At 61.8% G+C, this 57,671-nt stretch carries 52 protein-coding genes; 26 read left to right on the top strand and 26 right to left on the bottom strand.

What is annotated here, in order from left to right:
* Positions 1-82 precede the first annotated feature (82 nt).
* Entirely contained in the window at positions 83-2,722 is a 2,640-nt protein-coding gene (gene mutS, locus ACP15R_RS21980) for a DNA mismatch repair protein MutS (protein ID WP_424988220.1), read from the top strand.
* A gap of 31 nt (positions 2,723-2,753) precedes the next feature.
* Here mutS and ACP15R_RS21975 read toward each other — a convergent pair whose 3' ends face one another.
* Both ACP15R_RS21975 and hrcA read right to left on the bottom strand, forming a co-directional pair.
* On the bottom strand, positions 2,754-3,317 hold the full coding sequence (locus tag ACP15R_RS21975) for a nucleotide exchange factor GrpE (protein ID WP_424988219.1): 564 nt from the start codon (positions 3,315-3,317) through the stop codon (positions 2,754-2,756).
* 9 nt (positions 3,318-3,326) lie between these two features.
* Positions 3,327-4,391 carry a heat-inducible transcriptional repressor HrcA gene (gene hrcA, locus ACP15R_RS21970; protein WP_424988218.1) on the bottom strand — a complete coding sequence of 355 codons (1,065 nt, stop codon included), beginning with the start codon at positions 4,389-4,391 and terminating at the stop codon, positions 3,327-3,329.
* Positions 4,392-4,501: 110 nt separating this feature from the next.
* On the opposite strand from hrcA, the gene rph reads away from it, so the two are divergent.
* The 3 genes from rph to hemW are packed head-to-tail and all read left to right on the top strand — an operon-like array spanning position 4,502 to position 6,973.
* Complete coding sequence (gene rph / locus ACP15R_RS21965; RefSeq protein ID WP_424988268.1) at positions 4,502-5,215, top strand: ribonuclease PH; 714 nt, start codon at positions 4,502-4,504, stop codon at positions 5,213-5,215.
* On the top strand, positions 5,212-5,823 hold the full coding sequence (gene rdgB, locus ACP15R_RS21960) for an RdgB/HAM1 family non-canonical purine NTP pyrophosphatase (protein WP_424988217.1): 612 nt from the start codon (positions 5,212-5,214) through the stop codon (positions 5,821-5,823). The genes rph and rdgB overlap by 4 nt, the downstream gene beginning before the upstream one ends.
* Positions 5,816-6,973 (top strand): radical SAM family heme chaperone HemW, encoded by a 1,158-nt coding sequence (hemW, locus tag ACP15R_RS21955; RefSeq protein WP_424988216.1) that lies wholly within the window; start codon positions 5,816-5,818, stop codon positions 6,971-6,973. The genes rdgB and hemW overlap by 8 nt, the downstream gene beginning before the upstream one ends.
* On the opposite strand, the gene ACP15R_RS21950 is transcribed toward hemW, so the two are convergent.
* The 7 genes from ACP15R_RS21950 to ACP15R_RS21920 all read right to left on the bottom strand — a co-directional run bounded on the left by ACP15R_RS21950 (position 6,970) and on the right by ACP15R_RS21920 (position 14,337).
* On the bottom strand, positions 6,970-7,857 hold the full coding sequence (locus tag ACP15R_RS21950; protein WP_424988215.1) for a ParB/RepB/Spo0J family partition protein: 888 nt from the start codon (positions 7,855-7,857) through the stop codon (positions 6,970-6,972). The two genes, hemW and ACP15R_RS21950, sit on opposite strands and share 4 nt — an antisense overlap.
* A 21-nt stretch (positions 7,858-7,878) precedes the next feature.
* Positions 7,879-8,688, bottom strand: a complete 810-nt coding sequence (locus ACP15R_RS21945; protein WP_424988214.1) for a ParA family protein — start codon at positions 8,686-8,688, stop codon at positions 7,879-7,881.
* Complete coding sequence (gene rsmG, locus ACP15R_RS21940) at positions 8,681-9,304, bottom strand: 16S rRNA (guanine(527)-N(7))-methyltransferase RsmG (protein WP_424988213.1); 624 nt, start codon at positions 9,302-9,304, stop codon at positions 8,681-8,683. The genes ACP15R_RS21945 and rsmG overlap by 8 nt, the downstream gene beginning before the upstream one ends.
* On the bottom strand, positions 9,301-11,163 hold the full coding sequence (gene mnmG / locus ACP15R_RS21935; RefSeq protein ID WP_424988212.1) for a tRNA uridine-5-carboxymethylaminomethyl(34) synthesis enzyme MnmG: 1,863 nt from the start codon (positions 11,161-11,163) through the stop codon (positions 9,301-9,303). The genes rsmG and mnmG overlap by 4 nt, the downstream gene beginning before the upstream one ends.
* 12 nt (positions 11,164-11,175) lie before the next feature.
* Entirely contained in the window at positions 11,176-12,462 is a 1,287-nt protein-coding gene (gene mnmE / locus ACP15R_RS21930; RefSeq protein ID WP_424988211.1) for a tRNA uridine-5-carboxymethylaminomethyl(34) synthesis GTPase MnmE, read from the bottom strand.
* 29 nt (positions 12,463-12,491) lie between these two features.
* Entirely contained in the window at positions 12,492-13,748 is a 1,257-nt protein-coding gene (gene rho / locus ACP15R_RS21925; RefSeq protein ID WP_424988267.1) for a transcription termination factor Rho, read from the bottom strand.
* Between the two features lie 139 nt (positions 13,749-13,887).
* On the bottom strand, positions 13,888-14,337 hold the full coding sequence (locus ACP15R_RS21920; RefSeq protein WP_424988210.1) for a CopD family protein: 450 nt from the start codon (positions 14,335-14,337) through the stop codon (positions 13,888-13,890).
* Positions 14,338-14,743: 406 nt separating this feature from the next.
* On the opposite strand from ACP15R_RS21920, the gene ACP15R_RS21915 reads away from it, so the two are divergent.
* From ACP15R_RS21915 to dnaQ, 4 genes are read left to right on the top strand one after another with little or no spacing between them, the layout of a single operon-like run.
* Positions 14,744-15,343 (top strand): Maf family protein, encoded by a 600-nt coding sequence (locus ACP15R_RS21915; RefSeq protein ID WP_424988209.1) that lies wholly within the window; start codon positions 14,744-14,746, stop codon positions 15,341-15,343.
* Entirely contained in the window at positions 15,340-16,173 is an 834-nt protein-coding gene (locus ACP15R_RS21910; protein WP_424988208.1) for a shikimate dehydrogenase, read from the top strand. Before ACP15R_RS21915 ends, ACP15R_RS21910 begins: the two co-directional genes overlap by 4 nt.
* Entirely contained in the window at positions 16,170-16,763 is a 594-nt protein-coding gene (gene coaE / locus ACP15R_RS21905; protein WP_424988207.1) for a dephospho-CoA kinase, read from the top strand. Before ACP15R_RS21910 ends, coaE begins: the two co-directional genes overlap by 4 nt.
* Positions 16,756-17,442: a DNA polymerase III subunit epsilon gene (dnaQ, locus tag ACP15R_RS21900; RefSeq protein WP_424988206.1), complete on the top strand. Its 687-nt coding sequence runs from the start codon at positions 16,756-16,758 to the stop codon at positions 17,440-17,442. Before coaE ends, dnaQ begins: the two co-directional genes overlap by 8 nt.
* A gap of 24 nt (positions 17,443-17,466) precedes the next feature.
* Here the strand turns inward: dnaQ and secB are convergent, their stop codons facing one another.
* Together secB and ACP15R_RS21890 are read right to left on the bottom strand one after the other, a co-directional pair.
* Positions 17,467-17,970, bottom strand: a complete 504-nt coding sequence (secB, locus tag ACP15R_RS21895) for a protein-export chaperone SecB (protein ID WP_424988205.1) — start codon at positions 17,968-17,970, stop codon at positions 17,467-17,469.
* Between the two features lie 61 nt (positions 17,971-18,031).
* Positions 18,032-18,532, bottom strand: a complete 501-nt coding sequence (locus ACP15R_RS21890; RefSeq protein WP_424988204.1) for an FxsA family protein — start codon at positions 18,530-18,532, stop codon at positions 18,032-18,034.
* Between the two features lie 107 nt (positions 18,533-18,639).
* On the opposite strand from ACP15R_RS21890, the gene ACP15R_RS21885 reads away from it, so the two are divergent.
* Positions 18,640-19,296 (top strand): Tim44/TimA family putative adaptor protein, encoded by a 657-nt coding sequence (locus ACP15R_RS21885; protein ID WP_424988203.1) that lies wholly within the window; start codon positions 18,640-18,642, stop codon positions 19,294-19,296.
* A gap of 86 nt (positions 19,297-19,382) precedes the next feature.
* A complete protein-coding gene (locus tag ACP15R_RS21880; protein ID WP_424988202.1) occupies positions 19,383-19,940 on the top strand; it encodes a Smr/MutS family protein in 558 nt (185 codons plus the stop codon).
* On the opposite strand, the gene ACP15R_RS21875 is transcribed toward ACP15R_RS21880, so the two are convergent.
* The 3 genes from ACP15R_RS21875 to hslV all read right to left on the bottom strand — a co-directional run bounded on the left by ACP15R_RS21875 (position 19,937) and on the right by hslV (position 23,389).
* Positions 19,937-21,163, bottom strand: a complete 1,227-nt coding sequence (locus tag ACP15R_RS21875) for an MFS transporter (RefSeq protein WP_424988201.1) — start codon at positions 21,161-21,163, stop codon at positions 19,937-19,939. The genes ACP15R_RS21880 and ACP15R_RS21875 overlap by 4 nt on opposite strands.
* A 172-nt stretch (positions 21,164-21,335) precedes the next feature.
* A complete protein-coding gene (gene hslU, locus ACP15R_RS21870) occupies positions 21,336-22,643 on the bottom strand; it encodes an ATP-dependent protease ATPase subunit HslU (protein WP_424988200.1) in 1,308 nt (435 codons plus the stop codon).
* A gap of 188 nt (positions 22,644-22,831) precedes the next feature.
* Positions 22,832-23,389 carry an ATP-dependent protease subunit HslV gene (hslV, locus tag ACP15R_RS21865; RefSeq protein ID WP_424988199.1) on the bottom strand — a complete coding sequence of 186 codons (558 nt, stop codon included), beginning with the start codon at positions 23,387-23,389 and terminating at the stop codon, positions 22,832-22,834.
* Between the two features lie 254 nt (positions 23,390-23,643).
* Here hslV and ACP15R_RS21860 point away from each other — a divergent pair, with 254 nt between their 5' ends.
* Positions 23,644-23,835, top strand: a complete 192-nt coding sequence (locus ACP15R_RS21860; RefSeq protein WP_424988198.1) for a DUF1127 domain-containing protein — start codon at positions 23,644-23,646, stop codon at positions 23,833-23,835.
* 165 nt (positions 23,836-24,000) lie between these two features.
* On the opposite strand, the gene trxA is transcribed toward ACP15R_RS21860, so the two are convergent.
* The 8 genes from trxA to ACP15R_RS21820 form a co-directional block, all read right to left on the bottom strand.
* Positions 24,001-24,321 (bottom strand): thioredoxin, encoded by a 321-nt coding sequence (gene trxA / locus ACP15R_RS21855; protein WP_424988197.1) that lies wholly within the window; start codon positions 24,319-24,321, stop codon positions 24,001-24,003.
* 37 nt (positions 24,322-24,358) lie between these two features.
* The gene (addA, locus tag ACP15R_RS21850) at positions 24,359-27,742 is read right to left on the bottom strand and encodes a double-strand break repair helicase AddA (protein ID WP_424988196.1); all 3,384 of its coding nucleotides are present in this window, start codon (positions 27,740-27,742) and stop codon (positions 24,359-24,361) included.
* Positions 27,739-30,672: a double-strand break repair protein AddB gene (gene addB / locus ACP15R_RS21845; protein ID WP_424988195.1), complete on the bottom strand. Its 2,934-nt coding sequence runs from the start codon at positions 30,670-30,672 to the stop codon at positions 27,739-27,741. Before addB ends, addA begins: the two co-directional genes overlap by 4 nt.
* The gene (locus ACP15R_RS21840) at positions 30,665-31,357 is read right to left on the bottom strand and encodes a nucleotidyltransferase family protein (protein WP_424988194.1); all 693 of its coding nucleotides are present in this window, start codon (positions 31,355-31,357) and stop codon (positions 30,665-30,667) included. The genes addB and ACP15R_RS21840 overlap by 8 nt, the downstream gene beginning before the upstream one ends.
* Positions 31,354-32,352 carry an aminoglycoside phosphotransferase family protein gene (locus ACP15R_RS21835; protein WP_424988193.1) on the bottom strand — a complete coding sequence of 333 codons (999 nt, stop codon included), beginning with the start codon at positions 32,350-32,352 and terminating at the stop codon, positions 31,354-31,356. The genes ACP15R_RS21840 and ACP15R_RS21835 overlap by 4 nt, the downstream gene beginning before the upstream one ends.
* Positions 32,345-32,824: a tRNA (adenosine(37)-N6)-threonylcarbamoyltransferase complex ATPase subunit type 1 TsaE gene (gene tsaE / locus ACP15R_RS21830; RefSeq protein WP_424988192.1), complete on the bottom strand. Its 480-nt coding sequence runs from the start codon at positions 32,822-32,824 to the stop codon at positions 32,345-32,347. Before tsaE ends, ACP15R_RS21835 begins: the two co-directional genes overlap by 8 nt.
* 44 nt (positions 32,825-32,868) lie before the next feature.
* Complete coding sequence (locus ACP15R_RS21825; RefSeq protein WP_424988191.1) at positions 32,869-34,395, bottom strand: PAS-domain containing protein; 1,527 nt, start codon at positions 34,393-34,395, stop codon at positions 32,869-32,871.
* Positions 34,396-34,502: 107 nt separating this feature from the next.
* Entirely contained in the window at positions 34,503-35,561 is a 1,059-nt protein-coding gene (locus ACP15R_RS21820; RefSeq protein ID WP_424988190.1) for a tyrosine-type recombinase/integrase, read from the bottom strand.
* Positions 35,562-35,898: 337 nt separating this feature from the next.
* On the opposite strand from ACP15R_RS21820, the gene ACP15R_RS21815 reads away from it, so the two are divergent.
* The 7 genes from ACP15R_RS21815 (at position 35,899) to ACP15R_RS21785 (ending at position 44,083) form a co-directional block, all read left to right on the top strand.
* A complete protein-coding gene (locus ACP15R_RS21815; protein ID WP_424988189.1) occupies positions 35,899-36,936 on the top strand; it encodes a PstS family phosphate ABC transporter substrate-binding protein in 1,038 nt (345 codons plus the stop codon).
* A 73-nt stretch (positions 36,937-37,009) separates the two neighbouring features.
* Positions 37,010-38,386, top strand: a complete 1,377-nt coding sequence (gene pstC / locus ACP15R_RS21810; protein ID WP_424988188.1) for a phosphate ABC transporter permease subunit PstC — start codon at positions 37,010-37,012, stop codon at positions 38,384-38,386.
* Between the two features lie 10 nt (positions 38,387-38,396).
* Positions 38,397-39,698 (top strand): phosphate ABC transporter permease PstA, encoded by a 1,302-nt coding sequence (pstA, locus tag ACP15R_RS21805; RefSeq protein ID WP_424988187.1) that lies wholly within the window; start codon positions 38,397-38,399, stop codon positions 39,696-39,698.
* A gap of 23 nt (positions 39,699-39,721) precedes the next feature.
* The gene (pstB, locus tag ACP15R_RS21800) at positions 39,722-40,519 is read left to right on the top strand and encodes a phosphate ABC transporter ATP-binding protein PstB (protein ID WP_424988186.1); all 798 of its coding nucleotides are present in this window, start codon (positions 39,722-39,724) and stop codon (positions 40,517-40,519) included.
* 13 nt (positions 40,520-40,532) lie between these two features.
* Complete coding sequence (phoU, locus tag ACP15R_RS21795) at positions 40,533-41,237, top strand: phosphate signaling complex protein PhoU (protein ID WP_424988185.1); 705 nt, start codon at positions 40,533-40,535, stop codon at positions 41,235-41,237.
* 13 nt (positions 41,238-41,250) lie between these two features.
* Positions 41,251-41,940 carry a phosphate regulon transcriptional regulator PhoB gene (phoB, locus tag ACP15R_RS21790; protein WP_424988184.1) on the top strand — a complete coding sequence of 230 codons (690 nt, stop codon included), beginning with the start codon at positions 41,251-41,253 and terminating at the stop codon, positions 41,938-41,940.
* Between the two features lie 262 nt (positions 41,941-42,202).
* A complete protein-coding gene (locus tag ACP15R_RS21785) occupies positions 42,203-44,083 on the top strand; it encodes a PhoX family protein (protein WP_424988183.1) in 1,881 nt (626 codons plus the stop codon).
* Positions 44,084-44,189: 106 nt separating this feature from the next.
* Here the strand turns inward: ACP15R_RS21785 and ACP15R_RS21780 are convergent, their stop codons facing one another.
* Positions 44,190-44,651 carry a group III truncated hemoglobin gene (locus ACP15R_RS21780; RefSeq protein WP_424988182.1) on the bottom strand — a complete coding sequence of 154 codons (462 nt, stop codon included), beginning with the start codon at positions 44,649-44,651 and terminating at the stop codon, positions 44,190-44,192.
* A gap of 293 nt (positions 44,652-44,944) precedes the next feature.
* Between ACP15R_RS21780 and ACP15R_RS21775 the strand changes: the two genes are divergently transcribed.
* Entirely contained in the window at positions 44,945-46,270 is a 1,326-nt protein-coding gene (locus ACP15R_RS21775) for an NAD(P)-dependent oxidoreductase (protein WP_424988181.1), read from the top strand.
* A gap of 46 nt (positions 46,271-46,316) precedes the next feature.
* Positions 46,317-47,621, top strand: a complete 1,305-nt coding sequence (preA, locus tag ACP15R_RS21770; protein WP_424988180.1) for an NAD-dependent dihydropyrimidine dehydrogenase subunit PreA — start codon at positions 46,317-46,319, stop codon at positions 47,619-47,621.
* A gap of 3 nt (positions 47,622-47,624) precedes the next feature.
* Here preA and ACP15R_RS21765 read toward each other — a convergent pair whose 3' ends face one another.
* On the bottom strand, positions 47,625-48,266 hold the full coding sequence (locus tag ACP15R_RS21765) for a TetR family transcriptional regulator C-terminal domain-containing protein (RefSeq protein WP_424988179.1): 642 nt from the start codon (positions 48,264-48,266) through the stop codon (positions 47,625-47,627).
* Between the two features lie 146 nt (positions 48,267-48,412).
* Here ACP15R_RS21765 and ACP15R_RS21760 point away from each other — a divergent pair, with 146 nt between their 5' ends.
* From ACP15R_RS21760 to ACP15R_RS21735, 6 genes are all read left to right on the top strand, one after another.
* Positions 48,413-49,663 (top strand): Zn-dependent hydrolase, encoded by a 1,251-nt coding sequence (locus tag ACP15R_RS21760; protein WP_424988178.1) that lies wholly within the window; start codon positions 48,413-48,415, stop codon positions 49,661-49,663.
* A gap of 66 nt (positions 49,664-49,729) precedes the next feature.
* Entirely contained in the window at positions 49,730-51,184 is a 1,455-nt protein-coding gene (gene hydA / locus ACP15R_RS21755) for a dihydropyrimidinase (protein ID WP_424988177.1), read from the top strand.
* 31 nt (positions 51,185-51,215) lie between these two features.
* Positions 51,216-52,031 (top strand): ABC transporter ATP-binding protein, encoded by an 816-nt coding sequence (locus tag ACP15R_RS21750; protein WP_424988176.1) that lies wholly within the window; start codon positions 51,216-51,218, stop codon positions 52,029-52,031.
* Positions 52,028-52,999, top strand: a complete 972-nt coding sequence (locus ACP15R_RS21745) for an ABC transporter permease (RefSeq protein WP_424988175.1) — start codon at positions 52,028-52,030, stop codon at positions 52,997-52,999. Before ACP15R_RS21750 ends, ACP15R_RS21745 begins: the two co-directional genes overlap by 4 nt.
* Complete coding sequence (locus ACP15R_RS21740) at positions 52,996-53,841, top strand: ABC transporter permease (RefSeq protein ID WP_424988174.1); 846 nt, start codon at positions 52,996-52,998, stop codon at positions 53,839-53,841. Before ACP15R_RS21745 ends, ACP15R_RS21740 begins: the two co-directional genes overlap by 4 nt.
* A gap of 50 nt (positions 53,842-53,891) precedes the next feature.
* On the top strand, positions 53,892-54,884 hold the full coding sequence (locus ACP15R_RS21735; protein WP_424988173.1) for an ABC transporter substrate-binding protein: 993 nt from the start codon (positions 53,892-53,894) through the stop codon (positions 54,882-54,884).
* A gap of 108 nt (positions 54,885-54,992) precedes the next feature.
* Here the strand turns inward: ACP15R_RS21735 and folD are convergent, their stop codons facing one another.
* A complete protein-coding gene (folD, locus tag ACP15R_RS21730) occupies positions 54,993-55,910 on the bottom strand; it encodes a bifunctional methylenetetrahydrofolate dehydrogenase/methenyltetrahydrofolate cyclohydrolase FolD (RefSeq protein WP_424988172.1) in 918 nt (305 codons plus the stop codon).
* 93 nt (positions 55,911-56,003) lie between these two features.
* On the bottom strand, positions 56,004-57,671 hold a 1,668-nt coding region (locus ACP15R_RS21725; protein ID WP_424988171.1), incomplete at its 5' end, for a formate--tetrahydrofolate ligase.

Genomic DNA, 57,671 nt, shown 5'->3' with positions numbered 1-57,671 from the left:
AACAGGAATGCGTTTTCGCCTTTCGCCGCGTCTTGGGCGTTTGTAAGGTCGCGCACGTTTCGATGACCCCGGGGGACGATCTGTGGCCAATGTCACGCCAATGATGGCGCAGTATCTTGAAATCAAGGCCGACCATAAGGACGCGCTGCTGTTCTATCGCATGGGCGATTTCTACGAGATGTTCTTTGACGATGCGGTGGCCGCGGCCGAGGCGCTGGACATCGCGCTGACCAAGCGTGGCAAACATGACGGGGCCGACATCCCGATGTGCGGCGTACCGGTCCATGCGGCCGAAGGTTATTTCCTGACCCTGATCCGCAAAGGGTTTCGCGTCGCCGTCTGCGAGCAGATGGAAAGCCCCGCCGAGGCCAAGAAACGCGGTTCGAAATCTGTCGTCAGGCGCGAGGTCGTGCGCCTGGTCACGCCGGGCACGCTGACCGAGGACGCGCTGCTCGAAGCCAGACGCCACAATTTCCTTGCCGCCATTGCCGAGGTGCGCGATCAATCCGCGCTGGCCTGGGCGGATATTTCCACCGGCGCGTTTCACGTGATGCCGTTGAATCCCGCGCGGCTCGGGCCCGAACTGGCCCGGCTGGCGCCCTCGGAACTGATTGTCAGCGACACCGGTGCCGCGGGGCTGTACGAGGTCGCTGGCGATCTTGGCGTGGCGCTTACCCCTTTGGGGCGGGCCAGCTTTGACAGTGCTGCCGCCGACAAGCGCCTGTGCGCGCTGTTTTCCGTCGGGACGCTCGACGCTTTTGGCACTTTCGGACGGGCCGAGATTTCGGCGATGGGGGCGCTGATCGATTATCTCGAGATCACCCAAAAGGGCCGCTTGCCGCTGCTGCAAACCCCGATCCGCGAAGCCGAAGACCGTGTGGTGCAGATTGACGCCGCCACCCGGCGCAACCTGGAACTCACGCGGTCGCTGTCCGGGAGCCGGGCGGGATCGCTGCTCGCGGTGATTGACCGTACCGTGACGCCGGGCGGCGCGCGGTTGCTCGAACAACGCCTGTCCAGCCCGTCGCGCGATCTGGACACGGTGCAATCCCGGTTGGCGGCGGTGGATTTCGCCATCGCGCAACAGCCGGTGGCAAACGATCTGCGCGCGGCCCTGCGCAAGGCCCCGGATCTGGACCGCGCCCTGTCGCGCCTGTCGCTGGATCGTGGCGGGCCGCGTGACCTGGCCGCCGTGCGCAACACGCTGGAACAGGCCGAAATCATCGCCCACCTTTGCCGGGCCCATGACCTGCCGCCATTGCTCGCAACCGCCTCGGGTGATCTGACCGGGTTTGACGATCTGTCGGCGCTGCTTGATGCCGCGCTTGTGGCGGAACCGCCGCTGCTGACCCGGGATGGTGGCTTTGTTGCATCTGGCCATGACGCGGAACTCGACGAGGTCCGCACCCTGCGGGACGAGGGCCGCTCGGTCATCGCCGGGCTTCAGCAACGTTATGCCGAGCATACGGGGATCGCCTCGCTCAAGATCAAACACAACAATGTCCTTGGCTATTTCATCGAGACAACCGCGACACATGCGCAAAAGATGCTCTCGGCACCGCTGTCCGAGAGCTATATCCACCGCCAGACCACCGCCAACCAGGTGCGGTTCACCACCGTGGAACTCAGCGAGTTGGAGACCCGGATTCTGAATGCCGGGAACCGGGCGCTGGAGATCGAAAAGCGGCTCTATGAAGGGCTAAGAGGCTCTATTCTGGCCCAGGCGGCCCGGCTGAATGGCGCCTCGCGCGCGCTTGCCGAGCTCGATCTTGCGTCGGCGCTGGCCGAGCTGGCGCGCAATGAGAACTGGTGCCGTCCCCGCGTCGATGCCAGCCGCAGTTTCGCCATCGGCGGCGGGCGGCATCCGGTCGTGGAACATGCGTTGCGCCAACAGGGGGGCGACAGCTTTATCGCCAATGATTGCGATCTGAGCGCAGCGAACGGGGCCGCGATCTGGTTGCTGACCGGGCCCAATATGGCGGGTAAATCGACCTTTCTGCGTCAGAACGCGCTGATCGCCCTGCTGGCGCAGATGGGCAGCTATGTTCCGGCGAACGAGGCCCATATCGGCATTGTCAGCCAATTGTTCAGCCGCGTAGGCGCGTCCGATGACCTGGCGCGCGGTCGCTCGACCTTCATGGTCGAAATGGTGGAAACCGCCGCGATCCTGAACCAGGCGGATGACCGGGCGCTGGTGATCCTCGATGAAATCGGCCGGGGCACCGCGACCTATGACGGGCTGTCGATTGCCTGGGCAACGCTGGAACACCTGCACGCCAGCAACCAGTGCCGCGCGCTGTTTGCCACCCATTACCACGAACTGACCGCCCTCGCGGGCAAATTGACTGGGGTGGAAAATGCCACCGTCGCTGTCAAGGAATGGCAGGGTGAAGTGATCTTTCTGCACGAGGTGCGGCGGGGCGCGGCGGACCGGTCATACGGGGTTCAGGTCGCCCAGCTGGCGGGGCTGCCGCAATCGGTACTGGACCGGGCGCGCGTCGTGCTCAAGGCGCTGGAAGAGGGTGAACGCGAAGGCGGGCGCAACCAAAAGGCGCTGATCGACGATCTGCCGCTGTTCTCTGCCGCGCCGCCGCCGCCACCGCCGCCCGCGCCGGAAAAATCCGCGGCGCTGGAATTGCTCGACAGCATCCATCCCGACGAACTGACTCCAAAAGCGGCGCTGGACCTGGTCTATAAACTGAAAGAAGCGGCCAGATCCTGACCGCTTCGCAAAGATCGATTATGTTTCGCGCTCAGGACGCGGGCGCGGATGACACGCCCACCTGCGCCGGCCGCAACAGGCGATCGTGCAACATGAAGCCTTCGGCCGATACCTGGATGATGTCGCCCGCCTTGGTGCCGGGCAGCGGTGCCTCGAACATCGCCTCGTGCAGCTTGGGGTCGAACCGATCGCCGACCTGGGGCGAAATGACTTCGATCCCGTGCTTGCCAAAAACGTTGATCAATTCGCGCATCGTCAATTCGATGCCCTCGATCATCGCCGCAGAGGCGGCGCGCTGTTCATCCGTGATCGAATCCAGCGCGCGTTTCATGTTGTCATAAACCGGCAGGACATCCCGCGCCAAACGCGATCCGCCATAGCGTTCGGCCTCGACACGGGCCCGTTCCGAGCGCTTGCGCGAATTCTCGGCCTCGGCCAGCGTCCGCATATAGCGGTCCTTGTATTCGTCACGCTCTGCCCGCAGGGAATCCAGTTCGATTGCCTCGTCATCAAGCTCTGCCAGCTCTTCTGCGTCAGCCTCGGCTTCCATCGCCGCGAGGTCATCCAGAAAATCGTCGTTCTTTGGCTCTGCCATCTTTCACCTCTAACTGCGGTCGGAAATCATCCGGCCTACCAGCTGCGCCGTATAGTCCACGATCGGCACGATCCGCCCATAATTGAGGCGCGTCGGGCCAATCACACCCACCGCGCCGATGATCTTACGATCAGCGTTCATATAGGGAGACACCACCAAAGAGGAACCCGAAAGTGAGAAAAGTTTATTCTCCGAGCCGATAAAAATGCGTACGCCCTCGCCATCCTCGGTGAGTTGCAGGAATTCCTCGATGTCCCGCTTGCGTTCAAGATCGTCAAACAGGCTGCGAATGCGTTCCAGCTCTTCGCCATTGTCTTCGCCACCCAACAGATTCGCGCGTCCGCGCACGATCAGCCGGTCGGTTTCCTCGCCATCGCCTTCCCACACGGCGAGCCCGCTTTCGACCATGTCCTGTGCCAGCCGGTCGATCTCCTGCCGGCGGGCGTTGATCTCGGATTGAATCTTGCGGCGCACTTCGCTCAGGGTGCGGCCTTCGATCAGGGCATTCAGGAAATTCGCCGCTTCGCGCATCGAACTGGGAGTCTGGCCCGGCGGCGGGGTGAACAGGCGGTTTTCCACATGACCGTCGGCGAACACGATCACCACAAGCGCGCGATCATGGGCCAGCGACACGAATTCGATATGGCGGATCTCGGCCTCGTGCTTGGGGGTCAGAACCAGGGACGCCCCATGGGTCACACCCGAGAGGGCCGCGCCCAACCGGTCGAGCATATTGCCCACATCATTGGAATTGCGCTTGACCGTGTCGTCCAGCATCTTGCGGTCGGTATCGTGCAGATCGCCCACTTCAAGCAGGCCATCGACGAACATCCGCAACCCCACCTGGGTCGGAATGCGCCCGGCGCTGACATGCGGGCTGTCGAGCAGGCCGAGATATTCCAGATCCTGCATAACGTTGCGGATGGTTGCGGCGCTGACCTTTTCGCTGAGGGTGCGGGTCAGGGTGCGGCTGCCGATGGGATCGCCGGTTTCAAGATAGCCTTCGACCACGCGCCGAAACACTTCGCGCGAGCGGTCGTTCAACTCGTCCAACAGTTTCGTAGCATCGTTCATGTGGTCATCCTTGGCTGGTTCGCCATTAAAGTCCACTGGTTGCAAAGGTCAATCGGGGTTGCATAACGGTCTTGCCGGACTGTATTCCGACGCCAACATATATAGGAGACATCATGCGCCCCTCTGGTCGAGATCTAAGCGAAATGCGCCCGGTTTCCATTGAAACGGGATTCACGAAACACGCCGAGGGATCATGCCTGATCAAGGTTGGCGATACCCATGTGCTCTGTACCGCGACAATCGAGGATCGCGTGCCGCCCTTTATCAAGGGGTCGGGGCTGGGCTGGGTGACGGCGGAATACGGCATGTTGCCCCGCGCCACGAACACCCGGATGCGGCGCGAGGCGGCATCGGGCAAGCAAGGTGGCCGTACCGTGGAAATCCAGCGTCTGATCGGGCGTGCCCTGCGCGCCGGGGTGGACCGGGTCGCGCTTGGCGAACGTCAGATCACCATCGATTGCGACGTGCTTCAGGCCGATGGCGGCACCCGGTGCGCCGCGATCACCGGGGGCTGGACCGCGCTGCGGCTGGCGGTGAACAAGCTTATGAAGGCCGGCGACGTGATCAGCGACCCGCTGGTGGATCCGGTCGCCGCCGTGTCCTGTGGCATATATGCCGGGCAGCCGGTGCTGGATCTCGACTATCCCGAAGACAGCGAGGCCGGCGTTGACGGCAACTTTATCATGACCGGATCCGGCAAGCTGATCGAAATCCAGATGTCGGCAGAGGGTTCGGTGTTTTCCCGCGACCAGATGAATCAGTTGATCGATCTGGCACAGAAAGGTGTCGGCGAACTGGTCGCCGCGCAGAAGGCCGCGGTATGACGCGCCGGTTTACCGGCGAGCGGCTGTTGGTCGCGACCCATAACGCCGGCAAGCTGGAAGAGATGGCGCATCTTCTCGGCCCCTTTGGGGTGACCGTGGTCGGGGCCGCCGAAATGGATCTGCCGGAACCGGACGAAACCGAAACCACCTTTGTCGGCAATGCCCGCATCAAGGCCCATGCCGCCGCCAGGGCAACCGGCCTGCCTGCCCTGTCCGATGATTCCGGGATCCGGATCGACGCATTGGGCGGCGCCCCCGGCGTGCATACCGCCGACTGGGCCGAAACCCCGAACGGGCGCGATTTCGTCATGGCGATGGAGCGCACCCATCGCGAACTGGAAGCGATCAACGCGCCCCACCCCCGCAAGGCGCAATTCTGTTGCACGCTTGTTCTGGCCTGGCCCGATGGCCATGACGAGGTGTTCGAGGGCATCATGCCAGGTCAGGTTGTCTGGCCCATGCGCGGCGATCAGGGGCATGGGTATGACCCGATCTTTGTTCCCGATGGCCATGACGTGACCTTTGGCGAAATGGATCGCTGGGAAAAGAACCGGATCAGCCACCGCGCCAAGGCCACGGAACAGCTTGTCGCGGGCTGTTTTGACTGAAGACTGGCGACATGGCGGGTTCGGGCTCTATGTACACTGGCCCTTCTGCCAGGCCAAATGCCCCTATTGCGACTTTAACAGCCACGTGTCGCGCCAGATCGATCAATCGGCCTGGTGCGATGCCTACCTCGCAGAGCTCGAACGCACCGCTGCGGAAACCCCGGGTCGGGTCCTCAATTCCATATTCTTCGGTGGCGGCACGCCCAGCCTGATGGATCCGGACACGGTGGGCCGCATTGTCGAGGCGGCCTGCCGCCACTGGACCCCTGCCAATGACATCGAAGTCACGCTCGAAGCCAATCCCGGTTCGGTTGAAGCGGCGCGCTTTGGCGGGTTTCGCGATGGTGGGGTCAATCGCGTGTCGATGGGGGTGCAGGCGCTGAACGACGCCGATCTCAAACGGCTTGGGCGTATCCATACCGTCGCCGAAGCACGCGCCGCCTTTGACATTGCCCGCGGCTGTTTTGACCGGGTTAGTTTCGACCTGATCTATGCCCGCCAGGACCAGACGCCGGAACAATGGCAACAGGAACTGAACAGCGCCCTGTCGATGGCGATCGATCACCTGTCGCTGTACCAATTGACCATCGAAAACGGCACCGCCTTTGGCGACCGTTTTGCCGCGGGCAAGCTTCGCGGGCTGCCCGATGATGATCGCGCCGCGGATATGTATGAAATCACCCAGGCCATCTGTGACGCGCATGGTCTGCCCATGTACGAGGTGTCAAACCACGCCCGGCCGGGTGCGGAATCGCGGCATAACCTGATCTACTGGACCGGAGGGGATTATGTCGGCATCGGCCCCGGCGCGCATGGGCGCGTGACCCTGAACGGCGTCCGGCACGCCACGGAATCGGCCACCATGCCAACCGATTGGCTGCGGCAGGTGAACCAGGGCAAGGGCGAGATCACCCGCCAGCCGCTTTCGACGTTAGAGCAAGCCGAAGAATACCTTATGATGGGGTTGCGCATACGGTCGGGCATAGATGTTGTGCGCTATGAGACTCTCGCCAACCGGCCTCTGTGCCCCGCCGCACGTAAATCTCTCGCTGAACTCGGACTTATCCGGGACACGGGTGATCGAATTGTGGTGCAAAAGCAGGGCTTTATGGTTCTGAACGCGATTATTTCCGAGTTTCTGGTTGGTTAACTGCCGCTCAGCAAACGACAAAGCGTGTCCAGATCGTCGAGATCACCGTATTTGATGGTAATTTCCCCGGAATCCTGACCCGGTTTGTGCGAAATCGCCACTTTCATACCCAGATTGGCCGAAAGATCCGCCTCCAAGGCGCGGGTATCCGCGTCTTTTTCGGCTGGACCGGCCTGTTTCTTTTTTCTGGCTTGCAGCTCTCCCGAGGCCTGTTTTTTCACCAGCGCCTCGGTGGCCCGCACCGACAGACCGCCCTTGACGATGGCCCGCGCCAGCGAGGAAGGCTCTTCTGCCGTGACCAGGGCGCGTGCATGACCGGCGGTCAGCGCCCCCTCTTGCAGCATGTTCTGTACATCCCCCGGCAGAGTCAGCAGACGCATCAGGTTGGCAATGTGGCTGCGGCTTTTGCCGAGCGCTTCGGCCAGCCGCTCCTGCGTGTGGCCAAAGCTCTCCATGAGTTGCTTGTAGCCTGCCGCCTCTTCCACCGCGTTCAGATCCGCGCGCTGGATGTTTTCGATGATGGCAACTTCCAGCACTTCGACATCGTCAAAATCGCGCACCAGAACCGGCACTTCATGCAGCTGCGCCTGTTGCGAGGCCCGCCAACGACGTTCACCCGCGACAATCTCATAGGTGCCGCCTTCGCGCGGGCGCACGATCAGCGGCTGAAGAACCCCCTTTTCCTTGATCGACGCGGTCAGGTCATCCAGATCTTCCTGCGCAAACCTGCGGCGCGGCTGGTTCGGGTTGGCAAACAGCTTTTCGATCGGAACATGAATATCCGGGCCGACGGGGCGATCCGTACTCTGGCTCTCGGTTGAAACATCCGCCATCAATGCCGACAGTCCGCGTCCCAACCCGCGCGGCTTAACCCTGTTATCCATCTGCTACCCTCCTCGGATGGCCTAGGCCGCCATCAACCTGTGTTTGGTCATTATTTCCTGCGCCAGCGCGCGGTAGGCTTCTGCCCCTTGCGAATTGCTGTCATAATTCAGCACCGGCATCGCATAAGACGGCGCTTCGCTGACCCTGACATTGCGCGGAATCAATGTTTCGAACACCAGATCGCCAAGATTGTCCCGCGCATCTTCTTCGACCTGTCGGGACAAGTTGTTGCGTCTGTCGAACATGGTCAACACAATACCTTCGATTCTGAGTCCCGGATTCGCCGATTGCCGGACTTCGCGGACGGACAGCATCAATTGCGACAACCCCTCCAATGCAAAGAACTCGCTCTGCAAGGGAACAAGCACGGAATGCGCCGCCACCATGGCATTTACCGTCAGCAGGTTAAGCGATGGCGGGCAATCTATCAGGATGTAATCAAAGGCAAAATCACGCATCCCTTGTTGCCGCAATGCGTCATGCAAGAGAAAAATCCGCCGATCGTTGGAGATCAGGTCGATATCTGCGGAACTGAGGTCAACCGTTGCCGGAACGATACACAAACCGTCCTGTGCCGTGTTCTGAATAACCTGATCGAGCGGCAGATCTCCGACAAGCAGATCATAGGTGGTTGCATCGCGCGAATCGGCTTCGATTCCCAGGCCCGTCGACGCATTGCCTTGCGGATCAAGATCGATCACCAGAACCCGAAGCGCCTTTTCCGCCAGCGCCGCTGCAAGGTTGATGGATGTGGTGGTTTTGCCCACCCCGCCCTTCTGATTGGCGATGGCGATAATCTGCGGACCTGGTGTTTGGATAAGGTCAGACACGCGATATTCCTTTGACTTTCAAGATAACGGATCCAGCCTCGGTCGCGCTTTCCGTGGGTTCATACTCAAACCGCCACGAACGCTCTGCTTCGGCAACTTCCTTTTGCCACGACACTCCCTTTGGGAACAACGCCATTCCGTCGCTTGACAGGTGTCTTTCTGCAAATTCCAGCAACCCGGACAGATTCGTAAGCGCCCGTGCCGACAGAATATCCGCCGCTTGCGGCTCAACTTGTTCGATACGTCGGGAAATCACCCGGCAGGCAACCCCGGTTTCGCGAATTACCGTACGTAGAAAGGCACATTTTCGTTGATCGCTCTCGATCAGGGTGACTGCAGCCCCGGGATCAAACTCTTCTGCCAGGATCGCAACAACCGCGCCGGGAAAGCCACCGCCACTGCCCAGATCGACCCACGACCCCGACTTCTCTCTGAGTCGAAAGACCTGAACGGAATCAACGATATGGCGCGACCAAAGGACCTCAAGGCTATTACGGGAGACCAAGTTTATTCGCGGATTCCATTTACGGACAAGGGAATCGAAACATTTCAGCCGTTCCAATGTTTCACGTGAAACATCTGGAATGTAACGATCTTCATTGACGTGATCGTTCATCTATTGGCGACTTTGAGCTGGCGTCGCAGACGGGACAGGATCAAGGCCAGCGCCGAAGGCGTCATACCATCAATACGCGCCGCTTGTGCGATGGTTTCAGGCCGAGAGGCCCGCAATTTTTGACCGAGCTCATTCGACAGGCCGCTGATCCCGGAAAAATCGAAATCTCGCGGTATTGTCAGTGCTTCGTCACGCTTTAATGCCGTTACATCGTTTTCCTGACGCGCCACATAATTTCGATAGAGCGCATCCCGCTCTATCTGGAGACGAATATCAACCTCGATATCACTCAACTCGGGCATCAACGACACCAGATTGGACACGGAAACATCTGGAAAGGCCAACACATCCATGCCATTGCGGCGTTTACCATCCTGGCTAATCTGGATTCCCGCCTGGGACAGTTCCTTGGGAGTATATGTGCCGTTGGTCAGTACTTCTCGCGCGCGGTCCAGCTTTTCCATCTTGGTCGCAAAGGCCGCTTCCCGTTCCTTGCCCACACAACCCAATTCCAACCCCAATGGTGTCAATCTCTGATCCGCATTATCGGCACGCAGGGATAGCCGGAATTCCGCGCGGGACGTGAACATCCGATACGGCTCTGACACACCACGCGTAGTCAGATCATCGATCATCACACCGATATAGCTGTTTGAGCGGCTAAAAACAGCGGGATCACGATCTTTCGAAGCCAACGCGGCATTCAACCCTGCAACCAAACCCTGAGCAGCAGCCTCTTCGTAACCCGTTGTGCCGTTGATTTGCCCGGCAAGATACAAGCCCTTGATATCTTTCAGTTCCAACGTTGCACTTAGCGCGCGTGGGTCGACATAATCATATTCGATCGCATAGCCGGGCTGGAGTATCTCGGCATTTTCCAAACCCTTGATCGAACGGACATATGCCTCTTGAACATCCACTGGAAGCGATGTCGAGATACCATTCGGATAGATCGTGTGATCGTCGACCCCTTCAGGTTCAAGAAAGATCTGATGCGAGTCCTTTTCCGCAAAGCGTACGATCTTGTCTTCGATAGACGGGCAATAGCGCGGCCCTACCCCGTCGATATGCCCACCATACATCGCGGAGCGTGAAAGATTTTTCTCGATAATCTCATGGGTCCGGGCGTTGGTATGCGTGATCCCGCAAGAAATCTGGCCGGCAGATACCTTTGACGACATGAACGAAAACAGCGTCGGGTCATCGTCTCCAGGCTGCATTTGCAGATCGGACCAGTCGATTGACCGACCATCCAGGCGCGGTGGTGTTCCGGTCTTCAGACGACCCAATGGCAAATTGAACGACTCCAGTCGATCGGCGAGTGGGATCGAGGGCTTGTCTCCCATTCTGCCACCAGGGCGGGATACGTCACCAATATGAATCACACCACGCAGAAATGTACCTGTGGTCAGGATGACGGATTGCGACTTGATTTCGGAACCATCCGCGAGACAAAGCCCGATGACACGATCCCGATCCATCAGAAAGTCGGTCGCCTCACCTTCGATGATTGTCAGGTTTTCGCAAGTTTCCAACTCCTTGAGCATGGACTCCCGATAGATCTTGCGATCCGCCTGAGCGCGCGGTCCTTGTACGGCTGGGCCCTTGCGTCGGTTCAACAGCCGAAACTGAATCCCGGCAAGGTCCGCAACACGGCCCATTACCCCATCCATCGCATCGATTTCCCGGACAAGATGGCCTTTTCCGAGCCCGCCAATCGCCGGATTACACGACATAACGCCGATTCCGCCGCGATTGAGGGTGATAAGAGCGGTATTCGCGCCTATGCGCGCCGCTGCGTGGGCGGCTTCTGCACCTGCATGACCGCCTCCGATGACAGCAACGTCAAAATGTTTCACGTGAAACACTCCTTACTTACCCAGGCAAAAACTGGAAAAAATCTCATCCAGTAGGTTTTCCACATCGACACGGCCAACAAGCGATTCAAGGGATCGAATCGATGCACGCAGCTCTTCAGCCACCATTTCATACTGCTCAGAGCGATCAGACAACAGATCCCTCGCTGCCATCAACGAGGCATTGGCCCGCATCATTGCAATTCTGTGGCGCTCACGCGTGGCAACTCCCGCATTTGCAGATCTCTGAACCAGAACCGATGAAATCCGCGAAATCAGGTCCGACACCCCTTCCCCGGTCAATCCAGAAACAGAATTCGACCTGTGCGCGCGCAGATCGGCCTTTGGATGCATCAGGATATCGTCCGCTTGGAACGCAATATCCAGATCACCCGTGTTATCCGCCAGAAATACTCGCAAATCGGCGCGATCGGCGCGGGATTTCGCAAGGGAAATACCGATCTTCTCGACTTCATCCGAGGTATCGCGCAATCCAGCCGTATCAAGGAACGTCACTGCAAGCCCCGCGAGATCCATGCGAACCTCGATCACATCACGTGTCGTTCCGGCGTATTCCGAGGTAATGGCCGCGTCACGCCCGGCCAGAGCGTTGAGCAGCGTAGATTTTCCCACATTAGGAGCGCCAACAATGGCCACTTCGAACCCGCTGCGAATTCTCTCGGCGATTCCTACGCCCGTGGTTTCACTTTTGAGGTCTGACATCACCCGTTCGATCAAAGCGCTTACTTCCGGGGTGACATCGGTCGGAACATCTTCGTCGGCAAAGTCGATCACGGCCTCGATCAATGACGCCGCACGGATGAGTTCTGTACGCCAGCTTTCGGCCAATTCCCCCAGCCGCCCGGACAAGACTTCCTGGGCTTGTCGCCGCTGGCTCTCGGTTTCCGCCTCGATCAGATCCGCAAGCCCCTCGACTTGCGACAGATCCATCTTGCCATTTTCCATCGCCCGGCGGGTGAATTCTCCGGGCTCGGCAAGCCGCAACTCCTGCATCGATCCAAGGCATCTCAACACGGCGGAGACCACCGCGATGCTGCCATGAAGATGCAATTCAACGACATCTTCGCCGGTAAAGCTGGCCGGTGCCAGAAAACTCAAGACAAGGGCGTCGTCTAGATGCGCGCCATCCATATCGTGGATGGTCAGCAATTTCATACCACGGGTGGTAGGCTTCTGGCGCGTAAGACGAGAAGCGGCAACATGGGCCAGTGGTCCGGAAATGCGTACAACGGCAACGCCGGCCTTGCCCTGCGCACTGGCAAGCGCAAAGATCGTATCCATCAAGATACCTCCGTGCCGGCGGACCGGGATCAGGTATTCATCGAGTCAAAGAAATCGCTGTTGCTCTTGGTTTGCTTCAACTTGGAAATCAGGAACTCGATGGCGTCGGTGGTGCCCATCGGGTTCAGGATCCGGCGCAACACAAAGGTCTTTTGCAGATCCACCTTGTCGACCAGCAGATCCTCTTTGCGGGTACCGGATTTCAGAATGTCGATGGCCGGATAGACCCGCTTGTCGGCGATCTTGCGATCCAGGACGATCTCGCTGTTGCCGGTCCCCTTGAACTCCTCAAAGATGACTTCGTCCATCCGGCTGCCGGTATCGATCAGCGCCGTCGCGATGATGGTAAGTGAACCGCCCTCTTCGATGTTGCGCGCGGCACCAAAGAAACGCTTGGGGCGCTGCAAGGCGTTGGCGTCGACACCACCTGTCAGAACCTTGCCCGAAGACGGCACCACGGTGTTAAAGGCCCTACCAAGTCTTGTGATCGAATCAAGAAGGATAACAACATCTCGCTTGTGTTCAACAAGCCGCTTGGCCTTTTCAATGACCATTTCACTGACTGCCACGTGCCGCGTCGCCGGTTCATCAAAGGTCGAGGATACCACCTCGCCCTTCACCGAACGCTGCATGTCGGTCACCTCTTCCGGGCGTTCATCGATCAGCAGCACGATCAGGTAACATTCCGGATGATTGCGCTCAATGGAATGCGCGATGTTCTGCAGGATCACCGTCTTACCGGTTCGCGGCGGCGCAACGATCAGCGACCGCTGACCCTTCCCGATGGGGGCCACCAGGTCGATGATACGGGCGGTCCGATCCTTGATCGTCGGATCCTCGATTTCCATCTTGAGCCGCTCGTCGGGATAAAGCGGCGTCAGGTTGTCAAAGGCAATCTTGTGACGGGCCTTCTCCGGTTCTTCAAAGTTGATCGAAGCCACATTGGTCAGGGCAAAATAACGCTCGTTGTCGTTCGGTGCCTCGATCACGCCATCGATCGTATCGCCGGTGCGCAACGAATATTTGCGGATCATGTCGGGCGACACATAGATGTCATCCGGGCCCGGCAGATAATTCGCCTCGGGCGACCGCAGGAAGCCGAATCCGTCCTGAAGCACCTCGAGCACACCGTCACCCGAGACTTCCCATCCCTCATCCGCGCGTTCGCGCAGGATCTGGAACATCATCTCGCCCTTGCGCATGGTCGATGCATTTTCGATCTCAAGCTCTTCGGCCATCGCCAGAAGGTCTTTGGGACTCTTGGCTTTCAGATCGGCAAGGCTCAGCTTTTCAACGCTCATATATATGTCGCCCGTCTGCGACCGATCAGCAACGGCCGCGATATGTCAGAATAGGGAAAAACCATTGCCCGGACGGGCAGGTCCGCCGCTTTTATCGCAACAGGGCGGTCCGAGTCAATTCGGATTAGAAACGAACCACGACCGACAGGACGATGATGATCATCAACACGGTCGGAAACTCGTTCATCATGCGAAACCGCTTGCCGGTCCAGGTATTGATACCGTTCATCAAATCCTTGCGACGCCATCCCAGCCAATGATGGAACCACGACATGGCCAGCACCGCTGCGGCCTTGGTCCAGGGCCAGATCTCTGACCAGTCGACGATCCCCGGGGTAAAGACAAGGCACAGGCCAAAGAGCCAGGTGGCGACGAAAGCCGGGTTCATGATGGCGCGCAGCAGTTTGACTTCCATCATCTCGAACAGGTCTGTCATGTCCTTGTTGCCCTCAGCGCGTTCAACATGGTGCACGAAGAGACGCGGCAGATAGAACAGCCCGGCCATCCAGCTGATCACCGCCATGATGTGAAACGCCTTGGTCCAGGGATAGATGCTTGCCAGGAAGTCAGACATGGGGGCCTCGGAGTGATCGCTCCCCTTCCCTAATCATTAAAAAAGAAAGAAGAAAGGTTGATGGTTTTGTTGGGTGGTCCAAACCTGTGGATCATTGGGTAATCCCCCGGGTTTTGCACATGTTTAACCATTGTTAAGAAGTTTTGGCCTGAACAGAGGGGAGATAAAATTAATCGTTATAAAACAATTGATTACGAACCATTAACTTCCTGTTAACCTGTGGATAACTAGCGAATAACCTAATGACATCACGGTTCTGCACACCCCTGGATTTATCCTTATCCCGCCGGGATGAACATGACATTGGATCTTTGCAAATCTGGTTTTGTCTACGGGTTGCATGCGATACCGAAAACAAGTCAAATCTGTCCCGCGTCCTCCTCAACCTTGCACACCGGTTATCCACATGACTGTCCCGATCATACTGGCCTCTGGTTCGCGCATCCGGGCCGAGCTGTTGCGAAATGCCGGGCTTGAATTTGAAATCAGTGTCCCGCGCGTGGATGAAGATTCGATCAAGGCCGCGCTTTTGGCAGAAGACGCACCGCCACGGGACATCGCCGATGCGCTGGCTGAGATGAAGGCCCGCAAGATCAGCGACAAGCATCCGGGTGCCATGGTGATCGGCTGTGACCAGGTGCTCGATTTCAACCGCACACTATTGTCCAAGCCGCAAACACCCGAAGAGGCAGAGACACAGCTCGCCGCGCTGCGCGGCAATCGGCACAGTCTGTTGTCGGCCGCGGTGATCTATCAGGATGGCAACCCGGTCTGGCGCCATGTCGGTCAGGTCAGATTGCGCATGCGGAGCTTTTCAGATGCCTACCTGTCTGGTTATATCGTCCGCAACTGGGAGAGTATTCGCCACGCGGTTGGCGCGTACAAACTCGAAGAGGAGGGTGTTCGCCTGTTCAGCATTATTGACGGCGACTATTTTAACGTTTTGGGTATACCTTTGTTGGAACTACTGAATTTCCTGGCCCTGCGCGGAGTGATCGAACAATGACACAGACGCGCATTCCATTGGCCGGGGTTATCGGCTCGCCGATCGCACATTCGCGGTCTCCCCTGCTGCATGGCCATTGGCTGCGAACCTATGGCATTCGTGGTCATTATATCCCGATGGATGTGCATGAAAGCGATCTGGAGCGGGTGTTGCGGACCTTGCCGGCGATGGGTTTTGTCGGGGTCAATGTCACCGTCCCGCACAAGGAAAAGGTGATGGAGTTTGCCGACCAGATCACCGACCGGGCGATCCTGATCGGGGCGGCCAATACGCTCATCTTCCGCAATGCCGGCTCGATCCTGGCCGATAATACCGATGGTTACGGGTTTATCGAGAACCTGCGCAGCGGGGCACCGAACTGGCGGGCCGAGGCTGGCCCGGCGCTGGTCCTTGGTGCGGGGGGTGCCGCGCGGGCGGTGATTTCTTCGCTTGTTGATGCCGGTGTGCCCGAGGTCATCCTGTGCAACCGAACCCGGCTGCGCGCCGAACGCCTCAAGGAGGATTTCGGCCACCGCATCCGCGTTGTCGATTGGGTACAGGCCGGGAGCGCGGTCAAGGATGCCGCGCTGGTGGTCAATACCACGTCGCTGGGCATGTCGGGCCAACCGGAACTTTCGGTACAGCTTGACGGGTTGCATCCGGGTATTGTTGTGACCGACCTTGTTTATACCCCGCTGGAAACCGGGTTGCTGACCGCTGCGCGCGAGGCGGGCTGTACCACGGTGGACGGGCTGGGCATGTTGCTGTTCCAGGCGGTGCCCGGGTTTGAACGCTGGTTCGGCACGCGGCCGGAAATCGACGAGGCGACCCGCGCCGCCGCCCTGAAATGAGCTTTCTTCTGGGGCTGACCGGGTCCATCGGCATGGGCAAGAGCACAACCGCACAGTTGTTTGTCGACCAGGGCTGTGCGCTGTGGGACGCGGATGCCGCAGTACACCGGATCTATGCCGAAAACGGAGCTGCGGTTGCTCCGCTGGGCCGGATTTTTCCGCAAGCCACCCGGACCGGTGCCGTGGATCGCGCCGTATTGAAAGAGATCATTGCCAACGATCCCGGCGCGCTCAAACAGATCGAGGCCGTGGTGCACCCGCTGGTGGCAGAAGACCGCAACCGGTTCCGGGCCGAGGCGCGCGCCGACATTCTCGTTTTTGACATACCGTTGTTGTTTGAAACCGGCGGCGACGCCGCGATGGACGCGGTTGCCTGTGTTTCGGTGCCGCCCGAAACCCAGCAGGCCCGCGTGCTGGCCCGTGGAACCATGACACAAGCGCAATTTGAGATGATCCGTGCGAAACAGATGCCCGATGCGGAAAAACGCGCGCGGGCCGATTACGTGATCGTCACCGACACGATGGAACATGCCCGCCAGCAAGTGCGCGATATCGTTGACCAGATCAGGAGACAGCCAGACCATGCGTGAAATCGTTCTGGACACGGAGACCACCGGGTTCGATCCGGAATCCGGCGACCGTATCGTCGAGATCGGCGCGGTCGAGCTGCATAACCACGTGGCCACCGGGCGCACCTATCACCAATATATCAACCCCGAGCGCAGCATGCCGCAAGAGGCGTTCGAGGTGCACGGGCTGGGCGACGATTTTCTGCGCGACAAGCCCAAATTCGCCGAGATCGGCCAGGCGTTTCTCGATTTTGTCGGCGATGCCAAGCTGGTGATCCACAACGCGGCCTTTGACATGAAGTTCCTGAACGCCGAGCTGGGCTGGATGAACCTGCCCAGGCTGCCCTGGGAACAGGCGATCGATACGCTGGAAATTGCCCGCAAACGCTTTCCCGGTTCGCCGGCCTCGCTTGATGCGCTCTGCCGGCGTTTTGCCATCGACAATTCGGCGCGCACCCTGCACGGGGCGCTGCTGGACTCGGAAATCCTCGCGGAAGTGTATCTGGAACTGATCGGCGGCCGACAGCCCGACTTTGCCCTGTCCACCGGATCGCGACAGAACGGCGGCGAGTCCGGCGAGGCGTGGCGACCGACGCCGCGCGCCACCCCCCTGCCCCCGCGCATCACCGGGGATGAGCGCAAGGCACATGAGGAATTCGTCGCAAAACTGGGTGACGAAGCGGTCTGGTCGCGCACCTGACCCGGCCAGGCGCGCGAAAACCGGTCAGGCGTTGGTGGGTTGTGCCGCCTGGGCCTGTTGCCGACGCGCGATTTCGGCGCGGTAAAGCTGAACAAAGTCGATGTTTTCCAGGTTCAGCGGCGGATAGCCACCGTCACGGGTGACATCGCTGACGATACGGCGCAGGAACGGGAACAACATGCGCGGGCATTCGATCAGCAGGAAGGGATGCAGCTGCTCTTCCGGCACGCCTTCGATGTGGAACACGCCGGCATAGTCGATTTCAAGCAGGAACAGCGCTTCGCCGCCGTCCTTGGCCTTGGATTCGACGTTCAGCTTGATGGACACCTCGTATTGATGCTCGGCACCGCGTTTCTTTGCATCCAGGTTGACCTGAACGCTGACATCCGGCTTGACCTCGCCTGTCGCACCTTTCTGCGCCATGACGTTTTCAAATGACAGGTCGCGCACGAACTGTCCCAGGATGTTCATTTTCACCTGCGGCGGTTGTTGACCGCCATTTGCGGCGGCAGGGCCGTTGTCGGACATCGAAAAGCTCCTCGAAACAAGATTTGCCGTTGCTTAGCAGCTTGGTCGGGGCATCTCAATGCTACTTGCCGTCCTCGACCCAACCCGACGGGCCAGAGCGCGGTCTGGCGTTCGGGGTCACGTCCTGGTACTCGCCATCGATCACGTCACCGGGTGCCGTGTGGCGTGGTTGCGCGCGCCCGGGGCCCATATCGGGGCCCATCTGGAACTGGTGAACCTGTACGCGGGCGCGGACATGGCGATAGACCGCCCTGCGCACCGGCGGCATCAACAGCGCAAACCCGAGCGCGTCGGTGAAAAAACCGGGGGTCAGCAACAGCACACCCGACACCAGGATCATCGCGCCATGGGCCAGCGGCTCGGTCGGGTCGTTCAACTCGGCAAAGGAACTGCGCAGCTCGCCCATCGCCACCCGCCCCTGTGACCGCACCAGCGACGTGCCCAGTATCGCGGTCAGAACCACGATCGCCAGGGTTGGCCACAGCCCGATCAGCCCACCAACCTGGATGAACAGCCCGATTTCAATCAGCGGCACCAGCAAAAACGCCATAAACAGGTACATTGCGCGTTTCCTTTCCCCTTTGTGGCGAGGTAGACTTGACCCTGCCCGTGACCTACATAAGTGCCACAGGCAAGGCTTACAAAGCCCAACACGAACATGAGGTCCAAATGAATTCGTCCATCATACAGCTTTTGGTGCTTGCTGGCATTGCCATCTTCCTGATTTTGCGCCTGAAGAACGTGTTGGGCACGCGTGATGGTTTCGAAAAACCACCGGTTCCGAAAACCGACGAACCCGTCGCCCGCAAGGGGTTCGAGGTGATCGAGGGCGGTCCGGACCGTGATATCATCGACCATGTCGAAGAAGGCAGCACGCAGGCGCAGGACCTCGCCGCGATGAAGCGCATCGAGCCGGCCTTTTCGGTCAGCGATTTCCTTCAGGGCGCACGCGGTGCCTATGAAATGATCGTCATGGGGTTCGAGCGTGGAAACCTGGACGAAATCCAACCCTTCCTGGCCGAGGACGTGTTTGAAACCTTTGTCGAGGTTGTTGCCGCGCGCGAGGATCAGGGGCTGACCATCGAGGCCGAGTTTATCGGGGTGCGCGAAACCAGCCTTCAGGACGTGAAATTCGACAAGGACACCAACAAGGCCGAGATCACTATGCGCTTTGTTGCCGAATTGACCTCGGTCGTGCGTGACAAGGGCGGTGACATCGTCGAGGGCAACGCGTCGACCGTCAAGCGGCAGAAAGATACCTGGACCTTTGCCCGCACGATGGGGTCGAACGATCCCAACTGGCTTCTCGTCGCGACCGACGCGTAACGGCCCGGTTTCGATCGCGGAGCAGTTTCGATGCCACATGCCTGCCGTCATGACCCGGTTCCATCCCCGATGGCCGGACTCCGCTGATGGTGCGCCGCAGGCTGACAGACGAAGAAATCGATCTCTGGCATCGTGTCGCCGAGCGCACAGAGCGGTTGCAGCCCAAGGGCACCCCTGCCCGACCTCTGCCCAAGCCGAAACCCAACCGGACCCCGGCGCCACAAGAGCCGCCGCAGGTGCCGCGCCCCAGCCCGGCGGCCCCGCCCAGCCCGACGCTGAGCCTGCGCCCGCAATCGGTGCAGATGGATCGCAAGGCCTATGGTCGCATGAAGCGCGGCAAGCTGGCCCCAGAGGGCCGGATCGACCTGCATGGCATGACGCTTGATCGCGCCCATCCGGTTCTGACCCGGTTCATCCTGTCGTCCCAGGCATCGGGGCGCCGGCTGGTTCTGGTGATCACCGGCAAGGGCAAGGTGACACGCGACAATGGCCCGATCCCGGTGCCGCGCGGTATCCTGCGGCGCAACGTGCCGCTCTGGCTGGGGATGCCGCCATTGGCGCAGGCGGTGTTGCAAGTGGAACGCGCCCATATCAGCCATGGTGGCGAAGGCGCGTTTTACGTCTATCTGCGCCGGGCGCGCTAGCCGGCCAAATCCTGTTTGGCGCGGCGGATCCCCAGGCAGGACATCAAGGTCGTAAACAGGAAATAGATCGCGATCCCGATGAATTGCCGTTCCAGCCCGATACCGAAATCGATCAGCAGCCCGGTGATCCCCGGCCCGATGGCCGATCCAAAGACCATGACGGCGGCGGCCATCGCCTTGATTGCCCCGATATGCGCCGTTCCATAGAATTCCGCCCAGAACGCGTTGGGCAGGGTCGAGTTCGACCCCGTCGTCAGGGCAAGGAACAGGAACCCCACCAGCGCCCCCACCGGACCACCGGCCAGGGAAAAGGCGACAAAGCTGACGACCATCGGCAATTGATAGAACGGCATCAGCCGCGCGGTCCCCCACCGGTCAAGCGCCCAGCCCGAAGCCACCATCGCCCCGATCCCGATCAGCGTATAGATCGGGAAAAACGCGACAAGTTCGACATGGTCCCAACCCTTGATCTCGGCGAAATGCACCTGGTGGAAAAAGAAAGCCGTGTTGAACGCGGCAGGCCCCAGCATCGCGGGCACCATCATCCAGAACAGCGGGTGCAACAGCGTCTCGCGCCGGGTCCAGTGCCTGCCCTGCATGCCGGTGGCCGAGCTTTCCTCGGCCATGCTTTGCGGTGTGCACTCCTGTCCCAGAAGGCGCATCAATACCGGCACCCCGATCAGGCAGGTCCCCGCAGCGATCAGCCACAGCAAATGCCAGTCGGTCCGGGCCATCAGCGCCACGAATATGATCGGCAGCGTCGCCTCGCCCACCGCGAAACCCAGCGTCGCGATCGACAGCGCGCGCCCACGGGTCGCCTGAAACCAACGCGCCATTGCCACCACGGCCAGGTGGCTGCACATCCCCTGTCCGAACAGGCGCAGCGAAAAGATGATGACCGGCAGCAGCCAGACCGTGTGGTTCAGCGCCATCGCCACGCAGGCCAAGGCCAGCCCAACCAGCACCATTGGCCCCAGCACCCTGACTCGAAACAGGTCGGTCAACCCCCCGGCCCAGATCATCACAACCGCCGAAATCGCGGTTCCCAGCGAATAGATCCCGCCCCAATGCCCGTGGCCCAGCCCGAATTCGGCGCGGATTTCGCCGGCAAAGATCGAGATGAAAAACGTCTGGCCAAAGCTTGATAGAAACGTCAACAGCCCGCCAGCGGCGAGCCAGGGCGCGTTGCGGTGCAGAAAGCCGGGCAAGGTCATGTTTCGCATTTGCCCGCGCGCCGGCGGTTAGGCAAGCGCTAACTTGGCGATCCGTTTCGCGGACAAGGACCGGTTTTGATACCGCGCGCCTGAGCTGGCCAAGCCATGGCCACGGCGGACGGGCGCGCAAAGGCCCGAATCCGAGCCTCAGATCCCGGCATATGTGGCTCTAACCCGTGGGTTAGAGTACATACTGGCTGACATCGGTAGAGCGCGACAGCGCCCCGAGATTGTCTTCGACAAACCTCGCATCGACGACAATTGCATCGCCCGACCGGTCCGGCGCGGTAAAGGACAGCTCTTCGAACACCCGTTCCATCACGGTGTACAGCCGCCGCGCCCCGATATTCTCGACCGCCTGGTTCACATCGGCGGCGATCTTGGCAAGCGCCGCGATGCCGTCGGGGGTAAAGCTGACCTCGACCTGCTCGGTGCCCATCAGCGCAGTATATTGCAGCGTCAACGCATTGTCGGTTTCGGTCAGGATGCGCACGAAATCCTCTTCGGTGAGGGCGCGCAATTCCACCCGGATCGGCAAACGGCCCTGAAGTTCCGGCAACAGGTCGCTGGGCTTGGCAATGTGAAACGCGCCCGAGGCGATGAACAGGATATGGTCGGTCTTGACCGGGCCGTGTTTGGTGCTGACCGTCGTGCCTTCGATCAGCGGCAGCAGGTCGCGCTGCACCCCTTCCCGGCTGACATCGCCACCGCGGGCCTCTTGCCGGGCACAGACCTTGTCGATTTCGTCAAGGAACACGATGCCGTTCTGTTCAACAGAATCCAGCGCCGCGCGGGTCACGGTTTCATCATCCAGCAGCTTGTCGGCCTCTTCACCGATCAGAACCTCATAGCTGTCGGCCACGGTCATCTTGCGGCGCACGGTGCGCCCGCCAAAGGCCTTGCCGAACATGTCCCCCAGATTCATCATGCCCATGTTGCCGCCGGGCTGGCCGGGAACCTCGAACATCGACATGGGGTTTGAACTGTCCGCGATATCAAGTTCGATCACCGTGTCGTCCAACTCGCCAGCCTTGAGTTTCTTGCGGAACATGTCGCGCGTGCCCTCGCGGGCATCCTCGCCGGCAATCGCGGTGATCACCCGTTCCTCGGCGGCCTTGTGGGCATTTGCCTTGACATCTTCGCGCATGAATTCGCGGGTCTGGGCAATCGCGCTGTCCACCAGATCGCGTACGATCTGCTCGACGTCGCGCCCCACGTAACCGACCTCGGTGAACTTGGTGGCCTCGACCTTGATAAACGGCGCACGGGCCAGTTTGGCCAGGCGGCGGCTGATCTCGGTTTTGCCGACGCCGGTGGGTCCGATCATCAGGATGTTCTTGGGATAGACTTCGTCGCGCAGGTTCTCGGGCAATTGCTTGCGCCGCCACCGGTTGCGCAGCGCAACGGCAACCGCGCGCTTGGCATCCTTTTGACCGATGATGAACCGGTCCAGTTCGCTGACGATTTCGCGCGGGGTGAGGTCGGTCAAGGGGCGGTCCTTTCGATCGTCGGGTTCAGACCCGAATTAGGTAGTCACCGGGGCAGGCAAATCAACCAAACCTGTTTGATTGGCAGCGTTGGTTAACAACGCCGTTCCGCCATTGCAATTTCTTTTGCCCGTCAATCCGGGGCCCGGGCCATTCTGCGCGGCCCCGGTTGACGGATTTCGGCAGCGGCTCAGGCAGTGATGGTTTCGACCGTCAGGTTGCCGTTGGTATAGACACAGATATCGGACGCGATCGCCATAGCACGGCGGGCAACCTCTTCCGCGGATTTGTCGCTGTCCATCATGGCCCGTGCTGCCGCCAGGGCGAAATTGCCCCCTGATCCAATGGCCGCGACATCATGTTCGGGCTCCAGAACGTCGCCCGCCCCGGTTATCACCAGCATATCCTTGCCATCGGTCACGATCAGCATCGCTTCGAGCTTTTGCAGATATTTGTCAGTGCGCCAGTCCTTGGCCAGCTCGACACTGGCGCGCGCCAGTTGGCCGGGGGTGGCTTCGAGCTTCTTTTCCAGCCGCTCCAGCAAGGTAAACGCATCCGCCGTGGATCCGGCAAATCCGGCCACCACGTCAAACCCGCCGGGCGACAGGCGGCGTACCTTGCGGGCGGAGCCCTTGATCACGGTCTGTCCAAGCGACACCTGCCCGTCACCGGCAATCACCACGTCGCCGCCTTTTTTCACGCCGACGATTGTTGTCCCGTGCCAGCCGGGGAATTGCTCATCTGCCATGTGTGTCTCCTGTGTGCGACGCCAATCTGGGCGTTTTGCCGTCGATTTCAAGCGCACTACCCCCCAAGGCACAAGCGGTTCAAGCCGGATGTGACCAGAAATTCGGCAGGTTTTGTCCCGCAAACCGTGTGCATCATGCAATCCGCGCAGGTCGGGAATGCAAAAACGTCATTTGTGCTTAATTTGGCGGCTGATTATGTACGCCCTGCAACCGACATGGAGTCGGCTGTTTCAATCTTGATAGGCGCAAAACGATGACGACAGTACAACACGAAGCGCCACACGGAGCAGTCACAATCCTCCGCGTGGTCAATCTCTTTTATGCTCTGACCGCAGAACTGAAGGCCCGCCGCGAAGCGCGGATCACCCGCAAGGCTCTGTCGCGTCTTTCCGAGCACCAGCTGAATGATATCGGTCTGACCCGCGAGTATGTCGAAGCGCTCTGAGAGCCAGGCATCTCCCAACCGATCCCGAGAAACAGCCGCCCAGTTTTGGGCGGCTTTCATGTTTTCAGGGCATGGGATACGGGGTTTCGGGTTTGCGGTTGACGATCCGCAAAAAGAAAGGGCGCCCCGCCGGGACGCCCTGAAATCCGGTATCGCAGGCTGCGATCAGATCGATTCATCAATCCAGCTTTGCAGCGCGGCCTTGGGTTTGGCGCCGGCCATGTTCGACACGACCTGGCCATCCTTGAAGATGAACAGCGCCGGGATGCCGCGCACGCCCATTGCGGCGGCCGAGTTCGGGTTGCTGTCGACATCGACCTTGGCAACCTTGATGCGGCCTTCATATTCGGCGGAAAGCTCTTCGAGCGCCGGGCCGATCTGTTTACAGGGGCCGCACCATTCGGCCCAGAAGTCGACGACGACGGGAATATCGGAATTCTTGACTTCAGCGTCAAAGGTGGCGTCCGTAACGGCAACGGTGGACATGATCAGGCTCCTGGATCATTGCGGGGTTGGCAGGAACCTAAGAATGCGCGCGGCCATCGTCAAGGGAGGGTGCACGTGCCAGAGCGTCAGACACAAGATCGTGTGGAAACCACATAAGTGTCGCGGTGCGAGTCCAGAGGATCGCGGTTTCAATGCGGTGATCCGGGTAAACCCGGCGCAACATGGCGGCATAGGCTCCCATCTGGCGCAGAAACCCTTCGGGACAGGCATGGGGCGCATCCGGAACCGTCGCGTTGGATTTGAAATCAATTGCGCGCACGGTGTCGCCTTCCACGATCAGGCGGTCGATCTTGCCGTGAAACCTCTGGCCGTTGAGGTCGGCGGTGACCGCAACTTCGGCCAGCGTGTTGGCGGCGAAAATTCCGGCCAGGTCCGGGTGCAACAGCACGGCGCGGGTTTCCGCCAGCAGCGACATGCATTCGTCATGATCGAGATCCGGCAGGAACCCCCGGGCCGCCCCGGCCCATTCACCCCGTGGCACATCGGGCAGATGTTCAAGCAGCAGGTGGATCCGCGTGCCGCGCAGTTTGGCCGCCTCTTCGTCAAGACCCGAGTCACCGGGCAGCGCCTTGGCCCCGCCGAGGTCCGACGGGCTGAGCGATCGTTTGCGGGCAACGGGCGGCGGCGCGGCGGTCTTGAACATCTGCGGCGCGGCGACGGTTTCGCGTGTGGTTTGCGACAACGTGTGCAGCTCTGAACCGTTCCAGTCGCGATGCTCCAGGCGCAAGCCCGGACCGTTTTCAAAGTCGCACGGGGTCGCCCCTGCCTCGGTCAGGGCGGTTTCGACCAGCTGGTACCAAGAGTCGCCAGCCTTGCCCAGATCACCGGCGGCGGCGACGATCAGCCACTTTTCCGCCCGTGTCAGAGCCACATATAACAACCTGAGCCGTTCGTTCAGCTGTTTTTGCTGGGCCTGTGCGTGGGCCGCGGCCATGGCGTCGGGCATTTCGTCCGCATTCATCCGCCAGACCGGCAGATCGTCGATCTGCATGATCTCGCCGGCGCGTGGCGGCCGCCGTTGCCCGGTATCGGGCAGGATCACGATGGGTGCCTCGAGCCCCTTGGCCCCATGCACAGTCATCACCCGAACCATGTTGCCGGCGCTGCCCATCTGCCGCTTGATTTCAAGATCGTCGGTTTCCATCCAGACAAGGAAACCGGTCAGGCTCGGAATGTCGGCACGTTCATAGGACAGCGCCTGCGACAGCAGGGCGTTGATGCCGTCTTCGGCTTCGGAACCAAGCCGCGCTAACAGCTTGCGCCGCCCGCCATGGCGCGTGAGGATCCGTTCGATCAGGTCGTATGGGCGCAGGAAATCGGTCTGGCCACGCAGATCGTTCAGGATGGTCATGGTCTCGGGAAATTCGTCACTGCGTTGCCGCAGGGCGGTCCAGAGGTACTGGGTTTCCCGGCGATGGGCGAGATCGAAAATCTGCTGCTCGCTCCATCCGAACAGCGGCGAGCGCAGCGCCGTCGCCAGCGACAGGCTGTCTTCGGGTGTGGCCAGAAAACCCAGAAGCGCCGCAAGATCCTTGACCGCAAGCTCTGCCCCGACCTTGAGCCGGTCGGCCCCGGCAATTGGCAGGCCCACCGTCTTGCAGGCGCGGATGATCTCGGCAAACAGGTCCGAGCGGCGCTGAACCAGGATCAGGAAATCGCCGGCCTGCACCCGTCTGCGCCGGAACGTTCCCGGTGCGTCGCCGTCAATCGGAATGGTTTCGCCATCTGCGATCATTTTCTGGATCGATGTGGCGATCTGCTGGGCCAGGATCAGGTTGTGATGTCGCGGGCTGGGCCGGTCGATGGGATCGGTCCAGACCCGGTCATCATCGTTCTCAACCTTTTCAACCACCGGCCAGAGATCGACCCGGCCCGGCAGTTCGGATTTGAACGCCCGGTGAAGCGAGTCGGATCGAAACCCGGCATCCCCGTGCCCGGCAAACACGATATCCACCAGACGCAGGATCGCGTCGGACGAGCGGAACGAATAGTCGAGCGTCAGGTTTTGCAGACCGTCACCGGCCCCGTCAAGACGCTGGCCGAACTCGGCCTGCATTCGGTCGAATTCGTCGGGATCCGCGCCCTGAAAGGAATAGATCGACTGTTTCTTGTCACCGACGACAAAGATCGTGCGCAGCTTGTCGGCGCGCGCGCCCTGGCCGCTGGTGAATTCCTGCGCCAGCCGTTCGATCACGTCCCATTGCACGGGGCTGGTATCCTGCGCCTCGTCCACAAGGATGTGGTCGATCCCGCCATCAAGCCGGTACAGCACCCATTGCGCCACCGCCGGATCATGCAGCAATTGCCGTGCCTTGAGGATCAGATCGTCGAAATCCAGCCAGCCGCGCAGCTGTTTGCGCCGGGCATATTCGGGCAGGAACGCGGTGGCAAATTCATGCAGCGCAAGCGATTTTCGCGCACAGGCCAGACCCAGCCGCAAGCGGCGTGCCGCTTCGATGCGCAGCATGAAGGCTTCGAGCTCCTGCATGAGTTCGGGGTGATCGGCCTGCGTGGCCTTGGTCGGAACCGAGCCGATCTTGGCGGTAAAGGGTTCGTTGGCATTCTTTCCGGTCAAAAACGCCGATTCCAGCACCGGCAGATCGGCCAGGTCCGGTTTGACAATCGCGGAGAGCTTGGCCGCCAGATTCTGTTCGGATTTGCTGCCGCTGCGCACGATATCGCGCAACCGGGCCAGCAATTCGGTCTCGCTGCCCAGGAACACATCGTCATGCAGGCGGGATTCGTCATAGCCCGGCGGCAGGTCCAGCCTGCGCCACAATTCATCCTGGTCAACCGGTTGCTCGAACGCATCACGCCGTTGCACCAGCGCGCGGGTCAGCCCGTCAAAGGCGGTGTCGTTCAGGTGCCGCGCGACCCCGTCCACCAGCCGCGCCTGTGGCCCGTCGGCGAAATCCTCGACAATCTCGGCCTGCAACAGCTCGGCGGCGCGGTCTTCCATCTCGGCGAATTGCGGGCTGACCCCGGCCTCCAGCGGGAACCGTCGCAGCAGCGAGGCGCAGAACGAGTGAATGGTCTGGATTTTCAACCCGCCGGGGGTTTCGATGGCGCGCGCAAACAGGGTGCGCGCATGGGCCAGTTGCTGCGACGAAACCGAGCGCGCGACCCCGAGTTCCTCCAGCGTTGCGGACAGCTCGGCGTTGCTGCGCATCGCCCAGTCGCCCAGCCGCCGGAACAGCCGGTTCTGCATCTCGCTCGCCGCGGCCTTGGTATAGGTCAGGCATAGGATGTGTTCGGGGCGCACGTCATCCAGCAACAACCGCGCCACGCGGTCGGTCAGAACGCGGGTCTTGCCCGATCCGGCATTTGCCGCCAGCCATGTCGAGGCATCCGGGCGCGCGGCCTGAACCTGGCGTTCGGTGGCATCATCGCGCGGGGTCATGACAGATCCTCGGGAACCGGGCTGTCCGATCTGTCCCATTCGCCGAACCGGGCGAGGTGGTCGAACTGGCCAATATCGGTGTCTTTTTCCAGCATCCGGCGGGCGGTGAAGCCCTGGGTTTCGGATTGATAGGCGGCGATCAGCTCGCGCAGGTCGGCCAACACCTTGGTCCCGGGTTCCTCGGCCAGCGGCGCGGGCACATTGGCACCGGGGCCGCCGACCCGCAGGAACACCGCTTGGGATACGTGGGCCGGGGCTAGATCGGTAAACCCGCCCTCCTGGGCAATCGCCGCCTCGATCAGCAGTTGCTTGTCGAACCTGGCCTGCTGGCTCTTGGTGGGCGGCGCGCCGGTCTTGTAGTCATAGATATGCAACGCGCCGGTGTCGTCCATGTCGATCCGGTCGGCGCGGCCGGTCAGGGTAAAGCCCAGATCCGCAAGTGGGTGTTCCAGCCCGGCCTCGAACTTGTTGGGCCAGGCAATATCCCGGCGCGCCCGTTCCTCGGTCAGGAAGCTGTCAACCGTCCGCGCCAGACGGGCGAGCCACAACCGCCTTGCGGCGGGCCATGACACATCCGCCACAAGCTGAGCCTCGGCAAGGCGCAGGAAGACATCCCGGGTCAGATCATCGGGGTGTTCCGCCGTGTGTTTGATAAAGGTCTCAAGAAAGTCGTGAATGGAATTGCCGCGCAGCAGGGCGTCGGGTTCCTTGAGCAAGGGATCAAGCGGGCGCAGGCGCAGCACGTGCTTGGCATAGATCGCATAGGGATCGCGGATCAGGGTCTTGATCTCGGTGACCGACAGGCGCGCGGGCCGCGAAATGGCCGGCGGGCGGGGCGACGGGCGTTTCGCGGGCTCGACACGGCGCGCATGATCCAGCGCGTCGGCCCAGTCAAGCCAGGTGCGACCGCGTTCGATCATGCCCTCCACGGCCTGGGTCCCGCCCTGATCCGGCAATCCGTTCAACAGGTTCAGCACCCGGTTCAACCAGCGGGACGGCACGGTTTCCGCATCATCCGAGCGCAAGGATCGTGTGAGCCAGACCTCGGGCGCGCAGGCTGCCTGTTGAAAATCATGCGCCGACAGCCCAATCCGCCGCTCGGGCAGCAACAGCCCGGCATCGTGACGCATTTTGCGGTTCAGCCAGGGATCGGGGTTTGGCGCTTCGGGCCAGCTGCCTTCGTTCAACCCGCCCAGGATGAGCAGCTCCGCGCCCTGCACCCGGGCCTCGAGCGTGCCCCAGATCATGATGCCCTCATGCGGGGCATTGGGGTCGCGAACTTCGCCGCCAGTCAGCAACGAGCCCAGCAGATCGGCAAATTCGCGGGCTGTCATATCGCCGCCATGCCCGGCCTCGGCTTCAAGCGCGGTCAGAACATCCAGCGCCTCGGCCCCCGCGAACCCGGTCCAGAGCGCACCGCTGCCGGTTCCGGTGCCGCCGCGTGCGATGGCTTCGGCGAGGCCGCGCAGCCGTTCCGTCCATACGGCCAGCGGGCGGACGCCGGCAATCTCCTGATCCGGAAAACAGGTGGTCAGCCAGTCGATCCATTCCGCCGGGGGCGTGTTGCGTTGCATTTCACAGATCGCGGCGAGGGATGCGGCGGTTGGAAAGGGCGGCCCGTTGCGGCGCAGGTACAGTTCGAGATCGCGGCTATGGAGCAAATGCTCGCCGCGACCAGCCTCGCCGTGGCACAGGGGGTGCTTGAGCAGTGTCAGCAGGGTTTCGCCGTTCAGCGGCTTGGCGAACAACCCGGCAACATGGCGCAGAAATCGCCCCGGCGGCGACAATTGCAGGGGCAGGCCGGCGCTGTCATCCGGGCGGATTTTCCAGCGGTCAAGCGCCGCGGCGACCTGGCGGCTCAGCATCCGGTCCGGGGTGATCAGCGCGGCGGTCTGCCCGGTTTCCGCGGCCTGTCGCAAGCGCAGGGCAATCGCCAGCGCCTCGGCCCGTGGTTCCGGCGCTTGAACCAGCGTCACATCCGCGGTTGCCCCCGCCAGATCGCTCAGATCAGGGCCTTCGGTCAACCAGGCATCCGTGACCGGGGCAGGGCGAAGCGCCAGTGAAATCAATCGGTTACGATCCGGTGACGGGGATGTTACATCGGTCCAGGGCAGGATGTCGCCGGGCGTGATTTCAAGCATGCGCATCAGGTGGCGAAACCGGTATTGCGGGTGGTCCTCGGATTCAAGCGACCTGTCAAGCCGCGACCAGACCGCATCGGGTTGGTCGAAATCATAGCCGGGCAACACCACAGCCCCTTGCGGCAGACGCGCAACCGCCTCCATCAAGAGCGCCGTCGTGCCCCGCGACCCGGTTGACCCGGCCAGGATGACCGGTGTTTGCGGCGGCGAAATTTTCCACTGTTCTATCAGTGCCTTGACCAGATGCCGCTGGCGGGCTTGCGGATCCATCGTCAGCCCGCCCTGAGCGGCGAGATATTGGTCGGCGATGGCAAAGAATTGTTGGGCGCGGGCCCAATGGCTCGACATGTCGCTGACATCAAGCTCGCCGATGGCGCTGGTGGGCACACCTTCGCCCTGAAGCTCATCCATCAGTTCCGCAAGACTGTCGGCGAGGGCAAAGATCGATGAGCGTGCCGCGAGATCGGGTTGCTGATCCAGAAGCCGGCTGACCAGCTGTGCCAGCTCCAGCCGCCTGCGCAGCGACGATGTGCTCGGGGGCAGGGTCGCGGCGTGGGCCGCGATTTCGGTCAGCAATGACACTTTGGGCAGCAGGCGGGCCGGGCCGGCATCGAAAATATCCCGCATCCGCCGCACCATTCGTTGTGTGTTTACAACGAGTTGAACCCGTGCGAGGGATGCGGGGTCATGATTGTCGCAGCGCGCAATTGCGCCCGAGACCAACTCGGCCGGGAAATCGACACCCGGGGGCAACGCAAAGACACGGGGTTTGTCGGATGGGTCAAACATCGCATTGTCCGAGCATGTCTTCGGCGAGCGCGATCCCCGCCGGGTGCCCCACGTCGCACCAGCGGCCGGGATAGGCCAGCGCAAAGAGCCTGCCCCTGCCGAGCATGTCATCCCACAGCCGGTTCAGCGAAAAGGCCGGTTCCGGATAGTGAAGCAGCCCCTCTGTCCTGAGGATCTGCGCCCCGCCATAGACGAGCGCCTTGCCCCGGGTGATCCGCCCGGCGTCATCAACATTAAAGTCCCCGTCGCCGTCACGGCCAACCGTTTGTGCGACGGGCACACAAGCCAACAGGCCGTCCATCCGTTCGGGATCCCAGGCGTCTTGCAAGAGGTTCAGCGGATTTGGCCCGGCCCAGATCGCATCGGTATTCATGGTAAAGACCGGCCCATCGCCCAGCATTGGCAGCGCGGCGCGAAGCCCGCCGCCAGTGTCGAGAATATCGGGCTGTTCAGGCGAAATCGTGATGCCAAGCGGTTGCAGGTGATCGGCCATCTGGTCGGGCAGGTAATGGGTATTCGCAACAATCCGCGCCGGGTCTATCGCCCGGGTCAAATCCAATGCGTGATCGATCAGCGGCTTTCCCGCCACGGGAATCAACGGTTTGGGGCAATGGTCGGTCAGCGGCGCCATCCGGGTTCCGAACCCGGCGGCAAACAGCATCACGGCGTCGGGTCGGGAGGTCATGTGGGTCTGAGGCTCTGCAAATTGTCCGGGGTTGGTGCGGGCAGCGTTTCGCGCAGGACATCGGCGACCGGCGCCAGTGCCGGATGGTCAAGATCCTGCATCAGATGCGCCCAGACCCGGGGGATCAGATCGATGTAATGCGGTTTGCCATATTCGCGGCCAAGCCGCGCAAAAACACCTAGAATCCGCAGGTTACGTTGCGCGCCAAGCACGGCATAGGCGGCGCGGAACCGGGTTGGATCGTCTTTTGATCCGGCAAGATAGCGGGCGATCATGGCCTCTTGCAGTCCGGGGGATACATCCCGGCGGGCATCCTGCAGCAACGACACGAGATCATAGGCGGGGTGCCCGGCCATTGCATCCTGAAAGTCGAGCAACCCAACCCGCGCCGCGCCCTGCCGGTCGGGAAGCCAGAGCAGGTTTTCCGCGTGGTAGTCGCGCTGAATCAGGACCGGGTCGGCGGTGGCGTGCGCGGCGCAAATGTCAAGGAACAGGGTTTGGAACCTGTCCTGGCCATCCGGATTGCCGACAATGCCGTCTCGGTATTTCGAATAGGCCAGCGTCGCCAGGTCGGTCATCACCCGCGCGTCATATGGGTCCAGCGCGGGCAGGGGGGCCCGGTGCAGGGTTAGCAGGACATCAATTGCCGCCTCGTACAACATGGTTTCGCGATCCGGCGTGGCGCGCACGACCCTGGCATAGAGATCATCGCCCAAATCCTCGATCAGCAGAAACCCGTGCTCCACGTCCTGGGTAAGAATGCGGGGCGCGCTCAGGCCGATGTCGCAAAGATGCCTTGCGATCCGCAGGAAGGGGCGGACATCTTCGCCTTTTTCAGGCGGCGCATCCATCAGCACTGCGGTGTCCCCGGTTTCCGGGTGGCGCAACCGTTCGTATCGGCGGTTCGAGGCGTCGCCGGCCAGGGGGCCGCGCGTGGCACCGGCCCAATCCGTCCCGGCCAGAAAGGCCGTGGCGCGTGCGTCGCGGTCAGGCATTTTCGCTTTGCTCCAGTTTTGCGGCCCATTTGGCGTCTGACCACGAACAGGTCAACAGCCGCTTGCTTTCAGATGACGGATCGGTTGCCAAGGTCAATTGCAACGCCGAACCCGGCGCGAGCTCGCCCAGCCGGTCGGGCCATTCGACAAGACAGATCGCGGTTTCGAATGCTTCGGCGAGGCCAAGCTCTTCAATTTCATCCAGCGCGCTCAGGCGGTACAGATCGGCGTGCCAGAGCTCGCCCGCGATGGTGTCATAGGTCTGCACCAGCGTGAAGGTCGGAGAGGGCACATCCTCGGGAAAATCCTGCAACGACTGGATCAGGTGGCGGGCGAAATGGGTCTTGCCCGCACCAATCGGCCCGGCGAGCAGCAGGCAGTCGCCCGGCACCAGCAACCGGCCGATCCGCGCGGCGAATTGCGCGGTGTCTTGCGGGCTTTGCAACAGGATTTCTTTTTGCGTGACGGTCATTGCGCCACAATGCAGGGGCGCGAATCCGGTCGCAAGCAGCTTTGTCAGCCCGGCGTCAGTTCAGGGCATTTTTGCGTCGCCTTGCGCGGTTCATCCATCGAATAGCTGAAGCGGATCATGGTCGCCCCGCGCTGGATCGGGCTGACGTTGCAAATCATCGGGTCACCGGATTTACGGTCGATCCGGGCCCACCATTCGGCGCGGTTTTCCTGGATCGTGACAAAGTCGCGAATGTCGCCCCAGACCGGGCTGGCCATGCATTGCCCCTGCCAGATGCGGCTGGAATCCAGGATCGATGTCTGGGCAAAGGAGCTCTCGGGATCCACGCCCCACAAGTCGTGATAGGCAGTGTTGGAAAACACCAGATCGCCGGTCATGGAAAAGACCGCGATGGCATCGTCGATCTGGTCAAACACCGCCTGCCACATCTCCAGGTCCGAGCGGAAGCGGCGCGTCAGGGTGATTTCGGCGGTGATGTCCTCGATCAGGAAGGCGACCGCGCCGTCGGGATGCGGCCGGCCGCTGACCGAATAGACCGACCCGGAGGGCAGCGACCAGGTTTCCTGATAGCGGCCATCGGTGGCGGCCTCGACAAGCTCGGCCATCTGTTCACGCCAGCTGTTGTAATTCTTGGGCTCGGGCATCATGCGGCTGTCGCGCAGGCGGTCAAAGAATGACAGGATCGTGGGCCGGCCGCTCAGAAAATCGGCGGGCAGCGCGGTCAGGTCAACCAGGGCGGGGTTGAACAGCACCAGTTGACGGTTGCGGTCAAAGATCGCCAACCCGATGGAAAGCTGGGCAAAGGTTTTGGCCAGCGTCTGAACGAAATTGCGCTGCGCGAGTTCAGCGTCGACAATCGCGTTCACGTCGATGGCATAGATCAGGGTCCCGGCGTCGCATTGAACAATCGACACATCGAACCACAGTTTCTTGTCCGAACCGCTCACCGTCAGGCTGCGGCGCGTTCGCTTGGTCGGAATCGGCACCTCTCCCGCGGGTCCGAATAGGGCCGAATCCTTTCTTGCGGGTTTGCCCAGAACCGTCTGGCAGAGCGTATCAAAAGCGGTGTTGAACCAGATGACATCGCCGGTATCGTCGACACACCAGACGGGGTAATGCGCGCTGTTGACGGCAAAGCGCAGGGTTTCCAGCTCTTGCGCGGCATCGGCAAACGCGTGGTACAGGTCGGCGGATTGCGGGCTGTCCTCGCGGCGGCGGCGCATCGAAACCCGGGTGATTCCGTCGATCCATTCACAATGAATTTCGCTCGGGTTCTTGGGGTCGGGCGTCTGCGCCACCAACTGGCCGCTGGCTTTAACGATGTCCTGGGTTTTCGGGAATGTCGGATAGAGCGCGCTCAGCCCCTGGTGGAGGTCTTTCCAGAAACAGGGGCCATCGGGCAGTTCGATCGCCTGCCGCGCGCGGGTGGTTGCATCGACCAGATCGGCGCCGTCGAAAATCCATACGATATCGTCAACCGCACCGGGGCCGACCGTGCGGGTTCGCGGACGTGTTGCCAGAAAGCGCGACGACACATAAGCGACCACGAGGCATGTTATGGCGAGTATCATGAGTTCGATGATCGGCACCCCCGCAGAACATTTTAGACCCTTGCCAAGGGAATTGCTTCAGTTTGCCCGCCCATTGGTTAACGCGGTGTTAAAGTCGCCCGACACAGTCACAGGCCCGCCGCCCGTGTCAGGTTGATGCGAAACCGGTCGCGGCGGCGTTGGTAGCGGCGGGTCATTTCGGCCGAGGCATGGCCGAGATGTTTCTGCACATGGCGTTCATCGACCTCGGCGCTTGACGCAAGCCCCGCGCGCAGCGAATGGCCCGAGAACAGCGCCAGACGCTCGGCTTCGGGCAGGTCGGGGCGCAACCCGGCATCGAGCACCGTTTTCTTGACCAGCCGGGCGATATGCCGGTCATTGAGCCGGGCGGGAAGGGCGCGTTTGCCATCGCGCGTGGTGCGCACAAAGATCGGTCCGAATTCGATCCGGGCAAAGTGCAGCCATTGTTCGAGCGCATGCACCGGGCAGGTCCGGTCGCTGGACCCGCGCCCGATTTCAACCTCGCGCCAGCCGGTCTTGGCGTTGAGCATCAGCAGCGCGCCATCCTCGAACAGGTCGATCCATCCCTTGCTGTCGGGCGTATCGTCCTTGCCGACATCCAGAGATACGATTTCCGAGCGTCGCAACCCACCCGCGTAGCCGAGCAACAGGATCGCGCGATCGCGCAGACCGCGCAAATCATAGGGCAGGGTGGCAACCATGGCGATGATGTCCTGTGGCAGGATCGCCGCCTTTTGCACGGGCGGGCGGGCATGTTCACGCTTGATACCGGCGAGAACTGCGGCGACGTGGCGGTTGCGGCGGTCAAGCGTCATGCCGCGCTGGGCATAGTTCCAGCTCAGTCCCGACAGCCGCCGGTCGATGGTCGATACCGTGAGCGCGGGCGACCCGTCCGACGGGGCGGCAAGATCGGCGAGGTAGAGGCCGATCATCTCGGGCGAGGGCGGCAGCGGCTCGGTCCCCTTCAATCGGCACCATCGCGAAAAATGCGCCCAATCCCTGGCATAGGCCCTGAGCGTGTTTTCCGATGCGGATTTTTCCGCATAAGAGCGCGCGGTTTCCACGAGCCGGTCCAGCCTGCCCGAGCCCGCCACATGCGCGGGCACCGCTATGTTGTCATGTGCTGCATCGTCGATGGATTTCGGGTGTTGCGCCTTTGCCGACATTGTAACCCTGCCCGTGCTCGATTGTTGTTGTGACCGATCCTAGCGCCAAGTCGGCCATCAGGGCAATCGACGCACCGCAGACCAGGCACCGATCCATCCGGTTGCCCCGGCGCTGTTACATTCGGGCGAAAACACGCTCAAAGTGGGTTTCCGGGATCGATTCGGATGCGATTCAACCTGACGTTGCGCTATTCTGAGCCATGAAAACAAGGCGATCCGCGTTCTCGGGGGGCTGTTACAAAACCGTCACATAACTTTTGCATAAGCATCACAGAATCTCTCTAGCCACGCGGCAGAGATCGATCCAACCGATCTGGAATGACAATCAGGAGATACCATGTCTTTCACCAAATTCTCTGTGTCGGCGCTGGCACTGCTCGCCGTGTCCGCCACAGCCGCAGCCGCCCGTGACGAAATCCGCATCGTTGGTTCGTCCACCGTGTTCCCCTACACGCAGGCCGTTGCTGAGCAGTTCGCCAATAACACCGGCGCGCCTTCTCCGATCGTCGAATCCACCGGCACCGGCGGCGGCATGAAAATCTTCTGCGGCGGTATCGGCGAGCAGCACGCCGACATCACCGGCGCATCGCGGGCGATGAAAGCCTCGGAATACAAGCTGTGCCAGGAAAACGGCGTGACCGAGATCTCCGAAGCCATGATCGGCTTTGACGGCCTGTCGCTGGCCATCTCGCGGTCCAACGACCTCGAATGGGATCTCAGCCTGAGCGAAATCTACCTGGCACTGGCCGCGCAGGTTCCGGTTGACGGCGCGTGGGCCGACAACCCGTACAAGACCTGGGACCAGATCAACCCCGATCTGCCCGCCGTGGAAATCCTGGCCTATGGCCCGCCGCCGACCTCGGGCACCCGCGACGCCTTTGTCGAGCTTGCCATGCATGCCGGTTGCGAAGAGCTGGCCTATGTGCACGACGGCGGCTTTGACGGAAAATGGGTCAAGGAAAACTGCTCGCGCATGCGCACCGACGGACCCTTTGTCGAAGCCGGTGAAAACGACAACCTGATCGTTCAGCGCCTGGAAGCAGACCCCAACGCCATGGGCATCTTTGGCTATTCCTTCCTGTACGAGAACCTGGACAAGCTGAAAGGCGTGATGATCGAAGGCGTCGAGCCGAGCACCGACACCATCGCCGACAAATCCTATCCGGTTTCGCGCCCGCTGTTCTTCTACGTCAAGAACGCACATCGCGGCGTTATCCCGAACCTGAACGAGTTCATCGAAGAATACATGTCGGATGACGCGCTGGAAGCCGGCGGTTACCTGTCCGAGCGGGGCCTGGTTGCGCTGGCCGATGATCGCCGCATGGAGCTTCAGGATGCCGTTCTGAACGGCAACGCGATGACCGCGCCGGAATAACGCGCACGCGTGTCAGAACAGAAACCCGGGGCGCACCCACGCGCCCCGGGTCCTTTTTGGAAAGAACAGGCCTATGACAGCTCTTCCATTCATCCTGCTCATCGTTGCGGTGATCGCCGGCTACCTGGTCAACCGCATCGCGTCCCGGGCGATCCGTGACGGTGGCGACAGGCTGCATTCACTGACGAATTATCACGGATTGTTTTCGGCGCTGCTGATCCTGGTGCCGGTGCTGACCTTCATCCTGCTCTGGCTGGTGCTGCAAGGCCCCGTGATCGACGGCATGGTGATGCGAGGGCTTCCGGGGGGGTCGCTGGACGGGCTGGACTCGGGCGGCACCCAGCTTGTTCTTGCCGAGATCAAGTCGATCGCCAACGGGCAGGTTTTCGGCACCCCGGCGGATTGGAAAATTGCCGCCGCCGAGCGCTATGGCCAGTTGCAGAGCAATGCCGGCTGGGTGCTGGTGATCGCGGTCGCGCTATTGTCGCTGGCGCTGCTGGGTTTTGCCCGCTCGCGCGTGGCCGCCGATTTCCGCGCACGCCAGGGGGTTGAAAAGATCGTTTCCGGCCTGATGATCTTTTGCTCGACCGTGGCGATCTTTACCACGATTGGCATCATTGTTTCGCTGACCTATGAAACCATCCGCTTTCTCGATGCGGTGCCGCTGACCGATTTCCTCTTTGGCACCAACTGGGAGCCGCAGATTCCGCTGCGCGAAGATCAGATCGCCGCCGATGGTGCCTTTGGGTGGCTGCCGGTTTTTGTCGGGACCATCGTGATCACGGTTGTCGCCCTGGCGGTTGCCGTGCCGATCGGGCTGTTCTCGGCCATCTACCTCAACGAATTTGCCCCCAGGAAATTCCGGTCGGTGGTCAAGCCGTTCCTTGAAATCCTCGCCGGGGTGCCCACGGTCGTCTACGGATTTTTCGCCATTCTTGTCGTTGCGCCGGCCATTCGGAACTTTGGCCAGTCCATCGGACTTGACGTGGCGCCGAACACCGCGCTTGCCGCCGGTGGCGTCATGGGCATCATGCTGATCCCGTTCATCTCGTCCTTTGCCGATGACGCGCTTTCGGCGGTTCCGCGGGCGCTGCGGGACGGGGCGCTTGGCCTCGGGTCCACACGTGGCGAGATGATGACGACGGTGCTGTTTCCGGCGGCGCTTCCGGGTATCGTCGGGGGCGTCCTGCTCGCTGTCAGCCGCGCCATCGGTGAAACGATGATCGTGGTGATGGCCGCCGGCCTGATCGCCAAGATGACGATCAACCCGCTGGACAGCGTGACCACGGTGACGGTTCAGATCGTGACCCTGCTGATTGGCGACACGTCGTTTGACAACCCCAAGACACTGGCGGCCTTTGCCCTTGGCATGATGCTGTTCCTTGTCACCCTGATCATCAACATTTTCGCGCTGCGCATCGTGCGCAAATACCGCGAAGCCTACGATTGAGGCCCTGGACATGACCGATATCACAAACGCGCCCGGTGCCTCTGGCCGGCCCTCATCGACGGAACTGGTCGCGGCCTCGCTCAAGGCGCGCCACCGCAAGCAGAAACGCCTGCAATGGATTGGCCTCGGGGCGATTTCCATCGCCTTCCTGATGTTGTTCATCCTTGTCGGTTCGCTGGTCAGCACCGGCTGGCAGGCCTTTACCCAGACCCATGTCACGCTTGATGTCTATGTGGACCCCGAGGAAATCCCCGAGGAACGCCTGCCGCGTGGCGGGTTTGACGATGCGTTGGCCGCGTCGCTGGGCAAGATGCTGCCCGGTGTCGACATGAACGACCGGGCAACCGCGCGGGCGGTCGAGAAAATCCTTTCGAACGGAGCGCAGTTCGAACTGCGTGACCTCGTGGTGGCGGACCCGGCGCTGATCGGGAAAACGATCACCATGACCGTGCCGGTTTCCGACCCGTTCGACCAGTTGAACAAGGGTCTGATCGCGCGCGACACCCCGGAAGAGAACCGCCGCGTCAAGAATAACGAGATCCAGTGGTTCGATACGCTCAAGGACGAGGGCGCGATCTCCAAACCGTTCAACTGGGCTCTTTTCACCAATGCGGATTCGCGCTTTCCGGAACTGGCGGGGCTCAAGGGCGCGCTGGTCGGTTCGTTCTGGGCGCTGCTGACCTGTTTCCTGATCTCTTTCCCGCTGGGGATCGGTTCGGCGATCTATCTTGAGGAATTCGCCCCCAAGAACAAGCTGAGCGATTTCATCGAGGTCAACATCAACAACCTGGCGGCGGTGCCGTCGGTGGTGTTCGGCCTGTTGGCGCTGGCGGTGTTCATCGGCTGGTTCGGCCTGCCCCGGTCGGCCCCGTTTGTCGGCGGTCTGACTCTGGCCCTGATGACCATGCCGACGATCATCATCGCCACCCGCGCCGCGCTCAAGGCGGTGCCACCGTCGATCCGCGAGGCGGCGCTTGGCCTTGGTGCCTCAAAACAGCAGGTGGTGTTCCAGCATGTTCTGCCGCTGGCCATGCCCGGCATTCTGACCGGTACGATCATCGGGCTGGCGCAGGCGCTTGGGGAAACCGCTCCGTTGCTGCTCATCGGCATGAACGCCTTTATCACCTCGGCCGCCAGCAGCCCGTTCGAAAGCGCCACCGCCCTGCCGACGCAGATCTTCATCTGGGCCGACAGCCCGGAACGCGGCTTCGTTTCGCGCACCTCGGCTGCTATCCTCGTCCTGCTGGGATTCCTCGTCATGATGAACATGGTCGCGATCTACCTGCGGCAGAAATTTGAACGCAAATGGTAAGCGCTCCGAAAAAGGAACTCGATATGAACGACATGAGAACAATTGAGCGCGGCGCCAAGTCGGCGGAAGCCAAGGTCAGCGCGCGCGGCGTGAACGTCCATTACGGCGACACCCACGCCATCAAGGACGTGAACGTCGATATCGCCAACAACAACGTGACCGCCTTTATCGGCCCGTCCGGTTGTGGCAAATCGACATTCCTGCGCTGTTTGAACCGGATGAACGACACCATCGACATCTGCCGCGTCGATGGCAGCATTCAGCTGGACGGCGAAAACATCTATGCCAAGAGCGTCGATCCGGTGCAGTTGCGCGCCCGTGTCGGGATGGTGTTTCAAAAACCCAACCCGTTCCCCAAGTCGATCTATGACAATGTCGCCTATGGCCCGCGGATCCACGGGCTGGCCCGGTCGAAATCCGAGCTGGACGACATCGTCGAACGCGCGCTGCGGCGCGGGGCCATCTGGAACGAGGTCAAGGACCGGCTCGACGCGCCGGGCACCGGCCTGTCCGGCGGCCAGCAGCAACGCCTGTGCATCGCCCGGGCCGTGGCCACCGAGCCAGAAGTGCTGTTGATGGACGAGCCCTGTTCGGCGCTCGACCCGATTGCCACCGCCCAGGTGGAAGAGCTGATCGACGAGCTGCGCCAGAACTTTACCGTTGTCATCGTGACCCACTCGATGCAGCAGGCCGCCCGCGTCAGCCAGAACACCGCTTTTTTCCACCTGGGTGAACTGGTGGAATTCGGCGAGACCGGCACGATCTTTACCAATCCCGAAGACCCACGTACCGAAAGCTACATCACCGGCCGTATCGGCTAAAGGATACCAATCGATGTCTGAACAAACTCACATTGCTTCGGCTTTTGACCGTGATCTGGAAACCGTCCAGGCGCAGATCATGAAGATGGGCGGGCTGGTCGAGGCCGCCATCAACGCGGCGGCGCGTTCGCTGGAGAACCGCGACGAGGAGCTCGCCGAGCAGGTACGCAAGAACGACAAGGCGATCGATGCGCTCGAAGACCTGATCAACGAGGAATCCGCGCGCGTCATCGCGACCCGCGCGCCCACCGCCAAGGACCTGCGCCTGATCCTGTCGGTAACCAAGATCAGCAACAATCTCGAACGGATCGGTGACTATGCCAAGAATATCGGCAAGCGCACCACCGTTCTCGCGCAGATCCCGCCGGTCAGTGACAGCGCCGGCGCCTTGCGCCGCATGGCCCGCGAGGTGGAAGAGATGCTGGAAGACGCGCTGGACGCTTATGTTCAGCGTGACGTGGATCTCGCCCAGCACGTGATCGAGCGCGACCGCGAGATCGACCAGATGTACAATGCGCTGTTCCGCGAGTTCCTGACCTTCATGCTCGAAGATACGCGCAACATCACGCCCTGCATGCACCTGCATTTCATCGCCAAGAATATCGAGCGCATGGGCGACCATGTCACCTCGATTGCCGAGCAGGTCATCTATCTGGTCACCGGCGAACGCCCCGACGAAGAACGGCCCAAGGCCGATACCACCTCGCTGACTGCATAAGGTCTCAACGATCATGTCTGCCGACAAGCCCACCGTTCTCGTTGTCGAAGATGAACCGGCACAGCGGGAAGTTCTGAGTTACAACCTTGCCGCCGAGGGGTTTCGTGTCTGCCAGGCCGAAAACGGCGAAGAGGCTCTGTTGGTGGTCGACGAAGACACGCCGGACGTGATCGTGCTCGACTGGATGATGCCCAATCTCAGCGGCATCGAGGTCTGCCGGAGACTCAAGACCCGGCAGGCCACGCGGGCGATCCCGATCATTATGCTGTCGGCCCGGTCCGAAGAGGTCGACAAGGTGCGGGGGCTGGAAACCGGGGCGGATGACTATGTGATCAAACCCTATTCGGTGGTCGAACTGATGGCGCGCGTGCGGGCACAATTGCGCCGCTCGCGCCCGTCCGCCGTGGGGGTTCAGCTGGAGTTCGACGACATCTTGCTGGACGGTGAAACCCACAAGGTCAGCCGCAGCGGCAAGCCGATCAAGCTTGGCCCGACCGAGTTCCGCCTGTTGCGCAATTTCATGGAAAAGCCCGCGCGGGTCTGGAGCCGGGAACAGCTTCTGGACCGGGTCTGGGGGCGCGACATCTATGTCGATACCCGCACCGTGGACGTGCATGTGGGCCGCTTGCGCAAGGCATTGATGCAGCATGGCGGCGATGATCCGGTGCGCACGGTACGCGGCGCGGGATATGCCCTGGGCTAGGGCGGTTCGGGGGTGATCCGCCCCCGTCTCCTGGAATGTGTTTTTCCCTGTCCGGTTGCGGCCGGGCAACGTGGCGGGCCGGGGCCTGTCACAATCGCCGTGCCGATACGGCGGCGGCCTGGACGTGGCCGCGGCATGATGCGCGGTGTGTTGTGATATAGTGCTGAAATCGCAGAGATTTCCATCTCGGTGCCGGGCTGTCACATATCGGTTTCAATCGCTGACTACTTAGCCCCAAGCAACAAATCTGGAGCCAGAGAAAATGAAAGATTCTGACACGAGCGCAATGAGCTGGGACGACTGGGACGAAGCCAACGATCCGCGCCCCGAGATCACCGAGTTCGACCGGGTGGTCGAGGCAAGCCTGTCGCGCCGTGGTTTCCTCTCGGGTCTCGTCGCTTTTGGGTCGGGTGCCGCAGCACTTGGCACCGGCTTGCTGAACGGCACCTCGGCGCAGGCCCAGGACGCGGCGCGCTTTGCCTTCAAGCCGATCCCGATCTCGACCGATGGCACCGTGCATGTCCCCGACGGGTATAACTGGCAGGCGATGGTCAGCTGGGGTGACGCGCTGTTCTCGGACGCCGAGGCGTTTGACCCGGAGAATGGCGTGACGGCGGCCTCTGCGGATCGCGTGTTCGGCGAAAACACCGATGGCATGGAGCTGTTCCTTGTGGGCAATCGCCAGATCATCGCGGTGAACCACGAATACACCAACAACAAGGTGAACCTGCCCAAGACCCATGTGGATGGCAAGGCAGGCTCGGCAGAAGACGCGCAGCTGCTGCGCAACCTGCAAGGCGTTGCGGTGATCGAGGTTGCCGAGGGTGAGGATGGCTGGGCCGTGGTGGTTGACAGCCCCTATAACCGCCGCATCACCCAGGACACGGTGATCAACCTGTCCGGCCCGGTTGCGGGGTCCGACCTGGTCAAGACACTCTCCGATCCTGACGGCATGACGGCACGCGGCACCATGAACAACTGTGGCGCGGGCAAGACACCGTGGGGCACCTATCTGACCTGCGAAGAGAATTTCAACGGCTATTTCGGCTCGACCGACCAGGCGCATGAACGCACGCCCGAACAGGCGCGCTATGGCGTTGGTCTCACGGGGCGCTATGGTTACGAGAATTTCGACGCGCGTTTTGACATCTCCAAGGACCCGAACGAGCCGAATACCCAGGGCTGGGTGGTCGAGATCGACCCCACCAACCCGGATTCGGTTCCCAACAAGCGCACCGCCCTTGGACGCTTCAAGCACGAGAACGCCGCTTGCGCGATCGCGCCCGATGGTCGGGTCGTGGTCTATATGGGCGATGACGAGCGCGGCGAGTTCCTGTACAAGTTCGTGTCCGACGCGGTTTACGTTCCCGGCGGCGACACCTCGACCCTGCTGGACGAGGGCACGCTCTATGTTGCCAAGTTCCTTGAAAACGGTTCGGGCCAGTGGCTGCCCCTGACCCCGGAAACGACCGGCATGGCGCTGGATGAAATCCTGGTCTTTGCCCGCATCGCCGCGTCCAAGGTTGGCGCAACGACGATGGACCGCCCCGAATGGGTTGCCGTCAGCCCGAACGAGATCGTGGCCTATTGCGCGCTGACCAACAACAAGAACCGGGGCATCAAGACCAATGCCGGTGGCGATGAAACGCCGGTGGGTGGCCCGAACCCGCGCGCCGAAAACCGCTATGGCCAGATCGTGCGCTGGTACCCGGCGAACGAGGATCACACCGATCCGGCCTTTACCTGGGACCTCTATGTCATGGCGGGCAATCCGGAAAAGCACGACGATGTCTACTCCGGGTCGCGCAATGTCACGGCGGGCAACATGTTCAACTCGCCCGATGGCATGGCGATCGATTCCACCGGCCTGATCTGGATCCAGACCGATGGCGACTTCAGCAACGAGGGCGACTTCGAGGGCATGGGCAACAACCAGATGCTGGCGGGCGACCCGGCAACCGGCGAGATCCAGCGCTTCATGACCGGCCCCTACGGGTCCGAAGTCACCGGTGTCTGCTGGTCCGCCGACAAGCGCACGATGTTTGTCGGGATCCAGCATCCCGACGCGGGTTTTCCGGGCGATGGCCTGCCGCGTTCGACCATTGTGGCGATCAAACGGGACGACAACGCGCTGGTCGGGTAATCGCCTGACCAAGGGAACAGGGCGGATTCGCATCCGCCGGGGCCGCTGGAGTAATCCGGCGGCCTGTTTTTTGGGCAATCGCCGCCATTTGCGGCGGTTCCCCTGCCTAGCGCAGATTGGGGATTGTATCCGGAGCGGTGCCTGCCGCGTCCTGAACCGCGATGTGCAACGAGCGCGCAATCCGTTCCGCCCGCTCGATCACATGGGCCGCCCCCGCCGGTGAACAGACCCGCCGCGCGGTCTCGCGAAACAGCGTCAGCCAGCGTTCGAAATGCGCCCAAGTCACCGGCAAACCGGCATGTGCCGGGACCGGCGCGCCATGATATTGCCCGGTCATCAAGGCGACCGAAGACCAGAAGGCCGTCAACCGTTCCATATGCGCGGGCCAGTCGCTGACACGGCTGGCAAAGATCGGGCCAAGCAGCGGATCGGTTCGCACTTTGGTATAGAATTCTTCAACCAGAACAGCCAGTTGGGCGTTGTCCAGGCCGGTCTTGTCCATCAGGCTCCGGGTCGCTTCCGGGCGCAGGGAATTGAGCGCGGTGGCGTTTGAATTCTGACTCTGCATGGTCCTGACCCTTGTTGTCGCCATGGTCCGTTTTCTAGCGGATTGAACTGGTAGATAGAATACCAATTCAACATGGATGACCAAATGCCGCGCCTTGTTGGAATACCGCAAAACCAATCGGTACGGGCCGATGCCCGGCGATTGCGCGGCCCATCCTCGCGGCATGGCATTCTGTGGTCTGGCTAGCCGATGACCGCCCAGAGGCAGTGTGCAAATCCTAGCGCCGCCAAAATTTTACCGTTTGATAAAATTCTGAGTTGTGGCAGGCTCGGAAAAAAGCCCAGGGAGACTCAATGACCAACTCGCATACCCCAGGCCTGGTTGCCGGACGCCTTGATGCCGAAGAGATTGCATCGAATTTTGCCGATCTGCACCCGGCATATGATCCACACGAAGCCGCGGTCGCCGCCGACCGATGTTATTTTTGCCATGATGCGCCCTGTGTCACGGCCTGTCCGACGGATATCGATATTCCGCTGTTCATCCGCCAGATCGCGACCGCGCAACCCGAGGCGGCGGCACAGACCATTTTTGAACAGAATATTCTGGGCGGCATGTGTGCCCGCGTCTGTCCCACCGAAACGCTCTGTGAAGAAGCCTGTGTGCGCGAAGCCGCCGAGGGCAAGCCGGTCGAAATCGGCCGCCTGCAACGGTTCGCAACCGACTCGGCCATGGCCCGACAGGGGCATCCGTTCCTGCGGGCGGCAAGCACCGGCAAGAGCATTGGTGTCGTGGGTTCGGGTCCGGCGGGTCTGGCCTGTGCCCACCGCCTTGCGATGAAGGGGCACGATGTCACCATCTACGAGGCCCGCGACCGTGCCGGCGGGCTGAACGAATACGGGCTTGCCGCCTACAAGACCACCGGGAATTTCGCCGCGCGCGAGATCGACTGGCTGTTGGGGATCGGCGGCATCACCGTGGTGAATGGCCAGGTGCTGGGCGACAACATCGACCTTGCGACCTTGCAGGCCGATCATGACGCGGTGTTTCTTGGTATCGGACTTGGTGGTGTCAACCTGCTCGACCTGCCGGGTTTCGATCTTGCCGGTGTGCGCAACGCGGTGGATTTCATCGCGGAGTTGCGCCAGGCCGAGGACAAGGGGACGCTCGCGGTGGGGCGCAATATCGTGGTGATTGGCGGCGGCATGACCGCGATCGACGCAGCGGTGCAATCGCGGTTGCTCGGGGCGCAGAGCGTGACGCTGGCCTATCGGCGCGACCGCGCGGCCATGGGTGCAAGCGGGTTCGAACAGGATCTTGCCGCCACCCACGGGGTCCGGCTAATGACCAATGTCACGCCGGTTGCGGTGCATGGCGATGGCGCGGTGCAGGAGATCGAGCTTGAATACACGCAGGCCGGCAACGGCACCCTGCACGCCACCGGAGAACGGATCCGCCTGCCCGCCGATCAGGTGCTGCTGGCCATCGGTCAGACCCTGGCCGAGGATGCCGGTCTCGCGACCGAGCGTGGCAAGCTTGCCGTATCGGGGGCCGGGCGCACCAGCCTTGCCAATGTCTGGGCCGGGGGCGATTGCACGCCGGGCGAGGACCTGACGGTGGTTGCCGTGGCCGAGGGCCGCGATGCCGCCGAGGATATTCACGCCGCGCTTTCTGAGTGACGCGCCCCGCAACATGACGGGCGACGGCCCGGAAAGGACCATGACAATGGCAGATCTGACAACCGACTTCCTGGGCATCAAAAGCCCCAACCCCTTTTGGCTCGCATCGGCGCCGCCGACCGACAAGGAATACAACGTGCGCCGCGCCTTTGAGGCAGGCTGGGGTGGTGTCGTATGGAAAACCCTTGGCGAGGCCGGCCCGCCGGTGGTGAATGTCAACGGGCCGCGCTATGGTGCGATCTGGGGCGCGGACCGCAGGCTCCTGGGTCTCAACAACATCGAACTGATCACCGACCGGCCCCTTGAAACAAACCTCGAGGAAATGACACGGGTGAAACGCGATTATCCGGATCACGCGCTGATCGCGTCGATCATGGTGCCGTGCGAGGAAGCCTCGTGGAAAGCCATCCTGCCCCGTGTTGCGGAAACCGGTGCCGACGGGATCGAGCTCAACTTTGGATGTCCGCACGGAATGAGCGAACGGGGCATGGGGGCCGCGGTCGGACAGGTGCCGGATTACATCCGGATGGTCACCGAATGGTGCAAGAAATATTATGACAAGCCGGTCATCGTAAAGCTGACGCCGAACATAACCGATATCCGCTATCCGGCGCGCGCCGCCTGTGCGGGCGGTGCCGATGCGGTCAGCCTTATCAACACGGTGTCGTCGATCACCTCGGTCAATCTCGACACGTTCAGCCCCGAGCCGAGCATCGACGGCAAGGGCAGCCATGGTGGCTATTGTGGCCCGGCGGTCAAACCCATCGCGCTGAACATGGTGGCCGAGATCGCCCGCGACCCGGAAACGCAAGGCTTACCGATCTCGGGTATCGGCGGTGTCACCACATGGCGGGACGCGGCGGAATTCATCGCGTTGGGCTGTGGAACCGTTCAGGTTTGCACCGCCGCGATGACCTATGGGTTCCGCGTGGTCGAGGAAATGAAGCGCGGCCTGTCGCAATGGATGGACGAAAAGGGCTATGGCGCGATCGCCGATTTCCAGGGCCGCGCCGCGCCGAACGTGACGGATTGGCAATATCTTAACCTGAACTTTGTCACCAAGGCGCGGATCGATCAGGATGCCTGTATCAAATGTGGCCGCTGTTATGCCGCCTGCGAGGACACCTCGCACCAGGCCATCACCATGAGCGAGGGCCGGGTGTTCGACGTGGATGACAGCGAATGCGTTGCCTGCAACCTGTGCCTTGACGTCTGCCCGGTCGACGGGTGCATCACCATGGAACAGCTCGAACCGGGAGTGACCGATCCGCGGACCGGGCGTATCGTGTCGGCCGAGCATGCGGATTGGACCTCGCACCCGAACAACCCGATGGCACGGGTGGCCGAATAGCCGCTAGCCAGGGGTCAACATGCGGCGGAACAGCGTGTCCAGATGCTGTTCCGCGCGCGCAAACGGATCGGTGCCGCCATTGACGGCCCGGACCTGGATATCGAAATCCGCATAATGCTGGGTCAGGGCCCAGATCGAGAAAATCAGGTGGACCGGATCGACCCGCGCCAGCCTGCCCGCCGCGATCCAGCCTTCGATGGTCGCCGCCGTGCGGTCGACCAATGCCTTCAGGTCGCCCTCGAGATCGGGCAGGATCGTCGGTGCGCCCTGCAGGATCTCATTGGCGAAAATCCGGCTCTCGCGCGGATAGTCGCGGGCCAGCTGGAGTTTGCGCTGGACGTATTCCAGGATCTCGTCCAGCGGCTCGCCCCCGTGATCCATCGCCCTGAGCGGATCCAGCCAGGTTTCCAGCAGCCCGTGCAGCAACTCGCGGTGAATCGCCTCTTTGGAGGGGTAGTAATAGAGCAGGTTCGGCTTGCTCAGTCCCGCCTCGCTGGAAATCTGATCCAGCGTCGCGCCGCGGTAGCCATGTTTCGAAAACACCTCGAGCGCCGCCCCCAGGATCAGCTCGCGGTTGCGTTTCTGGATGCGGGTTCTGGGCCTGGTGGCGTCACGGGGATGCGGTTGCGCCGATCTTTTTGTCATTGCATGCCATTCCCTGCCAATATTTCATGCGATTGCCGCTTTTGCCTGCGGCAGACTTGACTGACCTTGGCTCCGTGGTAGCGTGACTTTGACCGATTGGTCAAATCATGAATTGGCCAGCAGTCGCTAGCAAGATCGGGGATGATATGACCGCACCATCAGCCAACCTGACTGTCAATGCCGACAGGCTTTGGGACACTCTCATGGAAATGGCCAAGATCGGGCCGGGCGTCGCGGGGGGCAACAATCGCCAGACGCTGACCGATGAAGACGCCGAGGGCCGCGCGCTGTTTCAGCGCTGGTGCGAAGAGGCCGGGTGCAGCATGGGGCTGGACCAGATGGGCAACATGTTCGCCCGCCGCGAGGGCACCGACCCGGAGGCGCTGCCGGTCTATGTCGGCAGCCATCTTGATACACAGCCGACCGGTGGCAAGTATGACGGTGTGCTCGGGGTTCTTGGCGGGCTGGAAATCATCCGCACCCTCAATGACCTTGGCATCAAGACCAAACATCCCATTGTCGCCACCAACTGGACCAACGAAGAGGGCACCCGTTATGCGCCGGCGATGCTGGCGTCGGGGGTATTTGCGGGCGTGCATACGCAGGATTGGGCCTATGCCCGCGAGGATCACGACGGCAAGACCTTTGGCGATGAACTCAAGCGCATAGGCTGGCGCGGCGAAGAGACAGTCGGCGCGCGCAAGATGCACGCGTTTTTCGAACTGCACATCGAACAGGGCCCGATCCTTGAGGCCGAGGGCAAGGATATCGGCGTTGTCACCCATGGTCAGGGCCTGTCATGGACCCAGGTCACCGTGACCGGCAAGGACGCCCATACCGGCTCGACCCCGATGCCGATGCGCAAGAACGCCGGTCTTGGCATGGCGCGGATACTGGAAAAGGTCGAAGAGATCGCATGGTCGCACAAACCCCATGCGGTGGGCGCGGCGGGCCATATCGAAGTCTTTCCCAACTCGCGCAACGTGATTCCGGGCCGGGCGGTGTTTACCATCGATTTCCGCTCGCCAGATCTCGCGGTGATCCAGGACATGGAAACGCGGCTAAGGGCCGAGGCGCAAAAGATTTGCGATGACATGGGGCTTGAGGTCGCGTTCGAAAAGGTCGGCGGGTTTGACCCGGTGGAATTCGACGCCGGCTGTGTCAGCGCCGTGCGCAACGCCGCCGAGCGTCTGGGCTATTCCCACCGCGACCTGATTTCCGGCGCCGGGCATGATGCCTGCTGGATCAACCAGGTTGCGCCGACCGCAATGGTGATGTGCCCCTGTGTTGATGGCCTTTCGCATAACGAGGCCGAAGAAATCACCAAGGACTGGGCGCGCGCCGGGGCGGATGTGCTGTTGCACGCGGTTGCCGAAACGGCGGAGATCGTCACCTGATCTCGCCTGAGACCAAGAACAATCAGGCATCGCAAAGAGGTGCCCACGACACGGGGAGAAAAACCAATGAGCACCGTCATCAAGAACGGAACCATCGTCACCGCCGACCTGACCTATGAGGCGGATGTCAGGGTCGAGGGCGGCAAGATCACCGAGATCGGCCCGAACCTCGCCGGTGACGAGGTGCTGGACGCGACCGGCTGTTACGTGATGCCCGGCGGAATCGATCCGCATACGCATCTGGAAATGCCCTTCATGGGCACCTATTCGACCGATGATTTCGAGAGCGGCACCCGCGCGGCACTTGCCGGTGGCACCACGATGGTGGTCGATTTCGCGCTGCCTTCGCCGGGGCAGGGGCTGTTGGATGCCCTGCAGATGTGGGACAACAAATCGACCCGCGCCAATTGCGACTATTCCTTTCACATGGCGGTGACATGGTGGGGCGAGCAGGTGTTTGACGAGATGAAGACCGTGGTCGAGGATCGCGGCATCAACACGTTCAAGCATTTCATGGCCTACAAGGGCGCGTTGATGGTCAATGACGACGAGATGTACGCGTCGTTCCAGCGGCTGGCCGAGCTGGGCGGGATCGCCATGGTGCATGCGGAAAACGGCGACGTGGTGGCCGAATTGTCTGCCAAGCTGCTGGCCGAAGGCAATACCGGCCCCGAGGCACATGCCTATTCCCGCCCGCCGCAGGTCGAGGGCGAAGCGACCAACCGTGCCATCATGATCGCGGATATGGCGGGCGTGCCGCTATACGTGGTGCATACCAGCTGTGAAGACAGCCACGAGGCCATCCGCCGCGCCCGGATGCAGGGCAAGCGTGTCTGGGGCGAGCCGCTGATCCAGCATCTGACGCTGGACGAGAGCGAGTATTTCAATCCCGATTGGGATCACGCCGCCCGCCGCGTCATGTCACCCCCGTTCCGCAACAAGCAACATCAGGACAGCCTGTGGGCCGGCCTGCAATCCGGGTCGCTCAGCGTGGTGGCGACCGATCATTGCGCCTTTACCACCGAGCAGAAACGCTATGGCGTGGGCGATTTCACCAAGATCCCCAATGGCACCGGCGGGCTGGAAGACCGGATGCCGATGCTGTGGACACGGGGCGTTGCGACCGGTCGGCTGACACCCGAGGAATTTGTCGCGGTGACATCGACCAATATCGCCAAGATCCTCAACTGCTATCCCCGCAAGGGGGCGATCATGGTCGGCTCGGATGCCGATATCGTGGTCTGGGATCCGAAAAAGGAAAAGACGATTTCGGCCTCCAGCCAGCAGAGCGCCATCGATTACAACGTGTTCGAGGGGCAGGCGGTCAAGGGATTGCCGCGCTATACCCTGACCCGTGGACAGGTTGCGGTGATGGATGGCGAAATCCGCACCGAGGAAGGCCATGGCGAATTCGTCAGCCGCGCCGCCAACACCACGGTCAACAAGGCGCTGTCCACCTGGAAGGAACTGACCGCGCCGCGCCCCGTCGAGCGCAGCGGCATTCCCGCGACGGGGGTTTGATGGCCCTGTTTCTGACTGCAAAGACCCGCGCATGAGCGTCTCTGCTCCCGACTCCGCACCAACACCGGATGCCGCGAACACCGTGATCGCGGCCGATGGGCTGGATCTCACCTTTCAGACCGCCGATGGCCCGGTTCACGCGCTCAGGAACGTGTCGCTGGATGTGCCCAAGGGCAGTTTCGTCAGCTTTATCGGCCCCTCGGGCTGTGGCAAGACCACCTTTCTGCGCTGCATCGCCGGGCTGGAAACCCCCACGGGGGGCAGCCTGACGGTCAATGGCATGACGGCGGACGAGGCGCGGCGGGCGCGGGCCTATGGCTATGTCTTCCAGGCCGCGGGGTTGTACCCCTGGCGCAGCATCGGCGGCAATATCCGCCTGCCGCTGGAAATCATGGGGTTTTCCAGGGCGGAACAGGCAGAGCGCGTGGCGCGGGTGCTTGAACTCGTGGAACTGAGCAGCTTTGAGAAAAAGTTTCCGTGGCAATTGTCGGGCGGCATGCAACAACGTGCGTCGATTGCGCGGGCATTGGCCTTTGATGCCGAGATCCTGCTGATGGACGAACCCTTTGGGGCGCTGGATGAAATCGTGCGCGACCGGTTGAACGAAGAGGTGCTGCGCCTGTGGGACCGCACACAGAAAACCATCTGTTTCGTCACCCATTCGATCCCCGAGGCGGTTTACCTGTCGACGCATATCGTGGTGATGTCGCCGCGCCCCGGACGGATCAGCGATGTCATCGAAAGCACGCTGCCAAGGGAACGGCCGCTTGATATTCGCGACACGCCGGAATTCATCGAAATCGCCCACCGGGTCCGCGACGGGCTGCGCGCGGGGTACGAAGAGTGAGCGCCAGCCCCGAGTCCCGCCGCTGGCGTTTTCCGCCGGTTCTGGCAATGGTCCTCGCGGTGCTGGCGATCTGGTATCTGGCGGTGGTGCCGATGAACGTGCAAGACGTTCTGACCCGCGCCGAACGTGCGGGGGAAACCGTTTCGCCGGCAACCGCGGTCGAGCGTCGCGACATGGGGTCCTGGGCCCTGGTGCGGCGAAATCCCGGCCTGCTGGGCGAAAGCTGGAGCCTCGAGCGGCCACGCCTTCCCGCGCCGCATCAGGTCGCGGAAGAACTGTACCGGTCGACCATCGACGAGGAACTGAACGGGCGGCGCGGGATCGTCCGCTCGGGCAGCCTGTCGAACCGATCGCTGATCTATCACGGGGGCATCACGCTGGGTGCGACCTTCCTCGGCTTTCTGATCGGCACCGTGCTCGGGATCGCACTCGCTGTTGGGATCGTGCATTCGCGGGTGATGGACATGTCGATCATGCCCTGGGCCATTGTCAGCCAGACCATTCCCATCGTGGCGCTGGCCCCGATGATCATCGTGGTGCTCTATTCCATCGGTATTCAGGGGTTGATCCCCAAGGCGGTGATCTCGGCCTACCTGTCGTTTTTTCCGGTGGTGGTCGGCATGGTCAAGGGGCTGCGCTCGCCCGATGCGATGCAGCTTGACCTGATGCGCACCTATAATGCCGGGGCGATGACGGTGCTGACCAAGCTGCGTTTGCCTGCATCGGTGCCCTATCTCTTTGCCTCGCTGAAAATCGCCATTGCCGCCAGCCTTGTAGGTGCCATCGTCGGTGAATTGCCGGTGCAAAAGGGCGGATTGGGTGCGCGGATGCTGGCGGGCAGCTATTACGGGCAAACCTCGCAGGTCTGGGCCGCGCTGATCATGGCGGCGGCATTGGCGGCGCTGCTGGTCTGGCTGACCGGCTGGCTTGAACGACGCACCCTGCGCGCAATGGGGGGGCAACCATGAGCCTGGTGATCCTTGCCCTGCTGATCTGGGCGGCGGGTTTTGCGCTGAACCTCTGGCTTGCGACCCCGCCCCGCGCCCAGAGTCGCGCGGCGCGGCTGGCGGTTCCGTTGATATTCGGGGCAACCGTTCTGGCCATGTGGGAGCTGGTCGTGCGCGGCCTCGAAGTGCCACAGGTCATCCTGCCCCCGCCCAGCGTCATCGCGACCACCTTTGCCGGCAATGGCGCGATGCTGTGGGGCGATTTCGTGCAGACCATCCTCAAGGGCGCGCTTGGCGGCTATGTCATCGGTTGCGCGGCGGCCTTCCTGACCGCGCTGCTGGTTGATCGCTATGCCTATCTGCGCGCGGGCCTGTTGCCGCTGGGCAATTTCATGGCGGCGCTGCCCATCGTCGGTACCGCGCCGATCCTGGTGATGTGGTTCGGTTTTGGCTGGCAATCCAAGGCGGCAGTTGTGGTGCTGATGGTGTTTTTCCCGATGCTGGTGAACACGGTTGCCGGCCTGTCGGAAACCTCCGCGATGCAGCGCGACCTGATGCGGACCTACGCGGCCAGCTGGGGCGAGACTCTGCTGAAACTGCGCCTTCCCGCGGCGCTGCCGTTCATTTTCAACGGGCTCAAGGTCTGTACGACGCTGGCCCTGATCGGCGCGATTGTTGCGGAATTTTTCGGCTCGCCGACGCAGGGGCTGGGCTTTCGCATCTCGACATCGATTGGCCAGCTTGACCTCGGCCTTGTCTGGTCCGCCATTTTGGTGGCGGCGATTACCGGCACCCTGGCCTATGGGCTGGCGGCGCTGATCGAAAAGTGGCTGACCTTCTGGCATCCATCGCAACGCGGCTGAGAACCGCAAATACCAATAAACCAAAACCAAGAACCAACAGGGAGACTACCATGACAAAAACCATGCTGATCGCAGCGCTTGCATCGACCGCGCTGACCGTGCCGGCCCTGGCCGACGACGTCACGCTGCAACTGAAATGGGTCACGCAGGCCCAGTTCGCGGGGTATTACGTCGCGTTGGAAAACGGCTATTACGAGGACGCGGGGCTTGAGGTCACGGTCCTGCCCGGCGGGCCGGATATCGCCCCGACCCAGGTGATCGCCGGCGGCGGGGCGGATGTCATCGTCGAATGGATGCCCGCCGCCCTGGCCGCGCGTGAAAACGGGTTGCCGCTGGTCAATATCGCGCAGCCGTTCAAATCGTCGGGCATGATGCTGACCTGCTGGGGAGATGTGGGGATCGAGGGGCCGGAAACGCTGGTCAACCGCACGCTGGGCGTGTGGTTCTTTGGCAATGAATACCCGTTCCTCAGCTGGATGTCGCATCTGGGCATCGGCACCGATGGCAAGGGCGAGAACAGCGTCGAGGTTCTCAAACAGGGCTTTAATGTCGACCCGCTGTTGCAGCGGCAGGCCGATTGCATCTCGACCATGACCTACAATGAATACGGCCAGGTTCTGGACAGTGGTGTCGCGGCGGAAGAGCTGATTACCTTCAAATACGAGGATCAGGGCGTCGCCACGCTGGAAGACGGGCTCTATGTCATGGAAGAGAACCTGTCGGACCCGGCTTTTGTCGAGCGGATGGAAAAATTCGTCGCCGCGTCGATGCAGGGCTGGAAATGGGCCGAGGAAAACCCCGAAGAGGCGGCGATGATCGTGCTCGATTATGACGAGACCGGCGCGCAGACCGAAGCCCACCAGGTGCGCATGATGACCGAGGTTGCCAAGTTGACCGCCGGGTCCAACGGTGCACTGGATGCCGGCGATTACGAAAGGACGGTGGCCACCTTGCTCGCCGGTGGCTCGGACCCGGTCATCACCAAGGAACCACAAGGCGCGTTTACCACGGCGATCACCGACAAGGCACTGGGCGGACAATAACCCGGTCGGCGGGGCCCCGGCATGCTCGGGGCCCGGGCCAGCTTTGCCAATCGGATGCGATGATCCCCTGCGGGGCGGATGCCAATCGATGAGCTGGCCTTGGGTGCGCTATGCGGTGAGTCCGTTTGGTTCTGGTAGGTTGTTTGCGCGGCAGCAGGCTGTGAGGGTGTTTGCCAGGAGGCAGGCGATGGTCATGGGGCCGACGCCGCCGGGGACGGGGGTGATGGCGCCGGCGACGGCGGCGCAGCTTTCGTAGTGGCAATCGCCGACCAGCCGGGTTTTGACGCTGCCGTCGGCATTGGTGCCTTTTTCCGGCGCGTCGATGCGGTTGATGCCCACGTCGATCACCGTGGCGCCCGGCTTGATCCAGTCGCCCGGCACCATTTCCGGGCGGCCGACGGCGGCGACCACGATATCGGCGCGGCGCACCACTTCGGGCAGGTCCCGGGTGCGCGAATGCGCGATGGTTACGGTACAACTGTCGCCCAGCAGCAATTGCGCCATCGGCTTGCCGACGATGTTGCTGCGCCCCAGCACCACCGCGTTCATGCCCGACAGCGACCCGTGCTGCTCGCGCAGCATCATCAGGCACCCCAGCGGCGTGCAGGGCACCATCGATTTCTGCCCGGTGCCCAGCAGGCCGACGTTGGAAATATGGAACCCGTCCGCATCCTTGGCCGGGTTGATGGCGTTGATCACCAGGTCGGAATTCATGTGGCCGGGCAGCGGCAGCTGGACCAGGATGCCATGCACCCGGGGGTCGGTGTTCAGCGTCTCGATCAGGGCGAGCAGGTCGGCCTCGGAGGTGTCGGCCCCGAGCTTGTGCTCGAAGCTGGCCATGCCGACCTCGACCGTCATCTTGCCCTTGGAGCGCACATAGACCTGCGACGCCGGGTCCTCGCCAACCAGCACCACGGCAAGGCCGGGGATGATGTCATGCTCGGCCTTCAGGCGGGCAACCTGTTCGGCAACCCTGGTGCGCACAGTTGCTGCAAAGGCTTTTCCGTCGATGATCTGGGCAGTCATGGTGTCGGTCCTAAATGTCGGTGTCAGGTCGGTTTCCTTGATCCCGGGCGCGCCGTCAATGCGCGCCCGGGCCGATTGGCTGCGCGTCCGCGCTCAGAACAGGCCTTCGATCTGGCCGGCGTCGTTCAGGCGGATATTCTCGGCCGAGGGCACCCGCGGCAGGCCCGGCATGGTCATGATCTCGCCACAGACCACGACGATGAACCCGGCCCCCGCCGACAGCCGCACCTCGCGCACCGGCACCGAATGGCCGGTGGGCGCGCCGCGCAGGTTCGGATCGGTCGAGAAGGAATATTGCGTTTTTGCCATGCAGACCGGCAGGTTGCCGTATCCCTGCTCTTCCCAGAGCTTGAGCTGGTCGCGGATCTTCTTGTCCATCAACGCCTCGTCGGCGCGGTAGATACGCTTGCAGATGGTCTGGATCTTGTCCGCCAGCGGCATGTCGTCGGGATAGATCGGCGCGAAATTCGCCTGCCCGGCCTCGGCCACGGCAACCACCTTGCGCGCGAGATCGGCAGAGCCTTCCGAGCCCAGCTCCCAGTGACGGCTCAGCACCGCCTCGGCGCCATGCGACCTGGCATAGTCCCGGATCGCCTCGACCTCGGCATCGGTGTCGGTGACGAAATGGTTGATCGCCACCACCACCGGCACGCCGAACGACTTCAGGTTCTCGATGTGACGGCCCAGGTTCGGACAGCCCTTTTTCACCGCCTCGACATTCTCCGCGCCCAGGTCCGCCTTGGCCACGCCGCCATTCATCTTCATCGCCCGCACGGTCGCCACGCAGACCACCGCCGCCGGCGACAGGCCCGCCTTGCGGCACTTGATGTTCATGAACTTCTCGGCCCCCAGGTCGGCCCCGAAACCGGCCTCGGTGACCACGTAATCCGCCAGCTTGAGCGCCGTGGTGGTGGCAATGACCGAGTTGCAGCCATGCGCGATATTGGCAAACGGGCCGCCATGCACAAAGGCCGGGTTGTTCTCCAGCGTCTGCACCAGGTTGGGCTGCATCGCGTCCTTGAGCAGCACGGTCATCGCGCCTTCGGCCTTGATATCACGGGCATAAACCGGCGTGCGGTCGCGGCGATAGGCGACGATCATGTCGCCCAGGCGCTTTTCCAGGTCCTTCAGGTCCTTGGCCAGGCAGAGGATTGCCATCACTTCGGAGGCCACGGTGATGTCAAACCCGCCCTCGCGCGGAAAGCCGTTGGCCACGCCCCCGAGGCTCAGCACCACATTGCGCAGGGCGCGGTCGTTCATGTCGACAACCCGCCGCCACTGGACCCGGCGCAGGTCGATCTCCTGTTCGTTGCCCCAGTAGATGTGGTTGTCGATCATCGCGCTCAACAGCGAATGCGCGCTGGTGATGGCGTGGAAATCGCCGGTGAAATGCAGGTTCATGTCCTCCATCGGCACAACCTGCGCCATGCCCCCCCCGGCGGCACCGCCCTTCATGCCGAAATTCGGACCCAGCGACGCCTCGCGGATACAAATCATCGCCTTTTTGCCGATATGGTTCAGACCATCACCCAGCCCCACGGTTGTCGTGGTCTTGCCCTCGCCCGCCGGGGTCGGGTTGATCGCGGTCACCAGGATCAGCTTGCCATCGGGACGATCCTGCACCGAGTCGATGAACGCCTGCCCGACCTTGGCCTTGTCATGACCATAAGGCAACAAATGCTCCGACGGGATCCCAAGCCCGTCACCAATCTCCTGAATCCCCTTCTTACGCGCTTCCCGCGCTATCTCAATATCACTTCT

The organism is Microbulbifer sp. S227A, assembly GCF_049800935.1.
Note: the sequence above shows the minus strand (reverse complement) of the source record. Positions and strands in the feature narration are given on the sequence as shown.

What these genes read in the sequence shown, in the direction of transcription:
- coaE (WP_424988207.1), top strand. Translation starts at nt 16,170, where the DNA reads ATGAGCTTTCTTCTGGGGCTGACCGGGTCCATCGGCATGGGCAAGAGC.
- ACP15R_RS21750 (WP_424988176.1), top strand. Translation starts at nt 51,216, where the DNA reads ATGAGCGTCTCTGCTCCCGACTCCGCACCAACACCGGATGCCGCGAAC.
- ACP15R_RS21825 (WP_424988191.1), bottom strand. Translation starts at nt 34,395, where the DNA reads ATGATACTCGCCATAACATGCCTCGTGGTCGCTTATGTGTCGTCGCGC.
- ACP15R_RS21890 (WP_424988204.1), bottom strand. Translation starts at nt 18,532, where the DNA reads ATGTACCTGTTTATGGCGTTTTTGCTGGTGCCGCTGATTGAAATCGGG.
- phoB (WP_424988184.1), top strand. Translation starts at nt 41,251, where the DNA reads ATGTCTGCCGACAAGCCCACCGTTCTCGTTGTCGAAGATGAACCGGCA.
- hrcA (WP_424988218.1), bottom strand. Translation starts at nt 4,391, where the DNA reads ATGAACGATGCTACGAAACTGTTGGACGAGTTGAACGACCGCTCGCGC.
- dnaQ (WP_424988206.1), top strand. Translation starts at nt 16,756, where the DNA reads ATGCGTGAAATCGTTCTGGACACGGAGACCACCGGGTTCGATCCGGAA.
- pstC (WP_424988188.1), top strand. Translation starts at nt 37,010, where the DNA reads ATGACAGCTCTTCCATTCATCCTGCTCATCGTTGCGGTGATCGCCGGC.
- ACP15R_RS21910 (WP_424988208.1), top strand. Translation starts at nt 15,340, where the DNA reads ATGACACAGACGCGCATTCCATTGGCCGGGGTTATCGGCTCGCCGATC.
- pstA (WP_424988187.1), top strand. Translation starts at nt 38,397, where the DNA reads ATGACCGATATCACAAACGCGCCCGGTGCCTCTGGCCGGCCCTCATCG.
- ACP15R_RS21740 (WP_424988174.1), top strand. Translation starts at nt 52,996, where the DNA reads ATGAGCCTGGTGATCCTTGCCCTGCTGATCTGGGCGGCGGGTTTTGCG.
- ACP15R_RS21840 (WP_424988194.1), bottom strand. Translation starts at nt 31,357, where the DNA reads ATGACCTCCCGACCCGACGCCGTGATGCTGTTTGCCGCCGGGTTCGGA.
- mnmE (WP_424988211.1), bottom strand. Translation starts at nt 12,462, where the DNA reads ATGGATACGATCTTTGCGCTTGCCAGTGCGCAGGGCAAGGCCGGCGTT.
- pstB (WP_424988186.1), top strand. Translation starts at nt 39,722, where the DNA reads ATGAACGACATGAGAACAATTGAGCGCGGCGCCAAGTCGGCGGAAGCC.
- hslV (WP_424988199.1), bottom strand. Translation starts at nt 23,389, where the DNA reads ATGGCAGATGAGCAATTCCCCGGCTGGCACGGGACAACAATCGTCGGC.
- ACP15R_RS21765 (WP_424988179.1), bottom strand. Translation starts at nt 48,266, where the DNA reads ATGACAAAAAGATCGGCGCAACCGCATCCCCGTGACGCCACCAGGCCC.
- ACP15R_RS21760 (WP_424988178.1), top strand. Translation starts at nt 48,413, where the DNA reads ATGACCGCACCATCAGCCAACCTGACTGTCAATGCCGACAGGCTTTGG.
- ACP15R_RS21735 (WP_424988173.1), top strand. Translation starts at nt 53,892, where the DNA reads ATGACAAAAACCATGCTGATCGCAGCGCTTGCATCGACCGCGCTGACC.
- secB (WP_424988205.1), bottom strand. Translation starts at nt 17,970, where the DNA reads ATGTCCGACAACGGCCCTGCCGCCGCAAATGGCGGTCAACAACCGCCG.
- ACP15R_RS21820 (WP_424988190.1), bottom strand. Translation starts at nt 35,561, where the DNA reads ATGTCGGCAAAGGCGCAACACCCGAAATCCATCGACGATGCAGCACAT.
- addB (WP_424988195.1), bottom strand. Translation starts at nt 30,672, where the DNA reads ATGTTTGACCCATCCGACAAACCCCGTGTCTTTGCGTTGCCCCCGGGT.
- ACP15R_RS21875 (WP_424988201.1), bottom strand. Translation starts at nt 21,163, where the DNA reads ATGCGAAACATGACCTTGCCCGGCTTTCTGCACCGCAACGCGCCCTGG.
- ACP15R_RS21785 (WP_424988183.1), top strand. Translation starts at nt 42,203, where the DNA reads ATGAAAGATTCTGACACGAGCGCAATGAGCTGGGACGACTGGGACGAA.
- preA (WP_424988180.1), top strand. Translation starts at nt 46,317, where the DNA reads ATGGCAGATCTGACAACCGACTTCCTGGGCATCAAAAGCCCCAACCCC.
- rdgB (WP_424988217.1), top strand. Translation starts at nt 5,212, where the DNA reads ATGACGCGCCGGTTTACCGGCGAGCGGCTGTTGGTCGCGACCCATAAC.
- addA (WP_424988196.1), bottom strand. Translation starts at nt 27,742, where the DNA reads ATGACCCCGCGCGATGATGCCACCGAACGCCAGGTTCAGGCCGCGCGC.
- rsmG (WP_424988213.1), bottom strand. Translation starts at nt 9,304, where the DNA reads ATGAACGATCACGTCAATGAAGATCGTTACATTCCAGATGTTTCACGT.
- ACP15R_RS21775 (WP_424988181.1), top strand. Translation starts at nt 44,945, where the DNA reads ATGACCAACTCGCATACCCCAGGCCTGGTTGCCGGACGCCTTGATGCC.
- ACP15R_RS21885 (WP_424988203.1), top strand. Translation starts at nt 18,640, where the DNA reads ATGAATTCGTCCATCATACAGCTTTTGGTGCTTGCTGGCATTGCCATC.
- ACP15R_RS21780 (WP_424988182.1), bottom strand. Translation starts at nt 44,651, where the DNA reads ATGCAGAGTCAGAATTCAAACGCCACCGCGCTCAATTCCCTGCGCCCG.
- phoU (WP_424988185.1), top strand. Translation starts at nt 40,533, where the DNA reads ATGTCTGAACAAACTCACATTGCTTCGGCTTTTGACCGTGATCTGGAA.
- ACP15R_RS21815 (WP_424988189.1), top strand. Translation starts at nt 35,899, where the DNA reads ATGTCTTTCACCAAATTCTCTGTGTCGGCGCTGGCACTGCTCGCCGTG.
- ACP15R_RS21860 (WP_424988198.1), top strand. Translation starts at nt 23,644, where the DNA reads ATGACGACAGTACAACACGAAGCGCCACACGGAGCAGTCACAATCCTC.
- hydA (WP_424988177.1), top strand. Translation starts at nt 49,730, where the DNA reads ATGAGCACCGTCATCAAGAACGGAACCATCGTCACCGCCGACCTGACC.
- ACP15R_RS21950 (WP_424988215.1), bottom strand. Translation starts at nt 7,857, where the DNA reads ATGGATAACAGGGTTAAGCCGCGCGGGTTGGGACGCGGACTGTCGGCA.
- trxA (WP_424988197.1), bottom strand. Translation starts at nt 24,321, where the DNA reads ATGTCCACCGTTGCCGTTACGGACGCCACCTTTGACGCTGAAGTCAAG.
- ACP15R_RS21975 (WP_424988219.1), bottom strand. Translation starts at nt 3,317, where the DNA reads ATGGCAGAGCCAAAGAACGACGATTTTCTGGATGACCTCGCGGCGATG.
- ACP15R_RS21880 (WP_424988202.1), top strand. Translation starts at nt 19,383, where the DNA reads ATGGTGCGCCGCAGGCTGACAGACGAAGAAATCGATCTCTGGCATCGT.
- folD (WP_424988172.1), bottom strand. Translation starts at nt 55,910, where the DNA reads ATGACTGCCCAGATCATCGACGGAAAAGCCTTTGCAGCAACTGTGCGC.
- ACP15R_RS21920 (WP_424988210.1), bottom strand. Translation starts at nt 14,337, where the DNA reads ATGTCTGACTTCCTGGCAAGCATCTATCCCTGGACCAAGGCGTTTCAC.
- ACP15R_RS21915 (WP_424988209.1), top strand. Translation starts at nt 14,744, where the DNA reads ATGACTGTCCCGATCATACTGGCCTCTGGTTCGCGCATCCGGGCCGAG.
- ACP15R_RS21835 (WP_424988193.1), bottom strand. Translation starts at nt 32,352, where the DNA reads ATGCCTGACCGCGACGCACGCGCCACGGCCTTTCTGGCCGGGACGGAT.
- tsaE (WP_424988192.1), bottom strand. Translation starts at nt 32,824, where the DNA reads ATGACCGTCACGCAAAAAGAAATCCTGTTGCAAAGCCCGCAAGACACC.